The following is a 57,671-nucleotide window of genomic DNA, read 5'->3' on the forward strand; positions in this document are numbered from 1 at the left end:
GGTGCCGGAGCAGGGGCGGGCGCGGGTGCTGGCGCAGGGGCCGGTGTTGGTTCTGGTTCGGGTGTTGGCTCCGGCGCAGGCGCAGGTGTTGGCTCCGGTTCGGGCGTTGGTTCTGGTTCAGGCGTTGGCTCCGGTTCCGGCTCCGGCTCTGGCGTTGGTGCCGGAGCAGGGGCGGGCGCAGGTGTTGGCTCCGGTTCTGGCGTTGGGTCCGGCGCAGGTGCAGGTGTTGGTTCTGGTTCTGGTTCTGGTTCGGGCGTTGGCGCAGGTGCGGGTGTTGGTTCCGGTGCAGGAGCAGGTGGTACTGGCGCTGGTTCCGGCGCGGGGCTTGGGGCAGGGGGTGGGGTATGCTTATCGCTATTCCCGGCGGTTGGCAGGATGTGTCCCAGACCGTTCTTATCCTCGGACTTTCCTACGCCGCCCGCGATTCCCGCGACGCCGAGCAGGCTCAGTAGTGCTGCTAACATGTTGATTTTACTTTCTTGTCCACTTTGCCGTGCTCACGGCCTATCTAGATTGCAGTTTTTGGCCAGACCGGCCGGGACATGTTACTTCTGCACTTGTTACGTTCGCCTTTATGCGGTGGCGATTTCGGATCACTCCGCGCCGCCGCCATGGTTAACGATTGGTTAATACTCATTCATAAGTGTGACTAAACTGAGAAACGATTGTGGAGGAACGGAGGCAATGCGCACGCTGATAGCGTGTGGTCGTGACGCATGATTCTCGTTCCGGATGTACCCATGAAACCCGGCTTGTATTGCCCGTGATTGAAATGATGCCTGTTCTGGTCTGTTGTTGTTGCGCGGAACCTACTGCGCAAAGAGGGGGGGTCAATCAGGCGAAAATCTGAACAAGCTACAATCTAAGCGGGAATTTGCCGCCGGTCAGGCAAGCTATTGAAAGTCAGTTCCAAATTTTTGCCGGCCCGTTTTTCCACAGGGGCGGAATCCTGCCAAACTCCGGGGAGCAGCCGGAATATATAAACAAGACCCGCGCCGCGGGCGGAACGGGCCTTGGTAAAAATCGCTGGAAGAAGGTCTTATTGCCGGGCGTAAACGTCTTCGAAACGGATGATGTCATCTTCGCCGAGATAGCTGCCCGTCTGAACCTCGATCAGCACCATGGGGACCTTTCCGGGGTTCTCCATCCGGTGCTTGGCACCCAACGGAATATAGACGGACTGGTTTTCACTGACCAGTTTCACCTCGTCGCCGACGGTGACCTTTGCTGTGCCTTCTACGACGATCCAATGCTCTGACCGGTGATGATGCGATTGCAACGACAGGGCCGCGCCGGGATGTACCAGGATGCGTTTGACCTGGAACCGGGTCCCGATCACCAGGCTTTCAAACCAGCCCCAGGGGCGGTGATCCTTGGGGAAGGCCTCCGCCTGCAGGGCAGATTTGGCCTTGAGCGCGGAGACCGCCTTTTTGACGTCCTGGGCGCGGGATTTATCGGCCACCAGCACCGCATCGGGCATGGCGATGGCAATGATGTTCTCCAGTCCGATGCCCACCAGCTCCAGATTTCCGGATTCGGACCGCAGCAATGTGTCGTGGCAGTCAATGGCCGTCGCGTTGGTGCTTGTGGCGACGCCGTCACCATCCGGGCCGGATTCGCGCCAGATGGCATCCCAACCGCCCAGATCGGACCAGCCCGCAGTATAGGGGACGACGCAGAGGTTGTCGGCCTTTTCCATGACTGCGTAGTCGATCGAGATATTCTCGGCCTGCTGCCAGCTTTCAGGCGCCAGCCTGAGAAACCCAAGATCGGCCTGCGCGGTCTCATAGGCCCTGGAAACAGGCTCTAACAAGGCCGGTGCGCTGGTTCGGAAGGCCTCCAGTATGTCACAGGCGCGGAACAGGAAGATGCCACCGTTCCATAGGTGCTTGCCGTCCTCGAACATGGCCTGCGCGCGGTCAGCATCGGGTTTCTCGACAAATCGGGTCAGGGCCGCGGGGGCCAGACCCTCTGGCGGGGCCGCCAGTTCCAGATACCCATACCCCGTTTCGGGATGCGTCGGGGTGATCCCGAAGGTGACCAGCTGGCCATTCTGCGCGGCGGGCACGCCGGCCGCGACCGCGGCGCGAAAGGCATCCGCGTCCGGGACCACGTGATCGGAAGGGGCAACCAGCATCAGCCCTTCGGGATCGCTTGCGGCGACATGCAGGGCGGCAGCCAGAATGGCGGGGGCGGTATTGCGCCCTTCGGGTTCGATCAGAATGGCGCCGGGATCGATTGCCACCGCCTGCAGCTGTTCGGTGACGATGAACCGGAAGTCGGATGCGGTGACCACGACAGGGGCGTTGTAGTCCTTGCCGGACAGGCGCAGCGCAGAGGCCTGAAATAACGTTTCGTCCCCCAACAGGGCAGCAAATTGCTTGGGGTAGGATTTTCGCGACAACGGCCAGAGGCGCGTGCCAGAGCCACCACAGAGCAAAACAGGTGTTATCATTTCAGATTATCTTTCTTTGCAGAGTACTTCTACGGATTTCAGTTTTTGGAATGCCGATCAAGGGTCAAGATCGGGTGGCCTATGACTTTCAGAGACATGGCCTGCCCGTATCGGGGATATCTGGCGCGAATTCTGGCAAAGTTTCGCTATGGAATCGTGAAGCTTCGCAAGTCTGCCTCATTGCGGCCCTATAGCAGTTGCATCAGGGGGCAGATGGCGGATAAACCGACACAGGCTTATGCCGCCCGTGCGTGGTGTTTTATATCTGTTGTTTGTTTGATTTATTGAAGGTGGGGCCGCCGTGCAGAAAGTAAGAGTTGCCGTTGTCGGGCTGGGTAAAATGGGTCTGAGCCATTTTGCGATGGTAAATGCCCATCCGGATGTCGAAGCCATCGCCTGTGACGGGGCAGGGTTCATGGTCGATGTGCTGGGCAAGAACATCGATACGCCGATCTACAAGGAATATGACCAGATGCTCGCGCAGGCCGAGCTCGACGCGGTGGTGATTGCGACACCGTCCCGGCTGCATGCGCCGATGGTCAAGGCGGCTCTGGACAAGGGGCTGCATGTGTTTTGCGAAAAACCGTTCTGTCTGGATTGGCAGGACAGCCAGCGCCTGACCGAGCAGGCCGCAGAGGCGGGACGCGTGGCGCAGGTGGGGTATCATTACCGCTATGTCGGCGCGTTCCAGGAGATGAAACGACTGGTGGAGGCCGGGGCCATTGGCCGGATTACCCATGTGCTGGCCGAGGCTTACGGCCCTGTGGTGCTGCGCCCCAAGCGCGCGACCTGGCGCACGCAAAAGGCTGAAGGCGGCGGGTGCCTTTATGACTATGCCGCGCACCCGCTGAACCTGCTGAACTGGTATTTCGGCGCCCCGGCGCAGGTCATGGGGTCGCATCTGGGGCAGGTGTTTTCGGACGGGACCGACGACGAGGTGTTCTCGACGTTGCGTTGGGACAACGGGCCGACGGCCCAGCTGTCGGTGAACTGGTCTGACGAGAGCCACCGTAAGATGTCCACCAAGATCAGCCTGATTGGCACCAACGGGCGTCTCTATGCCGACCGCCAGGAATGCCAGGCCTACTTGCGCAAACCGGTCGAGGGCCTGCCGGAATATACCGATGGCTGGACGGTGAAATACACAACCGAACTGACCGGAGATCGGTGGTTCTACCTGCGCGGCGAAGAATATTCGGCCCAGCTGGATGAATTCATTCAGGCCGTGAAGGCCGGGCAGGAGGCGGCAAGAGAGAATGATTTTGCCTCTGCCGTGCAGACCGACCGCACCATGGCGATGATCATCGAGAATGCCGAAACCGGTGTTTCCGTTGGCGAGGCCCCGATTGTCAATGCGCCTTCCAAACCGGCCAAACGTGGCTGGTTTGGGCGCAGTTAGAGACTGTTTTAAAGGAACGAGTGACGATTATGGACAGGCTTCTCTTTGGCGATAACCAGTTTTTCGGCATCAATCACATGTCCGAGGAAAAGGCCCGCGCCCAGGCCATGCGGTTTCAGAAAACCGAGGCCATCATGGACGTGCTGGACGTGGCCTATGATGCCGGCATCCAGACCTTCATGTGCACTACCCATGACCGGATTGCCGATATCGCCAGGCGGGTGAAGGCGGATCCGGCGCGCTATGCGGATTTCACCTTCTACCCCTGCATGCCCTATGCCCATAAATACGCCAATGCGGTTACCGAACACGGCATGGTGGGGGCGCTGAAGGAATTCATGCCGAAGGATGGGCTGCTGTCCACGGCGCTTGCGGGCAGCAAGGCGCTGGCCACCAAGGAGGTGGACGGGATTGCCCGTGTGCTCATCGATATGGAAATGAAGATGTTCGAGGGCGTGCGCGCGCCGGTGGTCTTCATCCAGAACGTCTTTACCGATCTTCTGCTCGGAATGGGTTTCACCCGCGCGTTCCGGATTTTCGACGATCACATCCGGGAAAAATATCAGGCCGAGCCTGCCTATATCACGATGAACATGCCGGCTCTGCTGAACGCGCTGGAAGCGGAGGGGATCGAGCGCCCGATCATCTGTTCGAACATCAACAAGATCGGTTTCCGCATGTCGGGGGGCTTTGACGCCTATCTGGATGCACTGAAATCCGGTAGAGTGCGCGCGGTTGCGATGTCCGTCTATGCCTCGGGCGCCATTCCTGCGGATGAGGCGATCCATTGGATTTCGGAACTGCCCGGCGTGGAATCGATCGTGTTCGGCGCCTCTTCGGCGGGCAATATTCGCGGGACCAAGGCGTTGGTCGATAAATACATGGCCGCCCCGGCGTGATCGCCAGGACGGCCATTCCTGAGCGAGGTGGTTATTATGAATAAGATTACCGAGATTACCGAAGACAATATTATCTGCAATCTATGCGGCTCTGAAGACGTCGATGTCGTTTTTCCCAAGGGCAAGGCGCAACCTGCGCAAATCGTGGCATGCAGCAAATGCAGGCTGATGTATTCCAGTCCGCGCGCGCGTTTCGTGGATCACGAGGATTATGAACAATGGGAAGCAGAGGGGCTTCTCAAGGGGGTGACCACGGACACATCGCACCCCTTTCGCTGGCGCTATGAAAAGGAATCTGGTCAGGTCCGGGATTTTGAACCGACCCGCCAGGTGATCCGCAAGCTCTACCCCAACGGCGGTCGCGTGGTCGAAGTGGGCAGTGGCCTGGGCTACCTGCTCCGCAGTTTCAAGGATGAGGGCTGGGATGTGCTGGGGGTCGATCCCTGGCGTGAATTACCTGCCCATACGCAGGAAATCCACGGAATAGAGACGATTCCGATGACGCTGGAGGCGGCCAAGCTGCCGGATGCGTCGGCGGATGTGGTCATCATGCTGCATGTCATCGAGCATTTGCCCGATCCGGTGGAGACGCTGCGCGAAATTCACCGGATTCTCAAACCCGGCGGTCACATGGTGATCGAAACGCCGCGCTATGACACGTTGATGTTCAAACTGCTGCGCCACCGCGAACGCAGCGTGAAATGCGAAGGCCATACCTATTTCTTTACCTTCGACACCCTGCGGCGCACCTATGAAAAGGCGGGCTTTTCCGAAGTGGATACGCGGGCGGTGGGCCGCACCCTGTCGATGGAACGGTTCCTGTGGAACGTCGGCACGATTTCGGGAAGTGAAAAACTGCGCTCTGCCCTGGGCAGCCTGTCCGCAGCCACCCGGCTCAATCGGCTGCGGTTCACCCTCAACCTGCGTGACATGCAGCGCATCGTTGCCCGAAAGGACCCCGATTGACCATGAAACATGAGCCGACCCTCAAGGCCGAGGCATCCCGCGGCGGGCTTGCTGTTGGCAAGCGCGTGCAGATGCTCAACGCCTATGTGCATGATATTGCCATGGATGATCTCGTCGCGGATTTCACCGAAGGAGCCATGCTGACCCTGCATGTGGATATGATCATGAAGTTGCAGAAGGATCGCGCCTTCTATGACATCATCGACAACTTCGATGTGATCACCTGCGACAGCCAGATCATGTATTTCGCGACCAAATTTCTGGGCACCCCGGTGCGCGAGCGGGTGTCGGGCTCCGACTACTTCCCCAAGTTCTACATGCACCACAAGGACAACCCGGATATCACCGTGTTCCTGTGCGGCGGCAAACCCGGTATTGCCGAACTGGCGCGGGACAATGTGAATGCCAAGGTCGGGCGCGAAATGATCGTGGGTGTGGATGCACCGGATTTTGATTTCGACACTAATCAGGCTGAAATTGAGCGGATGATCGAGGCAATCAATGCCTCGGGTGCGACCGTCTGCGTGGTGGGGCTTGCCGGTGGGCGGCAGGAGAAGTTCATCATGACCTACCGTGACCGGATGCCCGGCGTGAAGCTGTGGCTGCCGCTGGGAGGCACAATCGATTACGAGAGCGGCACTTTTGACCGTCCGCCCGTCTGGATCACAGAATGGGGCTTTGAATGGCTTTATCGTCTGCTCAAGGAACCGCGCGCACGGTTTCACCGCTATGTCGTGCATGAGCCGCCTTTCCTATGGGCGGTGCTGAAGCAGAAGATCGGGATATATCGGGACCCGTTTGGATAACAGGATGATCTATCCCACCTTTCTGATCAATCTGGATCATCACGTCCGGCGCCGGGCTTTCATGGAAGAGCAGTTTGCAGCACTCGATCTGCCGTTGACCCGGTTAGGGGCCGCGCTGGGACGTGATCCGGCGGTCCGCGCGCAGGCCGCAGTGGCCGGCTATGCGACGCTGACCCATGGGGAGATCGGATGCTTTGAAAGCCACAGGTGGTTCTGGCGGCACGTGGTGGCCGAAAACCTGCCCGGTGCTTTCGTGATCGAAGATGATGTGGTGATCGCGTCGGATTTTGGTCAGATCCGGTTTCCCGACACGCTGTTGCAGCAGGCCGATGTCATCAAGATTGATCAGGGGGTGCGGAACATATGTGCCTATGGCACGGTGCCTGTCGGTCTGGAAAACGGTCGCAACCTGTATCGTTTGTTGGGAACGGAGTATTCGACCGGGTGTTACTTCGTGACACAGCGGGGCGCGCGCCGCCTGCTGGAAGCCTCGCGCGGGTATTTCGTGCCGGTGGACCGGTTCATGTTTGATCAGGACAGCAAGGCCTTCTGGTCGTTTGATATCTGGAAGCTGGACCCCTCGGCGGCGGTTCAGTATCGCCTGTTCGACCCTGACGATGACGTCCAGACTGAAATCGATGACAGTATATCGGCCAACCGGTTGTCAGGCCGCGATGAGACACCGGGCATGAATATGATCAAGCAGACACGGCTGCGCATGCGGCGCCTCTTTGACTGGGATTTCCGCCGTATCCGCGAGGCCCGCAAAGCCCGTAAACTCGAAGAGTTTGCACGGTTAGAGCCTGTTGAAACGCGTAAGGTTGCCTTCCACTCGGCCTCCAGTTCACATGTGGAGCCCGCCCGGAAGGCCCTGGGATCAGAGGCCTCGGCAGAATGAGAAACATGACATCATGACGAGCCTTTCCGCTCTGCTCAACCCTTTCCGCGGCATGTCCACGCGCGCCCGTGCCCTGCGCGGCACGGGTTTTACCATTCTCAACGTGGGCGGGCGCGATTTCCTGCGGCTGTTGGCCAACCTGGTCCTGACGCGGTTGCTGTTTCCGGAAGCCTTTGGCCTGATGGCGCTGACACAGGTGTTTATCTACGGTCTGCAGACATTTTCGGACGTGGGCATCCACACCATGCTGATCCAGCACAAGCGTGGCGGCGAGCGGGTGTTTCTCGATACGCTCTGGACGATGCAGATCATTCGCGGAGTGATCCTGTGGGTCGGGGCCTGTGCGCTGGCCTTTCCGGCCGCCTATATCTACGACCAGCCACTCTTGACCGTGCTGTTACCCATCGCGGCGCTGTCGCTCTTCATCGAAGGGTTCAAGACGACCAAGGAAGCCGAGGCCAATCGCGAAATCACCATCGAACGGGTCGTGGTGCTGCGCTTGTGCACACAGCTGGCCGGTCTCATCGTCACGGCCCTGCTGGCCTATTGGCTGCGTTCCGTCTGGGCGCTGGTTGCCGGTACGCTGGTGGCGTCGGTCATGCGTGTCATCGTCATGCATATGGTGCTTCCGGGCAAGAGCAACCGGCTGCACTGGGACTGGGCAATCGTGAAAGAGACCCTGACCTTCGGGTTCTTCATCTTCCTCAGCACGGGTGCCTCTTTCCTCATCAACATGGGCAACCGGATAATTCTGGGGGCTTATCTTCCGATCGCTGTTTTCGGTGTGCTGAACATCGCCATCATGCTGGGGGCCGCCCCGGGTCAGGTCAGCCGGGCGATTGCACAAACGGTGATCTTCCCGCTCTACCGGATCAAACCAGCGCAGCAGAGCACGGATAACCAGCGCAACCTGTTCCGGGCCCGGCGCATGGTGGCGCTGATGTCCATGGGGATGTGCGCCGTGCTGGCAATCCTGGGGGTTTGGGTGGTCGATGTGCTTTACGATCCGCGTTATGCGCTGGCGGGACCGATGATTGTGCTGATCGCGCTGCGCGGTATTCTGATCAGCCCCTTTGTCGGGGCACAGGAGGCGCTGATCGGCAATGGCGACAGCAAGCGTCATTTCTATCTGAACGGGAGCATGGCAGCTCTTCAGCTTTCCATCATCCTTGCGGGGATCACATGGTTCGGCGTGGCCGGCGCCCTGATCGCGCCCGCTGTTGCCAACTTGCTGCTCTATCCGATGCGGGCACGGTTCATTTCCCGTTACGCCGCCTGGGATATCAAGGGAGACCTGATGCTGATGACGTTGGGCCTTGTGCTTGTACTGGCGATCTCCTGGTTCAACTGGGACGCTCTGCTCCTTGCGTTTGACCTGAACCTCCTGCAATGAAGTAACAAGGAAACCGAGCAATATGACACCTGATACTCTGGATGCTGCTGGGTCTTTCAACAGGCTGAGTGATGTCTACCGGGACGCGGTTTCCCCCTTTATAGAGCCTGATCAGCCTTTTGCGCTGATGGACTTTCCAAATCACAGCAACGTGGGCGACAGCGCGATCTGGGTTGGGGAGATGGCGTTTTTCGATGCCTATGTGCGCCGCCCGGCCTCTTTTGTGAACACCTATGCGGAAGATCCGGCGGAGGTTGCAGAATATGTGCCCGAGGGGCCGGTGTTCATCCATGGGGGTGGTAATTTCGGGGACATCTGGCCCCAGCACCAGACCTTTCGATTGCGGGCCATGGAGGTTCTGAAGGGGCGGCCCCTGGTGCAGCTGCCGCAATCGGTGCATTTCGACAATGAGAAGGGGCGAGATGAAACGGCCCGGGCCATCGCGGCCCATGGCCAGGTCACCCTGTTGGTGCGGGACCAGCCCAGCCTGGAATTTGCCCAGGCCCATTTTGACTGCGCGGTGCAGATGGCGCCGGATGCGGCGGTGAATATTCACCACCTGCCGGCAAACGACCCGGTGACCGACGTGATCAGTTTCATGCGGGGGGATCGGGAATCCGTCTGGGGGGATGCCATCACCTACCTGGAAAGCCTGGGTGAGATCACCGACTGGCCCGCCCCCGATGTCTGGACCCTGCCCGACAGGATCCGGCAAAAGCTCTATGCACCTTTTGCCCGCCCCGCCATGGCGCATCGGGAGGCCATGTATCGCCGCCAGGCACAGATGCGGGTGCAGGCGGGAGTGGCGCATATGGCGCCGGCCCGCCAAATCGTGAGCGACCGGCTGCATGTGCATCTGATTGCCGCGCTGATGCGGCGCCCGCATGTGGTGCTCGACAATGTCTATGGCAAGATCGGTCGCCACATCGAGGCCTGGGGCGACTTCGGCCTGGCCCGCCGGGTCGCAGATGTCGATACGTTGCGGGCGGTGATGTCCGAAAGGGCAGGGGGGTGAGATGTCCCCCAGCGCTACTGCCGCTTCAGTAGGCGGAAAATGCGGTGGGGTGCGTTGCGTAATTTGCGCTGTATCTTGGTGAGAGCCATTTTCGCCTTGAAAGGCCAGGGATCAAGGATGCGCGGCTTGTGGCCGTGAAACCAGCCGTGGACCTCGTCGCGGGTCACGTTCATGCCCTGGGCCGATTTGAAAGCATCGCCACTGCCGCCTCCAAAGTGATGCAGGTAGGTTTCATGTTCGAAAAAACCCTGCACCGAATGGCCTGCCGTTAGCAGGTTGCCCTGCAGTTTGGTCACCGACCACCACCATTGGTGCGACTCGTCCAGTTCCTCAGCCCGGTAAAGCGGGGCATCAATCAGCAGGCAGTAGCCATCCACCCGCAGCGGGTCTTGCTGCATTCCGAAAGCGGTGACCCCACTGGTATGGCGCGCCAGCAGCGTGCTCAGCCAGTCAGCCTGCCTGATCTCGATGTCGCTGTTGAGAAGGCAGAAATGCGTGGCCTGGGAGGTTGCGGCGCGGGCTGCGATATTGTTGCCTTCTGCAAAAAGCGTATTGCGCTCGGACAGGATAAGCGTGTCGATGTCCCCCGACGCCTCATAGGCCTTGACCAGTTCCACGGTTTCCGGGTCGGAAGCATTGTCGACGACGACAAGCTCATAGGTCACGCCATCGGTTTTTGCGCGCAGCGTATCGATCGTGATGCGCACCAGATCGGGGGCGTTGTGGGTCAGCATCAGGATGCTGACGAAAGGCGGCTGCTGCATGGGTCGACGTCCTTTTTATCCGCCCTTCTGGCCGGATAGATGCGTTAAAAGACCTGTGCAGTCAACACGCATGTCCCGGGTCCAAAGTGTCCCTAATCCGTGGCTTCCGGGCGTGATATTCATGAAACATGCCACGATTTCGATGCGTTGATCCGCGCGCAGGCGCAAGCTGGTATTCTGCCCGGCGATGCAGAGGATCCCGGTTGAGGCCGCACCGTAAATTGTCGCTGTCGATCGGGGCGTATCTCCTGCAGGATCTGCAGGGCGGCGTGGTGGTCGAGAAAGAGTTCTTCAGATGCCGGACCTCCACACAATTCTTTTGAGGGGGCATTGCGATATCCTTGGTCTGATATCGCACATTTCAATGATTAGACTCTTGAACTAGGGTCGCTTTACTGCACTGGATCGAATTTGATAATGAGTGCTGAATTCGTGCAATACTCTGCCGGACAGGCGCGTTGAGTGAGTGATATCTGAAATGTCTGCGCCTTCTCCCCGACCCAAGCTGACATATATCGAGACGTTGCGCGGGGCGGCCTGTTTCGGGCTGGTGATGTATCACGTGGTCGGGCCGCACCCGCAGGCGGGTATGGAACTGCCGTCAGGGCATTATCTCTTCTTGTCGATGCTCCTGTTTGTCGATTTTCGGATGCCGCTGTTCAGCTTTATCTCGGGGTATATCTTCCGGGCGCATGTCGGCAGTATCGCGCAATTTTCAAATGCCGTGGCGCGCAAATTCCGCCGATTGATGGTGCCGATGATATCTGTTGGCACCGTGTATTGGCTGGTGCATTTGTCTATGGGGCGGTCGGTCCCGCCCTATGTCGAGCTGTTCTATCTGCCCTATACCTATCTGTGGTTTCTGCCCGCAACCTTCCTGATCATGACGCTGTTTTACGGCTTCAACCTGATCTCCGGGAACAGGGCGTTGCTGATTGCGGGGGCTGTCATCGTGCTGGCGGGCGGGTTCTGGGTGGCGCGGGTCATCTGGACGCCCAACCTGTTTGCCAGCCTGAACGCGCTCTATATCGCTCCCTATTTCATGTGTGGCTACCTGTGGGCCAATCAGGCACACATGCGGGCGCTGGTGGACAGGGCGTATCTCGTCAAACGGGTCAGGAGGGGGCTGTGCGTACTGTTGGTCGGGCTGTTACTGGTGAAACTGGCCAGCATCCTGAACGTCTTTGAACCGAGTTTTCACCAGCAGCGTTTGCTGCGGTTGTTCATTGGCCTGTCGGGGTGTTCACTGCTGCTTTTGGTGCGTCCGGAGATTTCGTTCCTGGCCCGTATCGGCCAGCATTCCTATGCCATCTTCCTTTTTCACGTGTTTTTCACCGGCGGATTTCTGGAGGTTGTGCATCGGTTCTGGCCCACAGCCCCCGATTTGCCGGTTTTTGCAGCAGGGGTCGCGGTAGGCCTGATCGGCCCAATCCTGACCTCGGCGCTGATCCTGAGGCTGCCGATTGCACCGCTGCTGTTCCTCGGGATCAGGATGAAAAAGAAAACCCCGCCTGTATCGCAAGGAAGGGTGTCCTAAAGCGGGCCGCGACCGGATGCGGGACGGATGGATCAGTCGACCGGGATAAATCTCGGCAGCGCACCCTGCATTTCCCGCAGCATGTCCTGCAGGCGCCCTTCGGCGCTTTCATTGCTTTCGCCGGGTGTGATCAATGTGGTCAGGCGCACCAGCGCTCCATCTGTCCGGCCCGTGGTGATCCCATCCACCATCAGCCAGTACTTGGCTGCGAAGTCCCATGCGATGCGGCGGTCGCGCTGCTGGAACCAGTAGTAGACCATCATACGTGTTTCACCCTTTTGGATGATGGCACGGTTGAGGCGGAAAGGCGTGTCGCCTCCCATGATCTCGGTCACGTCGGACCGTTCCAGCCAGGCAATTTCCCAGCCCGCGCCGGGCAGGCAGACTTCGGGAGAGTGCACGCCGCCATTGCTCTGGTCATCGTACCAGGCCATGAACAGGTTTACGTTCTGTTGTTCGCCAGCCTTGGTGAAGGTGACCTGATGATAATCATCAGCGCCCAGGTTGATTTCGATTGCCTTGGTCAGAAAGGCGCGTGTGCCTTTCTGTTTCCAGTCGCCCAGGGTGCGCGGGAACAATGCAAAACTGTCGCGTTCCGGCGCGCTGTTGCCCCGTTCGGGCAGCGCCTGCAGGCCTGCGGCAGCGATGACGCCGCAGAGCGCTGCGACGATCAGGGCCTTGGAGGGCATGACATACTGCAACCGCATGGCCTGTGTGCCCAGGCCGTCGGTGTCGAGATCCAGTGCTTCGACCAGGGACATCCGGTCCCGCCGTAGGAACAGCATCAGCCAGGCCAGGAAAAAGAGCAGAAGGATGCAGGCGAGGAAGATCACCCAGCCCTCAAAGAAATGCGTGAACCCTTCGAGCCATTCGATGCCGTAATACTGCACGATGACGCCTGCGACCGCGATGCGCACCGAATTCATCAGGATTGCGATCGGCACCGCGGAAATCAGCAGTACCGCCTTGTGCCACATCGGCCCACGGTAGAGCACGGCGAAGATGTAGGAGAAGCTGAGGATGGGGAACATGTAGCGCAGGCCCGAGCAGGCCTCGGCCACGTGTAATTTGAGCACACCCAGGTCAATGATGTTGCCATCCAGGAAAACCGGGATCGACAGCAATCTCAGGAACCACACGCCCATTTCCGACGAGATGAACTGGAGCGATGTGGTGGTCTTGTAATAGATCGTATCGGGCAGGGGCAGCATGTAGACCAGGTGCAGCACCGGTGGCCAGAAGAGCTTGCCGGTCTGCCAGCCCCAGCTGACCAGCAGCACGCCCCCAATCCACAGGATCAGGGCATAGGCAACGATGTCATGGATGTTGGACAGGATGCCCAACAGACCGAAAAGCAAGGAAAAAACGATCAGCAGGACACCGGGCCAGCGGTCGTTCTTGGGACCGGGCTGGAAAGGGATTTCCTTGAGCTGGCGCAGAAAGAGCAGCGCCGAGAGGACAGGGATAAGGGGTCCGTGGCTGTATTCGGGTAATTGCCATGCAGTCAGCAGTGCATTGATGCCATCTGCGAAAAAGACGCCTGCACCAAGCAGCGCGATCAAGAGCCAGAACATGCCCCCGTTGAGCAGTTTGCCTAAGTCTGTGCGACCTTGAAAATCTGTACTGGAAAGAGACATGCTGAAACTCGGAAATGACTAATGGACAACTGATAGCAAAAATCTTGTCGCAGGGGATAGCAGATAGATCAGTTATAACGAAATCTTTATTCACTTTATGACACGGAAATCGTGGTTTTGCAGAAACAATATGCGGCCGCTCGGAAATTCGTTTCCATCGCTGGGGGGACATCAGGCTCTGATCTTGAAGAAGCCGTCTGATTGTCGCACAAGAATTCAGGCGTCCCTGCGCGCCAGCCCTCAAGGAGCCCGCTTGTGTCGTCCAAACGCTATGTCGTGATTTCCCCGTGCCGCAACGAGGCGGAGTACATGCGCCGTACGCTCGACAGCATGGTCGCCCAGACGGCTCAACCCGGTCTCTGGGTCATCGTTGATGACGGCTCTACCGATGAGACGCCCGCGATCCTTGCGGAGTATGCAGCAGCCCATGACTGGATCCGCGTCGTGCAAAAGCCGGACCGCGGGCACCGTGCGGTGGGCCCGGGCGTCATTGAGGCCTTTTATGCCGGGTTAGACACTGTTTCGCTCGATGATTTCTCATATCTGTGCAAGCTCGATCTCGATCTCGACCTGCCGCCCCGGTACTTCGAGATCCTGATTGGCCGGATGGAAGAGACCCCCCGGATCGGGACGTGTTCGGGCAAGGCCTACTTCCGCAATGCCGCCGGTGAGCTGGTCAGCGAGCAGATTGGGGATGAGATGTCCCTGGGCATGACAAAACTCTATTCGGTCGCCTGTTTCCGGCAAATCGGGGGCTTTGTGCGCGAGGTGATGTGGGATGGCATTGATTGCCACAAGGCGCGGCAGATGGGGTGGGCCCCGGTCAGCTGGGACGATCCTGACCTGCGGTTCGAACACCTGCGGCCCATGGGATCCAGTCAGCAGAGTATCTTCACCGGCAGGCGGCGGCACGGGTTCGGGCAGTACTACATGGGCACGCATCCGTTGTTCATGCTGGCTTCGGCACTCAACAAGGCCCGTCAGCGTCCCTTTGTCCTGGGGGGGGTGGCCATGCTGGTGGGATACTTCGGCGCCTGGATGCGCGGCGCAGAACGCCATGGGGATCAGGACCTGATCGCCTTTATCAGAGCCTATCAGCGCCGGGCTCTTGTGGTCGGTAAGGCTCGGGCCGTGGCCGAGATCGAGGCGGCGCGGCGTGACGTGTCCCACAGTGCGGGAGAGGCGTCACAGAGTGAACTTCACCAGCTTGAAAAGCCGGAAGGATCGTGAAAAGGCGCAGACCATCATGTGTCCGCCCTCTTGCCAAAGGCCGTTCCAACCGGCGATGACACGCCCCGGTACCGCCCAAGATCAAAGATGAGTACAGTCCGCGTGCAACAGACCTCCCCCTCACATGGTTACAGGCCGGAAATCGATGGCTTGCGTACGATCGCCGTCGTGCCGGTTGTGTTATATCACGCCGGGGTCTCCTGGATGTCCGGTGGATTTGTCGGTGTGGATGTTTTCTTTGTCATCTCCGGCTTTCTGATCACGGGTATCCTGTTCCAGGATATCCAGCGCGACCGGTTTTCCCTGCTGACTTTTTACGAGCGCCGGGTCCGGCGCATCTTCCCTGCCTTGTTCACGGTTTTCGCGGTCTCAATGGTGTTGGCATCCGGGTTGTTGCTATGGGATGAGTTCAACGAATTCGCGCGCAGCCTGTTTTTTTCGACCTTCTTTCTGGCCAATCACTACTTCATGGGAGACACGGGCTATTTTGCCGGTGCTGCCGAAGTCAAACCATTGCTGCACATGTGGTCGCTGGCAGTGGAAGAGCAGTTCTACATCGTCTTTCCCGTCTATCTTCTGATCGTCGCCAAGTACCGGCAGAGTTGGCTGCTGCCGCTGACGGCGCTGCTGTTGGTCCTGTCCCTGGCGTTCTGTATCATCCTGACCGGACTTAACCCCGATACCGCCTTCTACATTGCCCCCACCCGCGCCTGGGAGCTTCTTGCGGGGGCCTTGCTGGCGATCCTGCCACGTCGGTTCTTTGCAACCGGGCTGGCTGCGCAGATCATCGGCGCACTGGGGCTTGGGGCCATCTTCTACGCGATCCTGAATTTTGATCATGGCACCGTGTTTCCGGGCAGTGCGGCCATTGTGCCGGTGCTGGGAACGGTGGCGATCATCTACAGTTCGACCCGGCAGGCCACCGCCGTTGGGGCGTTTCTTTCGCTGGCGCCGATGCGGTTTGTCGGGCTCATTTCCTACTCGCTGTACCTGTGGCACTGGCCGTTGATCGTGTTCTACCGGTTCTGGCGGCTTGAGGAGCCTGAGCCGGTAGAGATGTATGGGATCGTCTTGCTATCGGTCGTCATGGCGACGCTGAGCTGGCATTTCGTCGAGCGGCCTTTCCGGACCCGGTCCCTGTTGGCGACCCGGAAATCGACCCTGACCTTCGGGGTGGTGCTCATGATGGTTTTCGGCGCGGTTGCCCTGGTGGTCGATCTGAAAGACGGGTTCATCAACCGTTATCCACCGGCGGTCAATGCGGCGCTGTCGCTGCGCCACGACAGTTGGCGACGGGACAATTGCAGCACGCTTGGCGGAGAGGGCCGTGCCGCCCATCAGGTCTGTACCTTTGGCTCCGGCGCGCCTGACTTCGCCGTCTGGGGAGATTCGCACGCCGGGGCGCTTTTGCCGGCCTTTGTCACGGCAGCAGAGCAGGTATCGCGCGCCGGGGCCTCTGTCGGCAACAGTGGGTGCCTGCCCTTTGTCGGTGTCCAGCGCCGCAACCCGGAATTCGCCAATTGTGCCGAAGGCAACCAGCTGTTCTTAGAATATATCCGCGACACGCCGACCATCGAACAGGTGTTCCTGGTGTCACGCTGGAGCATCTACGCGCAGGGCAGGGGGTTGGGGAATTCCACAAGCGCGCCTGTTACGCTGTGGGATGCGGAGCAGCCTACGGAGGCAGCAGGCAACCATCCGGTGTTCGAACGGGGCCTGGTCCGCACGATCGAGGCGTTACAGGCCGCCGGCAAACGTGTGATCCTGGTGTCGCAGGTGCCTGACAGCCCCTTTGATGTCCCCAGCACGGTGGCCCGTGCGCTGTGGCTGGACAGGCCGCTGCCCTCCGGGCCGCTGCGTGCGGAGGTGGCCCATTACGAGGCCTTTGTGCGGGATCGATTTGTGCAGGCCGAGCAGGATTCCGACGTACGTTTGATGCGGTTGGGTGACATCTTCTGCCCGGGCGAGCGTTGTGTTGTCTGGGCAGAGGGTGTGCCCTTCTACCGTGATGGGAACCACCTGACGATTGCCAGAGCCCGAAGCCTTGCCCCCGTGATCAGACCCTATCTGGTGGGAGCCGGGGAATGAGACCGCCGTCATCCGGACACCGAGGCCATGCCCGTGTCTCATAAGATGGCATACCGCCCGGATATCGATGGCTTGCGTGCCGTCGCGATCCTGCTGGTTTGTATCTTCCACTTCAGGCTTTTGCCGATTGGCGAGGCCGGTTTCATCGGCGTGGACATCTTTTTCGTGATCTCGGGTTTTCTGATCACCCGTATCATCACCGACGGGCTGTCTGCGGGCAAATTCCGTCTGGGCACGTTCTACTATCGGCGGGTACGACGCCTGTACCCGGCCATGCTGGTTGTGCTGGTCCTGTATCTGCTTGCCGGGTGGATTCTGTTTCTGCCCGCGCTCTTTGAGGAACTGGCCTGGGAGACGCTGTTTTCCTCGATTTACGGCATCAACATCTATTTGTGGCGGTCGGTGAACTATTTTGGCGTACAGGCCGACAGCAAGCCGCTGCTGCACATGTGGTCACTTGCCGTGGAGGAGCAGTTCTACCTGTTTTACCCGTTGTTCCTGATCGGGCTTTACAGGCTGTGCCGCGGCCGGTCCGGGCAGCTTCTGGGTATTGTCGTGGTTTTTATGCTGGGGTCTTTTGCACTGGGTTGGTTTGCTTCCTACTGGAAACCGCAGGCAGCCTTTTACCTGTTGCCGACCCGGGCATGGGAATTGATGGCAGGGGGCGTGTTGGCCATGGTGGTGCAGCGGGGCCCGCTGCCGAAGGCCTTTGTGCGTCTGGCCGGTCCGGCAGCTGTCCTGCTGCTGGGGGCGGCCATGGTACTGCACCACGGGCAGATCGCCTTTCCAGGCTGGTTTGCGGCGCTGCCGGTCCTGTCAGGTGTTCTGTTCATCGTGGCGGGGCAGGACATGCACACACCGCTCAGCCGTCTCTTGTCGAGCCGGCCAATGGTCTTTTTCGGAAATATTTCCTACCCGCTTTACCTGGTGCACTGGCCGGTCAAGATCATCCTGCAGGACGGGTTTGCAGAGGATACGCTGATCCTGAGAGCATCGGGGTTCGGCCTGTCGATCCTGTTGGCAGCGGTGATCTACGCTTGCGTGGAAACACCGGTGCGTACGGGCCGGTGGCTTCCTGCGCCGCAGCGCTTTCTGGGGCTGACGGCGGGACTGCAGGCCGGTGTGCTGGCGGTTTGTGCGCTGATCTTCACCACCCAGGGTCTGCCGGCGCGTTTTGACCCGCAGGTCCGTCAGGTGCTCAGCTATACATCTGATGCCCCCCGGGAGTTTATCGGATGCGAGTACTCCAGTGGCGGGGTCCGGTTTGATTGCATTGTCGGGGATGCGGATGCGGTTCCCGAGACATTGCTGATCGGGGACAGCCATCTTTATGCCCTGTCAGGCGCATTGGATCTTATGCTGCGTCAGCAAGGGGCCTCGGCAGTGCTGTCGTTTGCTTACGGATGCCTGCCCGTGCGTGACGCAGGCCGTTTTCAATGTCGTGACTTTGTGCGCGATGTCTTTGCCCGGGCTGAAAATACACCGCAGATCAAGACGGTACTGATCGCATCCGCCTGGACGCGCCCCTATTCTGCGGGTGGCAGCTATTTCTATGACGGTGTCCTGCTGCAGGGAGCCAGCGGTCTGAAGATGTTCGAGACAAAGCTGGCAGAAACGGTTGTGCGTTTGCAGCAGGCGGGCAAGGCGGTCATTCTGGTCGACCCGATGTACCGCGCCCGGCACCCGGTGCCTCAGGCGCTGGCGCGGGCGGCCGCCTTTGGCACCCAATGGCCGCTGGATATGCCCCGGGCCGATTACGACGCGCAATTCGCCCATCTCTTTGCCCAGTTCGAGGCTTTGCAGGAGCGTGGTGTGCGCCGTGTGTCGCTGGTGGATGATCTCTGCCGGTCGGGAACCTGTCCGGCACTCTGGAACGGCAAGCCGGTCTTTACCGATGCCACGCATATGGCGCGGCACATGCAGGGGTATTTTGCACAGGTGCTGGCAGACAGTCTGGCAGACATGTTCTAGGAGGCCCCGCCAGGGGTGCTGCTGCGTCTTAGCCGGGCTGTCTGCGCATCTTGCGCCGCAGCGCGCCAAGCTTCTGCCGGGTGGTTGGAGACAGGCCATTGCGCCAGACGCGGCGCAGGCGTTGTTTCAGCCAGGTTTCCGGGGCAACGAGGCCTTTCTCAAGCATCTGGTTGTAGACATCGAGATCGGCCGGTTTGTTGTTCATGGCGCTGTCACGGACGGTATTGAAATAGGTCGCCCTGTCGCGGTGGTAGCGATCGACGTCGAAAACCGCGGAAAATGCATCCAGTGCGTCACACAGATCAAGAGAGACCATGGTGCGGGAGCATTTCCAGCACTTCGAGCAATTCTTGTAAGGCAGGGTCATCCGGACACGGGCCCCGGTCGCACAGACATCCAGATGCGATATTGCAGGGCCGTAGCCGGCAACGATCCGGGTCTTGTCCATCCGTGTCAGGCCTGCGCCCGCCGACAGGACTCGCATGTTTTCCGAGGCCAGCAGGGGCAGCAGCATGGGTTCGATATCAGCAATGTCGTAGTGGCCCTTGTTGACCTGGGGATAAGGAAAGGTCGAGGAATAGAGATAGGTCTGGAAAACATCCCCAAAGAAAGACGCGGCGGCGGTGTTGCGCAAAATATGGGTCTTTTGAAAGGAGCAGTCCGGCCCGGAATAGAAATCCGCAATATTCGTTGCCAGCGTGAACCATTCCAACCCGTTCTCAATGGCGTAGGTGCGCACGCGGGCGCAGTAGTCACGGTAGAGCGGTTCGGATTCCGACGTGTCCCCCATGGCGCCCACATCAAACGTGGTCAGGCTGTCGAGGCGCAGCGCGGGGGGTATGTCGGCGCCTTCGAACATGGCCAGGGTGGTGAAGGAATCCACACCGGCAGAGAAACCTGTTGCAACACGCGTGCCCGGCGTTGGGGTGTCCTGCGGCGTTGCCGTAATCCGGATCCGTGACAGGTTGGTGTTATAGATGGTCAGAAGGTGCTGAATGTCGTTGTTCAGGTTGTAAAGCAGCAATGGAGAGACAGGCGCATCGATATGCAGGTCTTCTCCCACGGCCATTGCCGGGATCAGCAGGGAGAGGACGGCCCAGTTCCCATTGGGGTGCCGCTCGGGAAGGGTACGGGCCTCGCCCGTGAAAACCAATTCATCGGGCAAGCCTTTGCCCGTCACCGTACAGCGAAATTCCCGGCGGACCGCAGGAATGCCGCCAAGGCCTTCGATTTCCTGATCACCAGTCTGATTGAATTCAAATTGTGTTGCGGTGATCATCGCTGAGCATTTCCCGGATGGCAGATCTGTGCCTTTATATCCGCAGCGGGCAGCGCCTCAAGGCCAAAGGCCGTGTGTCCTCCCGGCAGGGGCGGATCTCAGGCGCGGAATATCCCGCGCCTCCGCCGACGATACCAGAGCCATGGCACCAGAGCCGAGCCATAAAGGATCACGCCCGGGGGCAGGGGGTTGGGATAGATGGGGATGTCGGGGTTGGTGATCCGCACGTTGGCCAGATCGAAGCGTGCCCCGGGACCAAACCGCTGAAAGTGAAGATTGCCCGATATGCCATCGCTGAAGTCCTCGCCGAAGATATCTCCGTCGTCAAAAAACGTCAGCGTGCCGTTCCCATCCTCCAAAAGACCGAGAGACCATTCCCATGGCCCTCCCAATGCCCCGCGAAAGCTCAGATCCACCGGGTCAAGGGCGACGCTGTGCAGGCGTGGGCCAAACCCATAGATGAATTCACCCGGAACCGGCCCGCACAAAATGCCCGACAGGCAGCTGAGCCTGCCGGTGTCGGTGCCCACATCCGCCGAGAAGCCCAGGCGCACGGTACCGGTCTGTCCGGCGAGGCTACCCAGAATGTGGTGGTGCTGGATGGCAAGTGCGTGTTCTGCGGGGGTCGGCTCGGAAACCCTAGGGGTGCCGTCCATGGTTGAGACGTCTACCGACGTGAAATGTATGTCGCTGCCGGTGATATCGAAGTCATAGTAGAGCGTTTTCGCAGACGCGGCGGTAATTGCCATGCTCTGGACGACAAAGAGGGACAGACAGAGCTGTCGGATGCGGGTGTAAAAGGACATTTTAAACAGGCTTTCAAAAAGACAAATCACAACAAATTACGGCGTCATGTTAACTCTTTTTTAACTGAACCCAAAGCTGACAAGCGTGTTTTCGGAGGGCCTGACGGCGCTTTATGCCTCTGCGTACACCCTGGCCGGGAAGGGATAAATTTTTTGCCCGGATAGGGTGAAATTCTGCGGGCAGGTGATGTCAGACGGCAGCCCCGAGCTGCGCGTCCAGTGCCTCCAGACGTGCCGCGATGCGGGACATCTCCCCGGTCAGTTTCGGGGCATCGATGCCAAGCTGATCCACAAGCGCCTTCAGACGCCAGCGCCAGTCGAGCCGGGCCAGAGCCATGCGGTGATTGAGCAGCGGAATCCGGTCTGTCCAGTTGGCCCGTGCCTGGACCAGCCTTTGAACATTGGCAGTAAGATCTATGGTGTCGAAGGTCAGGAGCGCTTCGGGCCACAGCAGATCGACCGATCGATCCTGATCCGGCGGGATGCCGGCCACTACGGCCCCGGCGGCCAGGGCATCAGTCCAGCGGGCGGTAATGTAGTCCTGGGTCGGATGCGTATAGTGGGCAGGTGCGGCCAGGTTCGAATGCGCAATGACATAGCGTACCTGACCGATACAGCGCATCAGGGCTGCGTGATTTTCGAGCGGATTGTCAAAAATCGGGGGGCGGCCGGAAAAGCTGAGCCCGTGATCAGCACAGACCCTGGCCGAGCGGTCGTCATCGTCCCAGGCCGGGGGCTGGCGGCCCAGGCGCAGCACATCGACAGTCCGGTCCGTGGCGGCCGACCCCAGCCCGAGTGCATCGGTTCCCCAGTTCAGCACGATAACCGGCTTGCCGGATATGCGGCGGTAAATCTCTTCATCATTGGGACGGGTGACGGCCAGAAGATCGTAAGGCCCCATCCGCCAGCCAGCGGGGATATCTTCGTGACGGAACCCGTCAATCACCCAGGCGATCATGAAGCCGTAGTGGCGCATCAACTCCGGCGGCAGGAGGCTGGCATGCAGGTCATGCGGACCACGTGCAATGACAAGCAGACCCTTGTCGTCATTTCCTTTGGGTCGACGCATCAGGGACGTGAGTTTTTCCAGGGCGCTTGGCTGATGCGCGAGGATGCTGCGGGCCTCGCCGCCCATCAGATCGGCGGCCAGCGCGGCGAGCCGGTCTATCGGATACCAGCCAGTGGTCGTCACGCCGATGTGGATCACGTCTATCTTTGTCATATGCGCGGCCTGTGTGTTTTGCGTCTTATGGCACAAGAAAAAGATAATATGCATTTAATAAACAGGGGCAGTTGGCTAATGTGCGCCAAAGCGTCCAGGACCGCCCCTGGCGGCATATGAACCTGTCCAAAGGGTGAGCGTAATGAGTGCAAGGCTGGTCCATTACAAAGCGGATTCCGGAAATGTGGGAGACGACTTCAGCGCGTGGATGTTTTCTCGCCTGCTGTCGCAGCCGCTGGATGACACGTCCGGGACAATCCTGTTCGGTGTCGGGTCCATTCTGGATCAACGGTTCGTGCCTGACGTGCCGGACAGTGCTCTGAAATGCTGTGTGTTTGGCAGCGGGGCCCGCGGTCCGAACAAGGTTCCTGACATATCACGGGGCGATTGGCATATCTATTGTGTCCGTGGCCCGCTGACGGCACGTGCCCTGGGCGTGTCCTGTGACCTGGCGGTTTGTGATCCCGGCATTCTGGCCCCGGTACTTTACCCGGCTGAAAAAACGTCCCGGGGTCCGATCGGGATCGTGCCCTATTTTACGGCGTCGCATGCACTTTGGTCCCAGGTCGCGGAGAAGACGGGATGCAAAATCGTTTCACCGCATCTGGGGGTGGAAGACTTCATTCATGCGCTTCTGGGCTGCGAAAAGGTCTTTTGTGAAAGCATGCATGGTGCGATTTTTGCGGATGCCTATGGCATTCCCTGGTGCCCCTTGTCGGCGACGGGGGCCGCAGGCGAAGGCAGGACCCATGCCTATAAGTGGACGGATTGGACTGCGTCGGTGGGGCTTGGATTTGACAGTATCAAGTTGCCGAACATGGCCTCGGGCGGGCGCCCCGGTCTGCAGCAGTCGCTACGGGAAAAGGCCAAGGTCACATTTGTGGCGCGCCGGTTGAAGCAGGCCGCGAATGCAGATGTCTTTCAGGTGTCTGATCGGGCGCTGTTGGCCGCGCATCAGTCGCGGCTGCAAACGCTGGCCACACAGATGCAGGACGATCTGGCCCGGGATCCCTGAGCCAGGACGGTCGACGGCGTCAGCGCTTGTATTCGATGATCCTGCTTTGACGGCGACCCAAGCGCCGCCAGAGATAGGTCAGCACGCCCTGCGCCTCGGGGAGTTTGCCCAGGGTGAGAAAGATCGCCTGCGGCCAGTCCATACCGCGCAGGCGCAACCGCAGCACCTGCAGCGGCCAGACCAGCAACGTCCCCAGAAGCCACGGCGATATGATCAGGCCGGCCAGATGCAACAGGGGCATGCCGATCCCCCAGAGCACGGTGCGCAGCAGTTCGGCACGTTTGTGATGATCAGGGGCGCTGCCATGCATGGCGACGCCTTCGGCGTAGGTATAGCCCGCGCGCCGCGCCCGCTGCCACCACTGGCTGAACCGCGTGATATTGGCGTCATGCAGGGTCATCTCCGCGTCCAGTCGCCAGATCTGCCACCCGGCGTGGCGCAACCGCAGACACATCTCCGGTTCCTCTCCGGCAATCAGATCGGGGTTGTAGCCCTCCACCGCGCGCAATGCCTGCGTCCGCATGAGCGCATCGCCGCCACAGGCCAGCGCCCTGCCAACGGGCGTGTCCCATTCGGCATCGATCATCCGGTTGTAAATCGTGGCCTCGGGAAAGCGTTCGCGTCGTCGGCCGCAGGCCACGGCGGCCTCCGGATGTGCTTCCAGAAATGAAAAAGCCGTCTCGATCCAGCCCGGTTGCAGGGCGCAGTCCCCGTCCAGAAACTGGATATAGCGCGGAGGGGTCTCCGATTTGACCGCAAGGGCCAGCCCGGTATTGCGCGCCCGGGCCGCGGTGAAGGGTTTCGACATGTCAAGCTCAACGACCTGCGCGCCGCGGGCCCGCGCCGCTGCCTGGCTGCCGTCGGTCGAGCCGCTGTCCACATAGATGACCTGGTCCGCCTGTCCCGCCAGCGCATCCAGGCAGTCGATCAGGCGGCTCCCCTCATTGCGCCCGATAACCACCGCATGGATGTGGACATCCCGGCTCATTGTGGCGCAAAGGGGTAGCACAGGTCGAGCGCGGGGTGGTCGGGGAATATCGCCGCCAGTCTGTCGCGGTCTTCCACGAAGCGGGTTTCAATGCGATTCTGCAGGTCCTTGGGGATTTCCGGCCGGGTGGTCATGGTGCGTTTGGCCCGGATCCAGGCGCGCAGGGATTTGGGCACCAGCCTGCGCCGCAGGGCCGCTGCTACGGGGTGATCGATCAGCAGCCCCTGCAGGGGCAGCCGGCGCATTCGTTCTGCCGAGATATTCTGGGCGGGCAGGTCATGCACCCAGGCGGCCGTGTCGGGCAGACCCAGAAAGGCTGCGATCCGGGTGAATTCAGCGTCTGGATCCGCCTTGATCTGTTCCAGGCTGGTGAGATGAATATGCGCTGCCCCATAGGCCTCCACGAAGGGTGCGATTTGCATGCCGTAGCATCCGTAGGAGGTGATTTCCTCGCTGCTTTCGAAGGCCTGGACCGGATCGGATGACATGCGCCCTTCTGACCATTCGTGAATGTAGTGAGACACGGCACGGGTTATGGGGTTGCGGATCATGTAGACCAGCCTGGGCGCTGCGAGCAGGGCCGTCATGCGGGCCACGGTGTCAGGATAGGTGGGCAGCTTGGTATAATGCGTACTGGCTTCGCCTTTCAGATCACCGGGGGCGGCTTCGGCATAGAGGGCGGCATACCAATCAGTTCCCCGTGCATAGATATCATCGTCGGAAAAGAAGTTAGGTTCCTTGGGCGTTGTCATGAACACCCCGTCCTGAAGCCCAAGCTGCGTGGCCAGCGTGGATGTCCCGCATTTCATGGCACCAATGAGCAGGAAATCCGGCTGCGCCATGTTATTCTCCTGGTGCATGGCGCGGGCCCATCGGGTGCAGCGCGTTGATCCAGATGTCCCGGCCTTCCGATTTGACCGATGGGGGAGCTGCCCGCCCCACGAGCCCCCGGATCCGGGCAATGATCCGCCCCAGATACCACATCAGGTTCGCGGCCCATGGCCCGGTGGCCCCATAGGCCTGCCGGAAGAACCGCGTCCGCGAGGCATAAAAATAAGTGGGAAGGCGCTTGCGCTCTTTTTCCAATGTCTTCACCGGGCCGCTGCCGCCGCGATAGTGAATGGCAATGGCCTGGGTGTCCTGCACGATACCCCAACCCGCACGGCGCGCGCGCAGGCAGTATTCGGCATCCTCGAAATACAGAAAATATCCTTCGTCCATTGGCCCGATATCGTCGATCATGCGCGCATTGAGCAGGATGCAGGCAAAGCTGGCCCATTCAACCCGGCTGGTTTCGACCGGAGGTTCCAGCGCGACGACATACCGCCTGAACAAATGTGTTACCGGGCGGCTGGAGGCTGCGCGGATCAGCTCGCTTTGCGGGCTGTGGAACCGAAAACAGCTGACCTGAATGTCGCCGTTGTCCGTTTCGATCTGGGGCGCAACCAGCCCGGCCTCGGGATGCGCCTGTGCCGTCTGCAGGATACTGGACAGGAAGCCCGGTTTCAGGACCGCATCCGAGTTCAGCAGCAGGTAATGATCGGCCTTCACGGCCGCGATTGCGAGATTATGCCCCCCGGAAAATCCGGTATTGGTTTCGGAACGGATCATCGTCACGGGCGTGTTCGCTGGCTGGGCATCAATCCAGGCGGCGATCTCTTCTGCGGATCCATCCCCGGAGGCATTGTCGACGATTACGACCTGAACGGCCTGAGATCCAATATCGGCAAGGACGGATTGCAGGCAGTTTAGCGTCAGCGTCTTGGTCTTGTAATTGATAATCGAAACAACAATCTGGGGGGTCATAAAAACGAGCTATCCTGCCGTATTTTTCTTACGTTCAATACGTTTGCGCTGCCGGGTGTAAACAGGTTTGGGCTGTGTTCCGGTATCGACCTCCTCTTGGCCGAACCTATCGTTTGATCTGCCTTGGTGGTTTGCATGCGCCTTGTTGGGTGTCAACTCCGCAGCCCCTTTTGCGCCCAGCTCAAGACGCCCCCAAAGCGCGCCGGCCAACAGCCAGGTCAAGGGTGTCATTCCGGAATTGGGGATCAGGTCGATGAGATTGGCAATGAGCAGCAATGCGCATATCGACGTCTCGATGCTGATCTTGTAGCGATTTTTGTGGATGAAGAGCAAAAAGATCGGGACCGTGAGCAAACCGACCTCGAGAAGATAACCGACCCATCCGCTGACGCCGATCGTGATCACCCAGTAACCATCGGCCAGCACCAGATCGCGCCCGCGTTCGTCAAAGACCCGTGAGCGACCCCACAGGCCCCAGCCAAAGACCGGTTTGCGGGAGGCTTTTTCAAGCAGCAGGTCTTCGTTGCGCAGACGCACGTTGAGCGATTCCGCCCGCACGGGGTCAATCCGGGCGACCATGCTCGAGACCCGGTCAACCGGGATGAGCCCGGCCCCGCGCAAGAGTGGGTAGGAAAGGAATATGCTTGCGATGATCACGGCAAAGAGAAGCTGAGTGCGCGCGCCGAACAGTAAGGCAACCGGCAAAATGATGATCGTGATCAGGAAGGCGCCCAGGTTATTGGAAATGATCAGCGTCATGAAGAGCCATCCGGCCAGCACCAGATATTTCACCCTCTGTTGCGTTATCGCCCGGGACAGGCCTGCCGCCGCCAGCGTTGCCATCGCAAGGAAAAGGCCAAGCAGCAGGCCGTGGGATAAAAAGACGATCGGGCGCCAGTCGCCGCCGCGGTAATGCTGCCGCCAGCTGTGCGGGAAAAAACCGTAGACCCAGCTGTTCAGCTGTGGGGACATCCGGGCTTCGAACAGGGTCAGGAACGAATATCCGAAGGCTGCGATGCATAAGACCCAGAGCAATGTCCGCTGAGCATCGGGGTGGGCCAGAAACTTGCGGGCCAGCACCAGGGGTACAAGGACGATTGCCAGGCTCAGGATTTGGGACATTCCGTCGTAAAGAGACATCCCCTGCAGATATCGGGTTCCATATCTCAGCCCGGTTGGATTATCGAAGACAGTGGCCAGGATGCCGAGGGCCATGCCAACGATCATGATCCGGACCCACCAGGAGCCGGGCCACAGACCGTCAAGAGACCGGATTCCTGTCTGGGTTTTGGCAAAGATCAGCGCCAACCCGAGAGCAGTCAGTGCCGGGATCGAGTGCTTGTCGAAAGCCGGTAGCATCGGAAGATCAAGCGATGTTCCCGTGGGCAGCAGAAGATATCCGCAGACAATACTGAGCACGATGGCCAGCGGGACACGCATCTTCACGAAGAAGACGTGACACACAACGGGCCATAACAGGAGGGCAGCAAGAGGGGGCATCGATGGCGACCGGCTTTAGATCTGGATAATCATGGGCGGGCTGTTCTCCTACTAGATCCAGTCCTGATGGCAGCTTCGGGGCCTCTACTCGAAGACTATACCAAGCCACCGCACGATTACGCCACCCAATCTTAATAAAAAGCGAAGAGTTTGCTCAAGTGCTGGCGACCGCCGGTAACCATTGGCGGAAAACAAAGGCATTTTGTTTTCTGGCATTATGCGACGGGAGATACGCGACATGACAGATAACTTCAGAGATTTCACAGGTGGTTTGGAAAGTCCGGCAACACATCTGGTCGAGACCTCCCCCAGCGATACCGGTGATCTGCCCGTGACCAGCCGTGCGTTGAATGTCGGGACGGCGGGCACATTACGTGTCACGACCATCGGGGGCACCACCGCTACCGTTTACATTGCAGCCGGGATTCCCTTTCCGGTGCGGGTGACGCGGATCTGGCAAACCGGAACAACGGCCACTGGCATCGTGGTGATGTACTGATGACCAGCATTTCAATGGGGATTGGTCTGTCGAGCCAAAGCAACTGGGTTCTTCTGGAAACACCTGGTGGAGGGCCCGTCGTTCGTATTTCCCTGTTGGAGAACGGAACGGCCGAAATCGAGGCCAACGGCGGCGGACAGGTGACGATCACCGTTGCCGGATCAGCCAGTTATGACGGGGAATACCTGATTGATACCGCAGATCTTGCAAGTGGTCCGGTCAATCTGGTGCCGCCCGCCTTGTCTGGCAGCGGTACGACCGCCGCGGGCGATACGCTTCCACTCGTTCCGGGCCTCTGGGTCTATGGCGGCGGAGATATCGCGCCGACAATCTCGTATTCTTCGGGCAGCACGAATGCCGTGGATGCAAGCAATCCTGCCATGCCGACCCTGTTGGTGGATGTGGCTGACGCAGGGACTGTCATTGCGGTCAGTGAACAGGCAGCAGGTGTGAGCGGGACACGTACTGCGGCCAGCAACAGCGTGCCCATTGCTGCCCCACCATTGGAAATCGACCTGGTGTTCAGCGGAGCGGGATCGGGAAGCAGTACGTCAAGTTATACCTTCCCGGGTGCCACATTGGGTGCGGCAGATGCCGACAGGGAACTTTACATTGCAACCGGAGGCTTCCGGACGGGTTCGTCGTCATCGAATGTGTTCAATGTGACTGTTGGAGGCATAAGCGCCACGCGGGTGGCGGAAGTTATAGAGGCAGGGTCGAACCTGACTGTTCTGAATCTCCATAAGGTCGCTGTCCCGGTCGGCACAACAGCGGATATCGTTGTCAGCCTCAGTGCCGGATCAATCTCCCAGTCCCGGATCGGTATTCAGGTCGCCCGGGTTCTGAAGACAGGCGGTACCACCGTCACGGACGTTGCCACGGCGAATGTCGCCCAAGATGTGCACCCGGTTGATGTGGAGACAGTTGACCGGGGATTTGCTCTCGCGGCGGCGTTCAAATCGGGCAATACGACGCAACCGACGATTACCGGGCTGACCGCACGTGGAACACCTTATGTGGACATTGACAGTGGCGAGTTCTTATCCATTGCCTTCGATGTGGTCACAACCACCGGAACAAGATCCATCAACACGCATGTGAATGAGGTCGCCCCCGGTCGCCACATTGCCGCTGCAATCGCTTTTGAATAGAGACATAATATGAAATTAAGGTTCATTTCTGAAGCACTCGGCGGTCAGGCCATTACACTGACAGCCGCGGAAAATGGTGTCGTCGCCGGTCCCCTGACGGCTGGCAACTGGGGGGGAACCGAGGTTTCCACAGCAGGTAACATCCGGATCCTGACGGACAGGACAACCTTGCAGGTTGCTCCGGAAAGCGTGCGATTTACCGTCGATCTGAGCAACGCGCTCTTTGACAGTACCGAAACCTATTCTGCAGTTACGGGGCAAACCCATACGAATGCCTACGACCCGCGTCAGCATGACCTGATTTTTCTGTGGGATATGGGCGATGACACGCAGTGGACCGCGCCCGTCAATATCCTGCCGAAATGGAAATCCAAACGCTATGCAAAAGGGCCTTTTGTCTCGCATTGCTATACTCAGCCAGGATCATACAGGGTCAAGCTGACAGTGATCGAGCCTTCCAGCGGCAAGGTTGCCGAGGCACCCGAGCTTGTTGTCAATGTATCTGATCCGGATGCGGCTTATTACGGGGCGGATACGATCTGCGTGAACCCGGTGGGAGATAATGATTTCACAGGCGCGCCGACAGGGGCGCGGCGGGTGAATACAAACACGCTCTACACCGAGGATGCGCTCTGGCAGAACAACCTCATGGGGAATAAAAACCGTTGGCTTTTCAAGCGCGGCGGGACTTATGACGTGGGTGTTCAGATTACCAATACCACGCGCGACGGTGTCTATTTCGGGGCCTATGGCACAGGGGCCAGACCGATCCTGCGAAACTTCAATACGGCCAATCAGGGACGTATTTTCGACGTCAAGAACCAGCATGCCGCGGCCGGCACGAAATCCGATTTCCGGGTTGCCGGCATTGAGGCAAGAGGGGGGTTTGATCCGTCTTCAATGACCGTGAGTACCGCGCTGCACCCCGACAGGGGGCGGGCCTTCATGACCTGCGGAGACCCGCTTGATCTTGTCGTGAGCGACTGCCGTATTTCCGGCTTCATGCTGACCACCTGCGGTTTCAATCATGGGGACGTGGATAATGCGACCCAGATCAATCATCATTTTGATGATACCTACATCACCGATTTCGGTGGTCAGTACGTGATCATCACCGAGGCCAATATCCATCCGAAAAGCAGTTTTTCGGCAACGGGTCTGGCCATTGTGCAAAACATCGATGCCAGCAGCGATGACAATCAGCTTCGCGCGCCCATCCGGTCGAACGGCGCGTATTTTACGCACGGCAGAGGATGCGATCTGTTTCATACGTCGGAAGCAGGTCAGCCGTGCTGGAAAGTCGAAGAACGGCCCACGAAGGGTACATCGGCGAACCAGGATGGCCATATCATCAATATCCATTCCTCAACGATGGAAGGCGGCTACCCCGGACCTGTGCGGATCAATGGCAACATGAGCATCTACCCGCGCAGTAACATTCAGAACGCGATTTTCGACGGCAATATATTCGTCGGAAATTACCAGTCGGAATGTTTCATTTCCGCTGAGGGGCAGGGGCTTACGGTCAGAAACAATCTCGGTGTCAAACCCGCGGCCCCCACGACGGGGATCGCCAACCGGCTGTTGGCCTTTGTGGCAATCAGAAACGACAATGACGCTATTGCTGCAGGAGAAACCGCGCCGATACGTGTTTTCAACAACACGATGCTGATTCACAGCACCAGTCAACAGCATCTTGATTTTGTATCCCCCTTCACCCGTGATGATCCAACCGCCTCCGGGCTGGGCGCCTATCCGGATGTGACCCAGGATAACAACCTGCTCCATATGTATGCCCTGGACGCGGCATATGTGCCCTTCGCTCCCGTTACAGAGAACGTGCTGTTCGCTCCACGGTGCAAGGGGCGGCGCCTGAATGCGACCTTTACTCTGGACACCACCTTTGCAAGCGTCGGTGACGTGCTGGATACAAAGCCTGCGCCGGGTTCGCCCGCGCTTGGGGCGGCTCTGAACGGGCTTGTGTCGCATCTGGATATCTCGGGTGATTTACGCCCGGCCTACCCCTCTATCGGTGCCTGGGAAGGTGACTAGCCTGGCGCCATCGAGCCCATGGTTCTCATGACTTTACTCAGTTTAAGGGAATAGGCATAACGCACAGGCACCGTCAGAGGATTTTGTACCTTCGTGTCTCGTTTGCCCCGCCTTGCCTATCTGACCGCGCTCTACCCGGCCGCATCGCATACTTTCATTCTGCGCGAGGTTACCGCCTTGCGCGCGCTTGGCTTCGAGGTGCACACCTGCTCCATGCGCCGCCCGGGTCCTGAGCATCTGATCGGGCCGGAAGAAGATACAGCACAGGCGTCGACCTTCTACGCCATCGAGACCGGCAAGAAACCTGCAGAGATGCTGCGGGCACTGGCCACGGGGCTTGCCCGTCCGGGGCGGTTTGCGACAGCGCTGCGGCTGGCATGGCAGACAGCGCCGGCAGGGCTTACCGGCTTTCTCAAGCAGATGGCCTATCTGGCCGAAGCGATTGTGCTGGCGCGCCATTTGCGGATGCAGGGCGTCGATCACCTGCACAATCATTTTGCCGATCCCTCCGCCAATGTCGCGCTGTTGGCCGCGACCCTTGCAGATATACCGTTCAGTTACACGCTGCATGGCCCTGCAGAGCTTTACGCGCCCGAGAAATGGCACCTGCGGACCAAAACCGCGCGCGCGGCTTTCGTGGTCTGTATCAGCCATTTCTGCAGGGCACAGGCGATGTATTTCTCTGATCCCTCGGATTGGCACAAACTGAGGATCGTACACTGCGGGGTGCTGCCCGACCGCTATACGGGCCGGGCCACTGATGAAAACACCGGGACACGTCTGGTGTTCGTCGGTCGATTGACCGCGATCAAGGGGGTGCGGGTATTGCTCGACGCTTTTGAGCGGGCCCGGGCGACACGACCGGATCTGGCTCTGACACTGGTAGGCGATGGCGATGACCGGGCGCATCTGGAACAACTTGCTGCTCCACTGGGCGAGGCGGTGCATTTTGCCGGGTTTCAATCGCAAGATGGTGTGGCGGAAGCCCTGGCCAAGGCTGATATCCTGGTGTTGCCCAGCTTTGCCGAAGGGTTGCCCGTGGTTCTGATGGAAGCTTTTGCCGCGGCAACGCCGGTAATCTGCACACAGGTCGCCGGGGTTGGTGAGCTGGTCGAGGACGGGGTATCGGGCTGTCTGGTGCCAGCAGGCGATGTTGACAGCCTGGCAGACCGGATTGCCTATCTTGCTGATCACCCGGCAGAGCGTACGGAGATGGGAGCAAAGGGGCAGCAAAAAGTGCAGGCGGAGTTCGATGTTCGCCTTGAAGCGGCCCGAATTGCATCACTATTTGCAGGTACAGCGGGTTCCGACGTGCGCCCCACCCCTTATACCGAGACAGTCTGATGTGCGGCATTACCGGATACCTTTGGACAGCGGGTGCGGGACCCGCGCCCGATCCGACCATCGAAGCCATGATGTCTGCCATCGCGCACCGCGGCCCGGACAGCCAGGGCCACTGGTCTGACACGGAGGCGGGGATCGCCTTTGGGCATCTGCGTCTGGCGATTGTCGACCTCACCCCGGCCGGACATCAGCCGATGCAGGCGGCTTCGGGGCGATATGTGCTGACCTTCAACGGCGAGATCTACAACCATCAGGATCTGCGGGTTGAACTGGAGGCGGCAGGGAAGGCGCCACCATGGCGTGGAAACTCTGATACAGAGACGCTTTTAGCCGGGATCGATGCCTGGGGGCTGCAGGAGACCCTGACGCGTTGCGTGGGCATGTTCGCGTTTGCCCTGTGGGATCGAAAGACCCGGACGCTCAGCCTGGCGCGGGACCGGATGGGGGAAAAGCCACTCTACTACGGCTGGCAGGGCCGGGGGGAGGCGCGCAGCTTTCTGTTTGGCTCCGAACTCAAGGCTTTGCGGGCACATCCGGCTTTCGAGGGCGAGATTGCTCCGGCCAGCCTGGTGGAGGTGCTGCGGCACGGACATGTTGCAGAGGATCGGTCGATCTACGCGGGCATTGCCAAGGTGCGCCCCGGCCAGATCGTGACCCTGAATGCCCAGACGCGCGAGATGGAAACCGGGCTCTACTGGGACGGGGCTGCGGTTGCCGCCGCGGCGAAACCGGCGCGGATGTCGGATGTGCAGGCCGTTGACCGGCTGGAAGCGCTGTTGCTGGATGCCGTGGGTCAGCAGATGATGTCCGATGTGCCGCTGGGGGCGTTTTTGTCGGGGGGTATCGACAGCTCTACCGTTGTGGCGTTGATGCAGAAGCTGAGCGATACACCGGTGCATACCTTTTCCATCGGGTTTCACGAAGCGCGCTACGATGAGGCCGATTTTGCCCGTGCCGTGGCTGCGCATCTGGGGACTCATCACACGGATCTTTACGTCTCTGATCAGGATCTGCGCGATGTCATTCCGCTTTTGCCGCAGATGTATGATGAACCCTTTGCTGACAGTTCCCAGATTCCGACCTATCTGGTTTCCAAGCTGGCGCGGGCGCATGTGACGGTGTCGCTGTCGGGTGACGGCGGCGATGAGCTGTTTTGCGGCTACGGGCGGTATGCACATGCGGCGAAGCTGCGGGCGAAACTGGCCGCGATCCCGCAGCCGTTGCGCAGCCTGGGAGGCACGGCCATTCGCGGCCTGCCCGCGCGCGGGCTGACGGCCTTGCTGTCGGGGCTCATCCCTACCCCGCAGGGCAAGGAGCCTATTGGCCAGCGCCTGCACCGTCTGGCCAATTATGCCAAACAACCCGATTTAGAGACACTGCACCGCACGATGGTATCTGTCTGGCGCTTCCCCGAGGCGGCGGTGCCGGGCGCTACGCAGGCCCCGTCGATGCTGGCAGAGGCCCTGCCGCCGCGCGGCGGTCTGGGTGATATCGAGCGGATGATGCAGCTCGATATGCTGACCTATATGGTTGATGACATTCTGGCCAAGGTGGACCGCGCCACGATGGCGGTTGCGCTGGAAAGTCGCGCGCCGCTTCTGGATCACCGGGTGGTGGAATTTGCCTGGGCCCTGCCGGAGGACATGAAACTGCGCGGCGATCAGACGAAATGGGCCCTGCGGCAGGTGCTTTACCGCCATGTGCCACCCGAGCTGATCGAACGCCCCAAGATGGGGTTCGAGGTGCCCATCGGGTTATGGCTGCGTGGCGGGTTGAAAGACTGGGCCGCGGCGCTGCTGGATCCCACGCGGCTGCGCCGCGAGGGTTATTTCGACGCCGCCCTCATCGGGCGGATGTGGCAGGAGCATCTGTCCGAACGGTTCAACTGGGGTCCGCAGCTGTGGTGCGTGTTGATGGTACAGGCGTGGCTCGAGACGCTGCCTGAGAAGAAGAGTGGATAATCCATGGTAGAGATCACGTCACGATCTGTCGTTGTCTACGGGGCCCTGCGGTCGGGGACGACATTGCTCAGGCTGATGCTGGATGCACATCCCCGGCTTTCCTGCCCGGGAGAGACCGATTTCATCTTTGACCACCTGCGTCCCGGGGCACAGTTCTCGGGGTATGATATGGACGCGTTGCAGCGCGAACGTATCTACCGCAATCACGAAGCGCTCTATCCGGAGAACCCCTTGCCCGCGCCGACGCCGGATGCCTTCATTGACAGGATCGCCCGGGACGACAGCATTGCGGTGCTGATGCTGCACCGCAACCTGCACCGGGTGCTCGAGCTCTATCCACAGATGCGCGTCATTCACATGCTGCGCGACCCGCGTGATGTGGCGCGGTCGAGTATTGGCATGGGCTGGGCCGGCACGGTCTATCATGGAGTGGATCATTGGATCGGCACCATGCAGAGCTGGAAGGCAGCGCAACCGCGGTTGCCTTCTGAACAGGTGCTGCAAATTTCCTATGAACAGCTGATCGAGGCACCCGAGAAAACTCTGGAAGAAATCTCGACATTCTGCGGCCTGCCCTACGATCCCGGAATGCTGACCTATGACGCCAACAGCACCTATGACAAGCCGGACCCCAGCCTGGTCACGCAGTGGCGGCACAAGCAGACGCCCTATGAGGTCGGATTGGTCGAACACAAGATCGGTGCGTTGCTGACCGAGGCTGGCTATGCGCCCAGTGGCTTTCCGGCACAGGATCCGGGTCTGCTGGAGCGGTTTTCCCTGGGGCTGCGCAACAGGCGTGCGACATGGGCAAAACGGATCAAACGTTATGGGCTGCGTGACCCGTTGGTCGTTGCGCTGTGCCGCCGATTGGGTATGCCCCACTATGCCGCGGGCGCGCAGCGCCGCATTGATGAAAAGCTGACCAGACTTTTAAAATAACCCGGTTTTTAGGCAAAGCGCTACGATGACGTCACACAGCACCTATCTCAACACACGGCATTTCGGCAGTCTCGACGGGCTGCGGTTTCTGTGCATTGCCGCCGTGCTCTGGCACCATGCGCCCGGCGCGCGGGCCTATCACCAGCTGGATATTCTGCTGGTGCGGGGGCATCTGGGTGTGGATTTCTTCTTTGTGCTTTCGGGGTTCCTGATCACGACGCTGTTGCTGCGCGAAGACGCGGCAAAGGGGACCATCAGCCTGCGTGGTTTTTACTGGCGGCGCAGCCTGCGCATTCTACCGGTCTATTTCCTGGTGATCACGCTGGCCGGTTTCAATGATATCGTTCTCAACGGAGAGACGGAAAAAGCGGCGATCCTGCCCTATTACTACCTGTTTATGGCGAACTTCATCATTCCTGAACACATCGGCTTTCTGCATCCCACATGGTCACTGGCCATGGAAGAACAGTATTACCTGATCTGGCCGCTGTTGCTGCTGCTGCTTCCGCAGCGCGCGATTGTGCCGGTGCTGCTGGGGCTGATCGCGGTTAATGTCATCGCGGCGATGGGTCTGTTTTCCTATGTCGGGATCACAGCGGTGACCGTTGGGGATTTGCGATTTTCCATCGGGGGGGCAACCTATGCCCCGATCCTGATGGGATCCCTGGTGGCGGTGATCCTGCAATCGCGGCGCGGGTTCGACGCGATTGCACCTTTGTTGCAACATAAGGCGGCGCCGTGGCTCTGCCTGGCATTTCTCATCTTTATCCTGTCGAGCCTGCCGAAGGTGCTGGAAGGGCTGCCCAACCTGCTGATCCATACGGTCATGTGCCTGATATTGATCACCCTGGTGGTGCGGGAAGACAATGGTCTTGCGGGACTGATGAAGCTGCGTCTGATCGCCCGGATCGGGCAGATCAGCTATGGAATCTACCTCTATCACCTGTTTGCCCGCGGCGCTGTCGTGCCGGTATCGATGGCGACAGGACTGGACAACTTCTGGCTTGTGCTTGTGGCCTATTCCGTTTTGTCGATCATTGTCGCCGAGCTCAGCTTCAGGTTCTTCGAAAGCCGTTTCCTGGCATTGCGCCACAAGAAGGCCGAGACCGTCAGTTGAAATACATCCGGTAGATCCGCACGGCGATGTAGCCCATCAGCAAGGTGAAAACTCCGACCGCCAGGCCGAGCGCTGCCATGTCGGGCATGCCGAGCAGGACCATGCTGTCGCGGGCCGGGCGTACGATCTGGTGGAAGGCATAGATCGGCAGGGCCATACCGCCCAGAACGATCAGCCCGCGCAACGGCAAACACAACAGCAGCGGAATGCGGTGCCAGATGGCGGTGACATAGAGGAAAACGCCCATCAGCAGGGTACATAAACACCCGTAAAAGGTCAGTCCGGGCAAAGAGGTGAACTCGCCGGCATTGCGGAAGAATATGCCGGCACCATAGGCTTCGCTGAGCAGCCCGATGCAGAAGACGGTGCCAAGACTGCCCACGAACAAGAGGCGCCGTGCAATCAGTTCGGGTGAGTTTTGCGTGTATATCCAGCTGCCCAGGGCGACACCGGCCAGCGTCATCGCGCCAAGCTTGAAGATACTGTAACCCGCGCTCAACATCAGACGGGGCAGTTCCAGCAAGGAATACTGCTGGACGTCCGTGATCAGCTCACGTGCCACGATCCAAGAGAGCCACATGCCAAAGGCAAGCAGCAGACAGGTTTGCACAGGAGCCTTGATCCGCGCCAGAAGCGGCAGCCACAGCCGCCCCGTTGCCAGCACGATCGCATAGTAGGTCAGGACCCCGTAAAAGACGTTGGAAATCAGCAGACCGCTGACCGGATTGCCCAGCTGAACGCCCCGCAGCCCGAAAACGGCAGCCTGTAGAACAACGCCGATCATGACCAGCCAGAAGGCCCGATGCATCCGGTGATACACCGCCTGCGGCCGACTATTGGCATAGGGCAGCATGTAAAGACCGATGCCCAGTCCAAAGACAAAGGCAAACCCCGGCGTTCCCATGCGCAGGAATGTCCACATCGATGCGACAATATCCGATGGGACGGACAAGGCATTGAACAGCCCATGGCCCCAATGCATGAGCAGCACGGATATGACGACAATGCCCCGCGTCAGCGTCAGCGCCCAGCTGATCTGGGTCTGTGCAGGCAGTTGTGCCGTGCTTGAGGTGCCCTCGCTGGCCTCGGCCATCCGGGCGGTTTCCGCAAGCGTGCGGCCCGCCAGCGTGGCATTGATGACAGCGCGGGAATAGCCTTTGCTCTCCATCGCCAGACCCAGCTGCAACCCGCTCAGGGAGTCGCCACCGGCATCGTAAAACGTATTGCGGGCGTCGAGGGGAATGGATCCGACGATGCTGCACCAGATTTCGGCCAGTTTCGCCTCTGCCCGGGAAAGCGGGGCTTGCGCCTCGCCCGGGTTGGCGGGAGGAGTATCGTCTGCCGGGTCGGTGCCCTGTGTGCGCAGCGCGGCGCGGCGGATCTTGCCCGTCGCCGTGCGTGGTAGTTCATCCAGCAGGCATTTGCGCAGGCTGGCCCCGGCACTGATCCCTTTCTGGGTCAGGGCATGCAGTGTCGCGGCCTCCAGTACGGGCATGATGTCCGTTGCAGGGGCCTCTGCCGCCAACAGGACAACCTCGCCGCGCAGCGCATCTGGCGTCGATGTAATGGCGAAGTGTCCCTTTGCCGCGGGCACGATTTGCAGCACCGCTGCCTCCAGCGCCTCGGCGCCGATCTTGATCCCGCCCAGATTCATCTGGTCGTCGACACGCCCCAGGAAATAGAGATGCCCGTTCCTGATCTCGCCCCGGTCCTTGGTGGTCATCCACCCTGTGTCATCGGTCAGCGGTACTAGGGCGCCGGTATCGTCAAATCGCCCCAGGGCGACATGTGCACCACGCAGGCGGATCGCCCCATCGCCGGTGATCTCGACATGGTGCGCCGGGCCAACCGATTCCAGAACATCGGGGTCCTCGTGATCCGAGATGACGAGAAAAGTGCTCCGCGAGGCCTCTGTCATGCCGTAGTGCTGCACGATGCGGGCATTGGGGAAGAGCTGCACCAGCTGCGCCTTTTCCGCGGCGCTCATATATTGGCTGCCGATCTCGATCCAACGCATCTGCGCGCCGGCCTGCCCGATGGCCTCGGGGGCCTGCAACAGCAGGCGCAGCAGGCTGGGCACGGCGGAAAGCGCATTGATCTCTCCGGCCTCCAGCATGCGGCGGATTTCCAGCGGGTCGAACCGTTCGGGCAGGTAGAACCTGCCGCCCACGGCGCTCACGGCCCGCACCCGTCCCAGACCAAAGGAATAGGTCACCGGAATGCCGATGTATTCGCGAATTTCGGAGGTGACCTGCATCACGTCGTTCAGCCGCCCGACCACATCCGCAAGGTTGCGGTGGCTCAGCACGATGGCCTTGGGCTTGCCCTCGGTGCCGGAGGTGAAAACGATCTGGGCAGGGGCATCGCTTGTAGAAGGGGTATGGTCGAACGCCCCCCATCCCCGCGTTGTCGCATCATGGCTGCGGGGCACCACAGTGCCGGCGTATTGTGCGGGGTCAATATCCGGCCGGGTGATCGCAAAAAGCTGCTGCGCGTCATAACAGGCCAGTACGGCAGACAGGAACTCGAGTGAATTGGCCGCGTCGATCGCATGAATGACCCGCTTCGCGGGATCGATGGATATGGGGTCAGACACATTCATGAAGCAGTGGGACGTTATCCTCTAGACCGTCTGCCCGTATTCTTGGCGTCCGACGACCCTTTTACAGTATAGGCATTCAGGTCTTCATATGTGCGGTTTGGCTATTTTTGACAATTGCAAACTGCCTGGGGCCCGCGAAAACACGCAAGCGTGTCAGTTTTATGGCCCGGATTCTTGCGCAACTCCTTCGGTGTGATCACTTCCCGGTCATCAGGCCAAGAGCACTTTCCTTTCCGGGTGCATTTACCGCATAAGACGAAAACACCTGCACCGGCGTGGTGAAAACAGAAGGCTTATCTATGCAAAAAGTCCTGATCACGGGTACGGCCGGGTTCATCGGGTATCATTTGGCGGCGATATTGATCCAGGAAGGGATCACCGTTCACGGGTTCGACGGGCTGACAGATTATTACGACGTGCGGCTAAAGCAGCGTCGGCACCAGATGCTGTCACAATCGCCTCATTTCTCGATGACCGAAGCGATGCTGGAAGATACAGACGCCTTTGCCGCGGTTGCGGAACGGTTCCAGCCTGACGTGATCGTGCATCTCGCGGGGCAGGCCGGGGTGCGTTACAGCCTCGAAAATCCAAGGGCCTACCTCGACAGCAATATCACCGGTACCTTCAATGTCATGGAGGCGGCAAGGTCGCTCGGGGTCCAGCACCTGCTGATGGCATCGACGTCATCGGTGTACGGGGCAAACGAGCAAATGCCTTTTGTAGAGACCGATAAGGCCGACACGCCGCTCACCTTTTACGCGGCCACCAAGAAAGCCAACGAAGCGATGGCGCATTCCTATGCGCATCTTTGGGGGCTGCCCACGACCATGTTCCGGTTTTTCACGGTCTACGGCCCCTGGGGGCGGCCCGACATGGCCCTTTTCAAATTCGTGGATGCAATCCTCGATCACCGGCCCATCGATATCTACAATCACGGTGAGATGTATCGTGACTTTACCTATGTCGGGGATCTCGCGCGGGGCATCCGCCTGCTGATGGATGCGGTCCCCGAGCGGCCCGAAAGCCCGGATGAGATCGTTGCCGGGGACAGCTTGTCGCCGGTTGCGCCGTTCAGGGTGGTCAATATCGGCAATTCCGACAAGGTACGCCTGTTGGATTTCGTCGAGGCGATCGAGGCTGAGCTGGGGGTCGAGGCCCTGCGCAATTACATGGACATGCAAAAGGGCGACGTCCCGGCCACATGGGCGGATGCTGCCCTTTTGCAGCGGTTGACCGGGTATCGTCCTTCCACGGATATCCGCACTGGCATCGCGGCATTCGTCAGCTGGTTCCGCGAATACTACGACAGGTGACACCCGTGAGTGAAAACGCGCTCCTCGACGATATGAACAGCCGGAAAATCGCCGTTATCGGGCTGGGATATGTCGGTCTGCCCTTGGCCGTGGCATTTGCGGGCCACCGTCCGGTTCTGGGGTTTGATACGAATGCGGCCCGTATTTCCGAGCTGCGTCAGGGGCAGGACAGGACCGAAGAGGTCAGCGCCGGAGATCTTGAAGCCGCGCGCCATCTGGATCTGAGCGCGGATCCCGAGGCGCTGCGGACCTGCAGCATTTTCATCGTGACGGTCCCCACGCCGATCGACAGCCATAAGCGCCCCGATCTGACAGCCCTGCTGGCGGCTTCCGCGACCGTCGGGGCGGTGCTCAAGCCCGGGGATACGGTGATTTATGAAAGCACCGTTTATCCCGGTGCCACCGAAGAGGATTGTGTCCCCGTGCTGGAGCAGGCGTCAGGCCTGACGTTCAACCGGGATTTCTTTGTCGGCTACAGCCCCGAGCGGATCAACCCAGGCGACAAGACCCACCGCCTGAGCGACATTGTGAAAGTCACTTCCGGCTCGACACCGCAAGCCGCCGAGATGATCGATGCGCTTTACGCTCAAGTCATCCGGGCCGGGACCTACAAGGCCCAAAGCATTCGTGTGGCCGAGGCCGCCAAGGTGATCGAGAACACGCAGCGTGATCTGAACATTGCGCTGGTCAATGAACTGGCGATCATTTTCAACCGCCTGGAGATCGATACGCAAGCGGTGCTGGATGCGGCCGGGACAAAGTGGAACTTCCTCAATTTTCACCCGGGCCTCGTGGGCGGGCATTGCATCGGGGTAGACCCTTATTACCTGACCTCGCGCGCCGAGGCCGCAGGGTATCACCCGCAGGTTATCCTGGCCGGGCGGCGGATCAATGACGGCATGGGGGCCTATGTCGCCCGCCAGATGGTCAAGGCGCTGATTGCACGACGCGTTCATGTCAAAGGAGCGCGGGTTCTGGTATTAGGCCTGACTTTCAAGGAAAACTGCCCGGATATCCGAAACACGCGGGTGATCGACGTGATCCGTGAGCTTCAGGACTATGCGGTTGACGTTGTGGTGCACGACCCCGTCGCCAACCCGGTTCAGGCGCAGACCGACTATGGTGTCACCCTGGTGGATACCCTGGATGAGGGCCCATACGACGGGCTTATCCTGGCGGTTGCCCATGACTGTTTCCGCACGATGGGGGCGCAGGCGCTCCGTGACATCGGTGGTCCGGACATGGTCTTTTTTGATGTGAAATCCGCCTTTGAACAGGACGAGTCGGATTTGCGGCTCTAGGCGCCCGTCCCCGCCACCCCATCACGTCGCCCGATGGACAAATAGCTTTCGAAACCTGCCTGACCGGCTTCGTCCAGAGAGTAGATGTTGCGCAGGTCCGCCATGCGTGGCTGCGCCATGCTGCCGGCCAGCCGCTTGAGATCCAGCGCCCGGAATTCATTCCATTCGGTCAGGATCACCACGGCATCGGCCCCGTGCGCAGCGGCATAGGCATCGTCCATCCAGCGTACGCCGGGCAAAAGCGTTTCGCCTTCGCGGAAACCCTGCGGATCGACCACCCGCACCTGCGCGCCATTGCCCACCAGCGCAGGCACGATGGTCAGGCTGGGCGCATCGCGCATGTCATCCGTGTTGGGCTTGAAGGTCACCCCCAACACCGCCACGGTCTTGCCGTTCACCGAGCCGCCGCAGAGGTCGAATACCTTCTCTACCATGCGGCGTTTGACTTCGGCGTTGACCTTGATGACCGTTTCGGTCAGCTGCATCGGTACGCCGTGTTCCTGCCCGATCCGCGCCAGCGCAGAGGTATCTTTGGGAAAACAGCTGCCGCCATATCCGGGGCCCGCGTGCAGGAATTTGGCGCCGATGCGCCCGTCCATGCCCATGCCCTTGGAGACCATCTTCACATCCGCCCCGGTACGCTCGCACAGGCTGGCGATTTCATTGATGAAGGTGATCTTGGTGGCGAGAAAGGCATTGGCCGCGTATTTGATCATCTCGGCACTTTCCAGATCGGTGATCATCACCGGGAAATCGCGCAGGTAAAGCGGGCGATAGATCGCCTGCATCACGTCCGCCGCACGGTCCGTCTCCACGCCCACAACAATCCGGTCAGGGCGCATGAAATCATCGATCGCCGCGCCTTCCCGCAGGAATTCAGGGTTGGAGGCCACATCGAAATCGGCATCGGGATTGGCCGCGCGGATCGTCTCGGCCACACGGGCGTTGGTGCCCACGGGCACGGTGGATTTGGTCACCACCACCGCGTAGCCGGTCAGGGCACGCGCAATTTCTTCGGCCGCCGCCATCACATAGGTCAGGTCCGCATGGCCATCACCACGCCGTGTCGGCGTACCCACTGCAATGAAAACCGCATCGGCCCCATCCACGGCCTCTGCCAGATCACCGGAAAAGGTCAGACGCCCGGCGGCCACGTTCTTGGCCATCAGCTCATCAAGTCCGGGCTCGTAAATCGGTACCTCGCCCGCGGTCAGCTTGGTGAGCTTGGCAGGGTCCTTGTCGACACAGACGACCTCATGTCCGAAATCCGAGAAACACACGCCTGATACAAGACCTACGTATCCGGTGCCGATCATCGCAATTTTCATCTACCCGTCTCCTGAACCATACCTGGTTGCGTGATGCGGGATGTGCCTGAGGCTGTCAACAACTGCAATTCCTTGCGACATAGGTGCTTTATGCAATCCGGTAAGGGGTTTGTGGATGACAGTTGCGGAGGCGCTTGGTAATTGGTGGGCGAATTATGGTTGCGTAAAGGTATTGGTTTTGCAGATTGAAAAGACAAAACTGGAAGGTGTGGTCATCCTGACCCCCAAACGGTTTGGCGATGCCCGCGGTTTTTTCAGCGAAAGCTGGAGTAAACGGCAGATGGCCGAGGCCGGGCTTGATATCAATTGGGTGCAGGACAATCATTCGCTGTCCATGCAGGTGGGCACGGTGCGCGGCCTGCATTTCCAGTCACCCCCCCATGCGCAGGCCAAGCTGGTGCGGTGCGGGCGGGGCGCGCTTTACGATGTAGTGGTCGATATCCGACGCGGCTCTCCCACCTATGGGCAATGGGTGGGCGAAGAGCTGAGCTTTGAAAATGGTAAACAACTGGTGGTGCCCACAGGGTTCCTGCACGGCTTTGCGACACGGGCACCCGAGACAGAGATCATCTACAAATGCTCCGATTATTATGCGCCCGAGTGTGACGGGGCCGTGCGGTTTGACTGCCCGCGGATCGGAATTGACTGGGGTTTGGGTAATTTAGAGCCTGTTTTGTCTGAAAAAGACGCCGCCGCCCCCGGGTTGGCGGATTTCGACAGCCCTTTTGTCTATGAAGGATAAACGCATGAAATTGCTTGTGACCGGCGGGGCAGGGTTCATCGGTTCTGCGGTGGTGCGGCTGGCCGTGGCGCGGGGGTACAGGATCGTCAATCTGGACGCGCTGACCTACGCCGCCTGTCCGGAAAATGTGGCTTCTGTCGCGGACAACCCGTCTTATGCCTTTGAGCAGGCCGATATCCGGGACCGCGCTGCCCTCGACAGGGTTTTTGCAAAACACCAACCCGATGCGGTGATGCACCTGGCCGCGGAAAGCCATGTGGACCGCTCCATCGACGGGCCGGGCGATTTCATCGAGACCAATATCACCGGTACCTACCAGATGCTGGAGGCCGCGCGGGCCTATTGGACGCAGGCCGGCAAACCGGCGCATTTCCGGTTCCACCACATTTCCACGGACGAAGTTTTTGGCTCGCTGGGCGAGACCGGGCAATTCACCGAAGAAACGCCCTACGATCCCCGCTCGCCCTATTCGGCCTCCAAGGCGGCCTCCGATCACCTGGTGCGCGCCTGGCACGAGACCTACGGGCTTCCGATCGTGATGACCAATTGTTCGAACAACTACGGCCCCTATCACTTCCCTGAAAAGCTGATCCCCGTGGTGATCCTGAATGCGCTGGCAGGGCAGGAGATCCCCGTCTACGGCGCGGGCGAAAACGTGCGCGACTGGCTGTATGTCGAGGATCACGCCGACGCGCTGCTGACCGTGCTGGAAAAAGGCACCCTTGGGCGCAGCTACAACATCGGCGGCGAGAACGAGGCGCGCAACATCGATATCGTGCACACGATCTGCCGCATTCTCGAAGAAAAGCGCCCGAAAAACAGTCCCTATGAAGATCAGATCCGTTTTGTGACCGACCGTCCGGGCCATGATCTGCGCTATGCGATCGATCCCACGCGCATTGCCACGGAACTGGGCTGGCGACCGTCGGTCACGCTCGAAGAAGGTCTGGAGAAAACCGTGCAATGGTATCTCGATAACGAAGACTGGTGGCGTAGCTTACAGGATCGTCAGGGTGTGGGCACCCGGTTGGGCGTGAAGACATGAAGGTTCTGGTCTTTGGCAAGACCGGGCAGGTGGCCACGGAACTGGCCCGCTTTGACGGCGTGACCTGTCTGGGGCGCGCAGACGCCGATCTGACCGATCCCGGTGCCTGCGAGGCCCTCATTGCCGAGACCGAGGCCGATGCGGTGATCAATGCCGCCGCCTATACGGGCGTCGACACCGCTGAAGAAGAGCGCGACACCGCGATGATCGTGAACGCCATGGCCCCCACGGCGATGGCCGCCGCTGCCGCCGCACGTGATCTGCCTTTTGTGCAGATCTCCACCGATTACGTCTTTGAGGGCGGCGGGACCGCCCCCTGGCAACCGGATGATCCCACCGGTCCTCTGGGCGTCTACGGTGCCAGCAAGCTCGGGGGGGAGCGAGGTGTTGCCGGGGCAGGGGGGCGGTACGCCATCCTGCGCACCTCTTGGGTGTTTTCGGCCCACGGCAACAATTTCGCCAAGACCATGCTGCGGCTCGGGGCGGAACGCGACGCACTCACTATCGTGGCCGATCAGATCGGCGGGCCGACGCCTGCACGCGACATTGCAGCAGCCTGCATGAAGATGGCGCAGGCCCTCAAGACGGATGCGAATACATCCGGCACCTATCATTTCAGCGGGGCCCCGGACGTCAGTTGGGCCGATTTTGCGCGCGAGATCTTCACGCAAGCGGGGCTTGCGGTCGATGTGACCGATATCCCGACCGCCGACTATCCCACCCCGGCAACGCGCCCGTTGAATTCCCGGCTTGATTGCGCCACCACCGAGACCGCCTTCGGCATCGTGCGCCCTGATTGGCGCGCCGGGCTGGCCGAGGTTCTGACGGGCCTGAAAACCTGACAAGGAGATTTCCATGACCAAACGCAAAGGTATCATTCTGGCGGGTGGCTCGGGCACGCGGCTCTATCCGATCACGCTGGGGGTCTCCAAGCAGCTTTTGCCGATCTATGACAAGCCGATGATCTACTATCCGCTGTCAGTGCTGATGCTGGCGGATATCCGCGAGATCGCGATGATCACCACCCCGGAGGATCAGGCGCAGTTCCAGCGTATGCTGGGCGATGGGTCGCAATGGGGGATTTCACTTACCTATATCGTGCAACCCTCACCGGACGGGCTCGCACAGGCTTTCATTCTGGCCGAGGATTTCCTTGATGGCGCGCCTTCGGCGCTGGTGCTGGGGGACAATATCTTCTTTGGCCAGGGCCTGCCCGCCCTGATGGCTGATGCCGATGCGCAACCGCAAGGCGCTACCGTTTTTGGCTATCAGGTGGCCGATCCGGAACGCTACGGCGTGGTAGATTTTGACGCGGATGGTATCGTGCGCGGCATCATCGAGAAACCGGAAGTGCCACCCTCCAACCACGCCGTCACCGGGCTTTATTTCGTCGATGGCACCGCCCCTGCCAAAGCGCGCAGCGTCAAACCCTCGGCCCGCGGCGAGGTCGAAATCACCAGCCTGCTGGAAATGTACCTGGCCGAAGAGAGCCTGACCGTGCAGCGCATGGGCCGCGGCTATGCCTGGCTTGATACCGGCACCCATGGCAGCCTGCTCGATGCGGGCAATTTCGTACGCACCATCGAGAAACGGCAGGGACAGCAGATTGGCTGCCCTGAGGAGGTCGCCTTTGAACTGGGCTGGATCACCCGCGAGGACCTTGCGCGCGAAGCGGAAAAATACGCCAAGAATGACTACGGCACCTATCTGAACAGTCTCTAAACAAGGCGATCCAACCCAACGGAGGGCATCCCATGTCTGTCAAATTCGGCACAAGCGGCCTGCGCGGGCTGGTCACCGCCATGACCTCTGAGTTGATCTCCCGGCATGTGCAGGCCTTTATTGCCGCCTGTGACACCGGTGGTGTGCTCTGCGTCGGGCGCGACCTCCGGCCTTCCTCTCCACGCATCGCCCAGGATGTGATCAACGCGGCCCGCGCCATGGGGGTTCGCGTGATCGATTGCGGCGAGGTGCCCACGCCCGCGCTGGCCCTCGCCGCACAAGCCGCACATGGCGGGGCCGTGATGGTGACCGGCAGTCATATCCCCGCGGATCGCAACGGGCTGAAATTCTACGTGCGCAGCGGTGAAATCAGCAAGGCAGACGAGGCCGCAATCCTGTCGCATCTGGAGGCCCCCCATGGGGCTGCGCACCCCGGTGCGTTGGAGACGGACACAGGCGCCAATGATCGCTATATTGCCCGCTTCGTCGCGGCCTTCGGGCCGGGTGCGCTCGCAGGTCAACGCATCGGGCTCTACGCCCATAGCGCCGTGGGCCGCGATGCCCTGGCCCGCATCCTGACCGACCTCGGCGCCGAGGTGATTGAGCTTGGACGATCGGAAACCTTCATCCCCGTGGATACCGAAGCGGTGGACCCGGAAGTCCGCGTCCAGATTGCCGATTGGGTGAAAACCTACGGTTTGCACGCGCTGGTCTCCACGGATGGCGATTCAGACCGCCCCCTGCTGGCCGATGACACCGGGCGCGTGATCCCCGGCGACATCCTGGGTCAGATCACCGCGGAAACCCTGGAGGCCGAGGTGATCGCCACGCCGATCTCCTCCAACAGCGGGGTGACGATGAAAGGGTTCAAAGACGTCCGGCTGACGCAGATCGGATCGCCATATGTCATCGCCGCGATGGAAAACGCGCAGGGCCGGGTGGTCGGCTATGAGGCCAATGGCGGTTTCCTGCTGGGGTTCGAGGCGCAGGGGCCTGCGGGCGTGCTGGCACCGCTGGTCACCCGCGATTGTACCCTGCCGATCCTGACCGTGCTTTATGCGGGCCGCAAAGAGGGCATCGCCGCCCGCGTCGCTCAGGAACCGCCGGTTGTCACAGTGGCAGACCGGCTGCAGGACATTGAACAGAGCAAGAGCCGCCCGTTGTTGGAGACATGGCAGAATGATCCCACCGCCCGTGCTGCTTTCCTGACCCCGCTGGGCAAGCAGGAGCACCACATGGACCTCACGGACGGGCTGCGCATGACAATGACGGACGGCGACGTGATCCACGTACGGCCGTCGGGCAATGCCCCGGAACTCAGGCTCTATATCGAAACGAAAGACCCTGTTTCAGCCGAAAAGCTGCTCACCCAGGCGTTGGCACAACTCAACCACGCACTCTAACCCTTGTTCTGTCGCGCTGAATGGCCGGTCGTAGAAGGTTCGAAATACACCGCTTTGCGATCGTGGTGCAGCGCAGGTAACGCGGCTCTCGACATGTTGCCTGCCAGCGCTCTGAACCCTGACACCATGGGAGCCTCGGCGGAGCGCGCTTGCCCAAACGGACCCCGAAGACTATCAAGCCAAAGGCGCCATCAGGTGCCAAAAACAGGCTCTGAAAACTGGAATAGACAAATGCCTCTGAACAGAAACGTTTTGGTTGTCGGGGGCGCGGGTTACATCGGCTCTCACACGGTGCTGGCCCTGCAGGAGGCGGGGTTCAATCCGGTTGTCTATGACAATTTCTCCAGCGGGCACCGCGATGCGGTCTTCTCGGACCATGTGGTCGAGGGCGAGCTTTCAGATCATGCACGCCTGAGCCAGGCGATGACCGACCATCAGATCGGCAGCGTGGTGCATTTCGCGGCCCTCATCGAAGCGGGTCAATCCGTGATCGAGCCTTTGCTTTTTTACCGCAACAACGTGGCCTCCACCGTGTCGCTGCTCGAGGCCATGCAGGCGGCAGGCGTTGACCGGCTGGTGTTCTCCTCCACAGCTGCAGTCTACGGCAATCAGGCCGATACCGGGCTGCTGCATGAAGGGCTGCCCGTCCAGCCGATCAACCCCTACGGCCAGACCAAGGCCGCCGTGGAAGCGATGCTGAAAGACACCGCTGCCGCCTCCGGTCTCAAGGCCATCGCCCTGCGCTATTTCAATGCCTCAGGTGCGGATGCCCGCGCGCGCACCGGCGAGCGGCACGATCCGGAGACCCATCTCATTCCGCTTGTGCTGCAGACAGCCGCGGGGGAGCGCGACCAGATCACTGTTTTCGGGACCGATTATCCAACCGAGGACGGCACCTGCATCCGCGACTATATCCACGTCACCGACCTGGCGCGCGGTCATGTGGCGGCCCTTGAAAAGCTGCTCTCGACCGATGAAGAGGCCGGGGCATTCACGCCTATCAACCTCGGCACCGGGCAGGGCTATTCGGTGAGCCAAGTGATCGAGACCGCCCGGCGTGTCACAAACCGCGGCTTTACGGTGGTGGAAAGCGACCGCCGTCCGGGGGACCCCAGTGCATTGGTCTCTGATCCGTCACGCGCGCATGCGGTGTTGGGCTGGCGCGCGGAGCATTCATCCCTGGAAAACATCATCACCGATGCGTGGAATTTCATGAACCGTGGGATAGGATGACGGCACGGGAATATAATGATGATTATGCAAAATTAATTGCAGAAATCACTTAATCTATTCATCCTGCATAAAGTCACTCGTGTTCATATGCGCGTTCAACACAACGCCCAGAACATTCGTATGTTCGCTCACTTCTCGTTCGCATTTGTCGAATTGTTTGTACCGCGTCGTGTTGGCGCGGATCACGATGAGCGCACAATCGACGTTCTTGAGAAACGCCCGCGTGTCGTCGCGTGGCAGAACCGACGGCAGATCGAAAATCATGATGTCGGGCTTATATTCCTCTTCGATACGCGCAATGACGTTGGCCGTTTCCTCAGCCAGCAGCATACGTGTCGGATCGCTCTCGGGCTGGATGGCCATGGAGCATGCAACATTATCGCCGATGCGCACGGCCTGTTCCTCAAAGCCCACCTGACCGCTCAGAAGTTCGCCGATGCCGTGGGACGGGATGGTCTGAAAGAACTCGTGAACTGACGGATCACGCAGGTCGGTATCCATCAGGATGGCCCGTAAATCGCGCTGACGTCCAAGCCCCAGAGCGAGATTGCAGGCTGTGGTGGTCTTGCCGGATTGTGGCATTGGAGACGTGATCCCAAGCCGCGTCCAGCCGTTCTGGCGCATCTGCAAAAGCACCTTGGTGCGCAGAATATCGAACGGGGCCGCGGCAGATGTCGCCTCACGCGTCACAACCCGGTGGCGCAGCAACTGTTCATCCGTCACATCGAAGGTACTGAGGTTCTGCCACATGGCATCAAGCGATGTCGGCCGCGCCACCTTCCGGGGCGGCGGGCTCACGGATACGGCATCGGAAACTGCTGTTTCCTTCTCACGGCTCTTTCGGGCCTTGTCCAATGCAGCCTGCAATTTTTCCATGCTTGCTCTTATCCTGTTGCTTACAGTGAAGTGCGGTTCAGCCCAGTCCCAGCTTGTTCAGCCCCTTCTGAACCACAAGCTCCAGCGGCAGATAGTGGGTATCGATATACCAAAGCAGTGAAGGAACCATAATCAAGACCGCAAGCGTGGCTGTCAGGATACCCGAACGACGGATGATGCGACGGCGGCGGCTTTCCATATAGGGGATGGCCGTGATCGGTGTGACATTGAACCGCGAGACCAGTTCGCTCGGGCGCCGGATCGTCCGGTTGAGAATTTCCAGCAGCATGAAGTAGCCGAAGGCGGCCATCAGCCCGGCCGCTGCACCCGCCAGGGCAATCTTGGGGCGATCCGGCCCGGTCGGGACCCGCGGAACATTTCCGGTTTCAATCACGGTGATTTTCTGGCCCTGGGCGGTTGTCTCGACCCGCTCGCTCATGCGCGCACCGCTGAGGCTGTTTACCGCCCGGTTATATCGCCCCTGGATGACTTCGAAATCACGCTCCAGTTTTGCAAGTTCAATGCCGTTGGACGAGCTGCGGGAAATATCCCGCTGCAGTGTATCGAGCTCCTCAGTGGTTGCCTCGATATCGCCCCGCAGGCTGCTCAGGCGGTTGTCGATCTCCAGCAGCGTGGATTGCAGCAAGGCCTGCTCCGCCGTGATTTCCGGTGCATCGGTCCCGACCGTTCCTGCCTGTTCGGCAAGGGTCGCCTCAAGACGATCAATCTGGGTCTGGAGCTGGATAATCCGCGGGTGCTGTTCCGAATAAAGCAACCTGGCCTGATCCAGATCTGCCTGTGCCCGGGCCAGCCGGCTCTCGACCGGGCTGAGCTGTCTTTGCGAGCTGCCCTGCTCCACGCGACCCGTGGATTCAAAAATGGTCAGAATATCCTGGCGTTGCTGCTCCCCGGCGCTCAGATCGCGTTCCAGCCGCGACAGGCGCTCCTGCAGCAGGGTCTGACGGCCCAGCCGATATGGCTGATTTTCAGGCAGGGCAGTGGCATTATCTGCCTTGAACTTGGCAATGGACGCGCTTTGACTGTCCAGATCATCCCCGAGACGTTCGACCTCCTGCTCGAAGAAATCCAGTGTGCTTTCCGTGCGGGACCGGCGGAACCGGGCATTCTCCGCCAACACCAGCGTTACGTATTCATTGACGACATTTGCCGCGATCTGGCCTGACCGGGCCTCGAAGGAAATGCGCAGCAGGGTCGCCCTGCCCCGGCCCGCGGTCCGACGGATGCTGGTCGCGGACCGCATCTGCTGCACAACGGTATCGGGATCCATGCTTCGCAGGTCTTCAAAGACGTTGAAACGGTTGGCGATATCGATCAGGTTGGCCCGGGTAACCAGTTTTTGCTCAACGATATCAAGTTGTTCCAAAGCATCTGTCTGAACGATCGATGTCACCATACTGTCCGGGATCTGCGGCTCTTCCAGCAACAGGCGGGCGGTGGTGGAATAGGTATCCGGCAGCTTCATCGCCGTGATCACGCCAAGGCTGGCTGCGATCAGGATGAACAGCATCATCACCGGCAATCTGCGCCAGAACAGTTTCCAGTAAAACCAAAGCTCAAGATTCATTCGGCCGCTTTCTTATGCACGTCGATACGATCGGTCAAAATCAGAGGAGGCTCCGCCGGCTTCAGCACCAACCCATCCCGGAAGAGTTCGCGAATGGTCGGTAAACCCACCTTATTCTGGTCGCCGCTGGCCGCGTAGACCAGCGCAAGATCGCACAGTTTGTTGATCATCCGCGGGATACCGCCTGTCTCCTCGAAGATATGGCGCATGGCGGAAGGTGTAATTTCATCTCCGTTCCCGCCGACATGAGTCAGCCGGTGCCGGATATAGGCACGTGTGGTCGGCAGGTCGAAAGGCTCCAGATGGTACGTCGCCGTGACCCGCTGTGCAAACTGCCGCAGCTCAGGCCGGGTGATCAGCTGGCGCAGTTCGGGCTGCCCCGTGAGGATGATCTGCAAAAGCTCATCCTTGCCGGAATTGATATTCGTCAGCATGCGCAGTTCTTCGAGCATTTCCGCGCCGAGGTTCTGGGCCTCGTCAATGACGAGAACCACGTACCGTCCAGCAGCATATTCGGACAACACGAAGTCCAGGAAATGCTGGAACAGAGACACGTAATCCATCGCGGGGGGCGCCGGTACATCCAGCGCATTGAGCACCCAGCGCAGAAGATCGCCACGGTCCCCCTGCGCATTGGAGATCAGACCCAGCGTGATCGTGTCATCCGCATGTTGCAGCAGGGCCTGGATGAGCATTGTCTTGCCGGTCCCGACCTCGCCGGTGACCACGGTCAGCGGCGCGCGCGAAATAAGACCGTACTCCAGAACCGCAAAAGCGCGGCTATGCGCCTTGGACCAGAACACGAAGTCTGGATCGGGCAAAAGCGTAAAGGGCCGCTCCCGAAAACCAAAGTGTTCTGTATAGAACTGTGTGCTCATGTCCTAACAGGTATCCGCTACTCGATTAAAAAAACTACAAACATGCCCACCGTTCTGGTGTCTATTTACAAAGTATGCAGTTTTCAAGGCGACGTGGTTTTTGCTTATTGCCTTACATTCTATGACAAAACTCCCGGCGGCGATAGGCGATCCGGTCTGAGGCCCCGCGGTGGGCGATTCTATTTTTTCAAATGTCGCCGCAATCTTCAGCACATCGCACGATGAAAGCGGCCTGAGAAACAATTTGTTGATGGCCTGTTGGGCATTCGCACAACCAAAAGGCGAAACAGCGTAACAATTTTACGAAAATCAACCATTTCGGAATCGTTAGTTTGCACACGAATTAAATCAGTGATAAATTTTAACGGTCGCCCATGTTGGGGTTTGGTGCGGTAAAGAAGTCTGCCGATGGTTGGCAAGCATTGTAGTTTATTTTCTGAGGGCAGGTATTTCACCTGATTTAGGTTCCATGACAGTACATTTTCCAATCAGTTCCACGGAAATCGAACAGAACAAGACAGTACGGGTTGTACCGGCACATATTGCTGAACGTCCCTATGGCATTTACCGGCATTTCGCGAAACGCGCCTTTGATATCGTGATCGCGCTTGTCCTGCTGCCGGTTGCCTTTCCTATCATTGCCCTCTTCGCGCTGCTGATCGCGCGTGATGGTCACAATCCCTTCTACTCGCAAATGCGCGTCGGACGGAACGGTGACAGCTTCCGCATGTGGAAGCTGCGGACCATGGTTCACAACGCCGACCAGAGACTGGCGGAATGCCTGGCACAGGATCCGAGAGCCCGCCAGGAATGGGAAACCACGCAAAAGCTCAAGAATGACCCGCGCATCACATTGATCGGGCGTATACTACGCAAGATTTCCGCTGATGAGCTGCCGCAGTTGCTCAACGTGCTCAACGGGACCATGTCCCTGGTTGGCCCGCGGCCCATGATGTTGTGCCAGCGGGACAGCTACACCGGCAATTCCTATTTCGATCTGCGGCCAGGCATTACCGGGCTGTGGCAGGTTTCCGACCGGAACGAAGGGGCCTTCATCGACCGCGTGAAATTCGACGAAGCCTATAACCGGGCCCTGTCGCTGAAAACAGATTTCGCGATCCTGCTGCGGACCGTTGATGTCGTGTGGCGCGGCACCGGGTACTGACGCACGCACACGGTCGAAATCAGTGTTGATGGCCTGTACAGACAGCTGCCATCAACAAAGAGTGTTTCTTTCGAAATTTTAAGTTCTGGTCCCGGCCCCGGCAGTATCGTAAAATTACGCAGCTGCAGGGATTGCGCAGCCTAGTGAAGGACATCATGTCATGCGTCTATTTCGTTTCCTGAGACCCGCACCGCTCATGGTGCTGCTGCTACTGGTACTGGTCGGGTGTAAATCGGTCGAAGAACAGGCTGAAGAGCATTTCCAGAGCGGGCTCGCCCTGATGGAAAGCGGTGACTATGATCGTGCAATCATCGAGTTCCGCAACGTGTTCCAGCTCAACGGCAGCCACCAGGAAGCCCGGCACAAGCTGGCCGAGATTCACCTAGACCACCGCGATGACATGCGCAGCGCCTACGGTCAGTACCTGCGGCTGGTCGAACAATATCCCGATGATTTCAAAGCCCGCATCGCACTGGCCGAGCTCGCCTTCATGGTGCAGAACTGGGAAGATGTCGAACGCCATGGCGCCGCGGTGGAACGTCTGAACCCCGAAGACCCCCGCAGCAAGGCAATCATCATTGCCCGCGCTTATCGCGCGGCAGCCCTGGCAGAGAACAACAGCGATCTGCGGGCACAGGCGCAGGCCGCCAAGGCCTTGCTGGAAACGCAATCCGACAGTGTCATCCTGCGCAGCATCGTGCTCGACAGCCATCTGCGCGACAGCGACACGACCGCTGCCCTGGCCCAGATCGACTGGCTGCTGGAACGCGACCCCGACAACCTGACGTACTGGCGTCAACGCCTTCTGGTGCTGTCACAGCGCGATGACATGGAAGGGATCGAACAACAGCTCCGCGAAATGGTCGAACGCTTCCCGGAGGACACCAACAACAAGCAGTCTCTGATCCGGTTCTACATGTCGCGTGGCCAAACCGATGAGGTGGAAACCTTCCTGCGCCAGCAGGTGGCCGACGCCGGCGATAATGAAACCGGTGCGCGGGCTGATCTGATCCGCTTCCTGGCCGAGGTTCGCGGCAGGGCGGAAGCGCGCGAGGAAATCGACAAGGCCATCGAGGCGGGTGTCGATACCGTGGTTTTCCGCGCTCTGCGGGCGGGCATGGATTTCGAAGCCGGCGCGCGTGAAGCAGCCGTGAAAGAACTGCAGGATGTCTTGGAAACCGCCGAGCCGTCCTCCGAAGTCAACGATGTCAAAGGCGTGCTGGCCAAGATGCTGCAGACGATGGGCAATGAGGTCGGCGCCCGCGCTCTGGTGGAAGAGCTGCTGGCAGAAGAGCCCGGACATGCCGAAGCGCTGAAAATGCAGGCCACATGGTACCTTCAGGCGGATGACATTGATGCGGCCATTGCCTCTTTGCGCAGTGCGCTGGACACAGATTCCGATGACGCCGAAGCCATGACGCTGATGGCCCAGGCCCACCAGCGGGCCGGCCGGCCCGAACTGGCACGCGATTTCCTGTCGCTGGCGGTTGACGCTTCTGGCAATGCCCCGACAGAAACCCTGCGGTATGCCAGTCTCCTGATAGAAGATGAGAGCTATTTACCCGCCGAAGACATTCTGCTGCAGGCGTTGCGGCTTGCGCCGCAAAACACCGGCATCCTGCAGGCACTGGGGGAAATCTATCTCCGGACCGACGATGCGGGCCGCCTGTCGCAGGTGATCGAAAGCCTGCGCCGGATGGACAACCCCGATGCGGTGCGCAGCGCCAATGGGCTGGAAGCCGCGCGCATCAACTCGCAAAGCGGCATTGAGGAGGCCCTGCAATATCTCGAAGATCTGGCGAACTCTGCCGATGCTTCGCTTTCTTCACAGGTCGCGCTTGTGCAGGCGCTCTTGCGCACGGGAAATACAGACGCCGCCCTGGAAAAAGCGCGTGATCTGCAACAGGAAAACCCCCAGAACGAAGTGATACAGGCCGTCCTCGCGGCGACCGAGACGGCCAATGGAAATTTCGACACTGCCGAAGCATTGTACCGTGACTTGCTCGCAACGGATGCACAACGCGCCGGCGTCTGGGGCGAACTTGCAAAACTGGCCATGCGGCAGGGCGACCCCGACGCCGCCCGGACCGTGATCGATGAAGGTCTGTCAGCCGTACCGGGCGACCCGGCACTTTTGTGGGCCAAGGCAACATATGAAGAGCGTAACGGGAATATCGATGCCGCCATCGAGATTTACGAAGACCTCTACGCGACACGCCCGACTTCTTCCATCATCGCAAACAACCTCGCCAGCATGCTGGCGACCTACCGCTCCGATGAAGAAAGCCTGGAACGGGCCTGGACCGTCGCGCGCCGCTTCAAGGAAACGGATGTCCCCGCGATGCAGGATACCTACGGCTGGATTGCCCATCGGCGCGGCGACAGTGCGGAGGCCCTGCCCTATCTCGAGGCCGCGGCAAGAGGTCTGCCGTCCGATCCGATTGTGCAATACCATCTGGCCCAGGTTTATCTCGCTCTGGAGATGCCCGCCAAGGCGCTGGCCCAGTTCCGGATTGCTGTAGAGGTCGCTGGTCCGATCGATCAGCGGACACAGATCGAAGAAGCCCGGGCGCAGGTCCAGACGCTGGCTGAAACAGTCGAGAATTGATCTCGTGATCAGGCGCCCTGTTGCGGGGCGTCCACGATCTCCAGCGCCTTCGTGACAGAAGCCGGATCAACCTCAAAATGCTGCAGGGAATGTTTCTTGTAGGATTGATCCAGGCGGTAAATCTCCCTGAGATGTTCCGCCTGGAGTTTACCCCGCACCCCGCACCAGTGCCCGGCAATGGCAGAAGTTGCTGCCCGGTAGACATCCGTGACGTGCCCCACGGGAAAAAGCTCCACCAGTTTCAGCGGTGCCGCGGCGGCTGAACGGTAGAGAATGGGCGCCAGCGCTGCCCCGTGCACCGCAACAATACTCTGCGCATGCATCACGGTGCCGATCTGCTGGGCAACATCCATGTCCTCGGGGTAGATTTTTTCGAACCCCGAAGCACTCAGCAGCGTTGCGATCTCATCTTCATTTGCCAGCCCACGCGTGGATTTACGTGAAAGAAACAACCGTCCGGGCGTCGCGGGTACCGGGATTCGCCCGGCCTCGAGCGCTGCGGCAACCGGGCTGATCCGCGCATCACGCAGCAACGCGTGGCGTTCGCCGCGGATTGCTACCCAATTGTCATATGTGACACGGATGCCCCGGGCCTCGATCGCGGCATCCGAATAGAAAACATCCAGCTCCAACACCTCTGCGACCGCCCGGATGTATCCGGGTGTCTTGCCGGGCAGTACCAGCGTGAACCCGTCCCATCGGCTCTCCAGCGTGCGGCAGATCAGCGCCAGCACGGCCAGGTGATTGTTCAGAAAATGCGCCCAGTTTTCCGGGCTGTTGACACGCAGGTCGACAATCGGCCTGGGGCCATCCCATGACATCCTGCCGCGGGGTTTGACCTTTTCCTTGAGCCAGTGACGGGAGGGTGGCGCAAACACATGGTGACCGGGCGTAAAGGTAAATTGCCCACCGCCGCTGGTCTTGGCGGGCAGATGCACATGCTCCAGACCTGCGACGATCCGGTCCACCAGATAGGATCGCGGGCCGATCATCCACCCCGGCGGCACCGCATGCGCCTTCAGGTCGACCACATGGCTGTCCTTGTCACTGCTGCCGAGGCCCTGCTGCATCCCATACCCCTTGCCTGGTTTTCCGATCCCGGTCCCGCAGGACGGGACCCTGCTTCAAGAGCA

Annotated in this window: 46 protein-coding genes; 30 read left to right on the top strand and 16 right to left on the bottom strand. The window is 59.8% G+C overall.

Annotated features, from left to right (window positions below; genetic code table 11):
* A partial coding sequence (locus Q1A07_RS21315) for a hypothetical protein (RefSeq protein ID WP_299784458.1) occupies positions 1-469 on the top strand: 469 nt, incomplete at its 5' end.
* Positions 470-1,039: 570 nt separating this feature from the next.
* Here the strand turns inward: Q1A07_RS21315 and Q1A07_RS21320 are convergent.
* On the bottom strand, positions 1,040-2,455 hold the full coding sequence (locus tag Q1A07_RS21320; RefSeq protein ID WP_299784460.1) for a mannose-1-phosphate guanylyltransferase/mannose-6-phosphate isomerase: 1,416 nt from the start codon (positions 2,453-2,455) through the stop codon (positions 1,040-1,042).
* Between the two features lie 301 nt (positions 2,456-2,756).
* On the opposite strand from Q1A07_RS21320, the gene Q1A07_RS21325 reads away from it, so the two are divergent.
* The 7 genes from Q1A07_RS21325 to Q1A07_RS21355 are packed head-to-tail and all read left to right on the top strand — an operon-like array spanning position 2,757 to position 9,831.
* The gene (locus Q1A07_RS21325) at positions 2,757-3,854 is read left to right on the top strand and encodes a Gfo/Idh/MocA family oxidoreductase (RefSeq protein WP_299784462.1); all 1,098 of its coding nucleotides are present in this window, start codon (positions 2,757-2,759) and stop codon (positions 3,852-3,854) included.
* A gap of 29 nt (positions 3,855-3,883) precedes the next feature.
* Complete coding sequence (locus Q1A07_RS21330) at positions 3,884-4,753, top strand: hypothetical protein (RefSeq protein WP_299784464.1); 870 nt, start codon at positions 3,884-3,886, stop codon at positions 4,751-4,753.
* Between the two features lie 36 nt (positions 4,754-4,789).
* The gene (locus Q1A07_RS21335) at positions 4,790-5,719 is read left to right on the top strand and encodes a class I SAM-dependent methyltransferase (protein ID WP_299784466.1); all 930 of its coding nucleotides are present in this window, start codon (positions 4,790-4,792) and stop codon (positions 5,717-5,719) included.
* A 2-nt stretch (positions 5,720-5,721) separates the two neighbouring features.
* Positions 5,722-6,525 (top strand): WecB/TagA/CpsF family glycosyltransferase, encoded by an 804-nt coding sequence (locus tag Q1A07_RS21340; protein ID WP_299784468.1) that lies wholly within the window; start codon positions 5,722-5,724, stop codon positions 6,523-6,525.
* A 4-nt stretch (positions 6,526-6,529) separates the two neighbouring features.
* Positions 6,530-7,423 carry a glycosyltransferase family 25 protein gene (locus tag Q1A07_RS21345; protein ID WP_299784470.1) on the top strand — a complete coding sequence of 298 codons (894 nt, stop codon included), beginning with the start codon at positions 6,530-6,532 and terminating at the stop codon, positions 7,421-7,423.
* Between the two features lie 13 nt (positions 7,424-7,436).
* Positions 7,437-8,816, top strand: a complete 1,380-nt coding sequence (locus Q1A07_RS21350) for an oligosaccharide flippase family protein (RefSeq protein WP_299784472.1) — start codon at positions 7,437-7,439, stop codon at positions 8,814-8,816.
* Between the two features lie 22 nt (positions 8,817-8,838).
* Positions 8,839-9,831 (top strand): polysaccharide pyruvyl transferase family protein, encoded by a 993-nt coding sequence (locus tag Q1A07_RS21355; RefSeq protein WP_299784474.1) that lies wholly within the window; start codon positions 8,839-8,841, stop codon positions 9,829-9,831.
* A 14-nt stretch (positions 9,832-9,845) separates the two neighbouring features.
* On the opposite strand, the gene Q1A07_RS21360 is transcribed toward Q1A07_RS21355, so the two are convergent.
* Positions 9,846-10,595 (bottom strand): glycosyltransferase, encoded by a 750-nt coding sequence (locus Q1A07_RS21360; protein WP_299784476.1) that lies wholly within the window; start codon positions 10,593-10,595, stop codon positions 9,846-9,848.
* Positions 10,596-11,073: 478 nt separating this feature from the next.
* Here Q1A07_RS21360 and Q1A07_RS21365 point away from each other — a divergent pair, with 478 nt between their 5' ends.
* Entirely contained in the window at positions 11,074-12,132 is a 1,059-nt protein-coding gene (locus Q1A07_RS21365) for an acyltransferase (RefSeq protein WP_299784478.1), read from the top strand.
* A gap of 32 nt (positions 12,133-12,164) precedes the next feature.
* Here the strand turns inward: Q1A07_RS21365 and xrtD are convergent, their stop codons facing one another.
* Positions 12,165-13,706: a VPLPA-CTERM-specific exosortase XrtD gene (xrtD, locus tag Q1A07_RS21370; protein WP_366523826.1), complete on the bottom strand. Its 1,542-nt coding sequence runs from the start codon at positions 13,704-13,706 to the stop codon at positions 12,165-12,167.
* A 318-nt stretch (positions 13,707-14,024) separates the two neighbouring features.
* Between xrtD and Q1A07_RS21375 the strand changes: the two genes are divergently transcribed.
* The 3 genes from Q1A07_RS21375 (at position 14,025) to Q1A07_RS21385 (ending at position 19,058) form a co-directional block, all read left to right on the top strand.
* On the top strand, positions 14,025-14,999 hold the full coding sequence (locus Q1A07_RS21375) for a glycosyltransferase family 2 protein (protein WP_299784482.1): 975 nt from the start codon (positions 14,025-14,027) through the stop codon (positions 14,997-14,999).
* 87 nt (positions 15,000-15,086) lie between these two features.
* Complete coding sequence (locus tag Q1A07_RS21380) at positions 15,087-17,087, top strand: acyltransferase family protein (RefSeq protein WP_299784483.1); 2,001 nt, start codon at positions 15,087-15,089, stop codon at positions 17,085-17,087.
* Positions 17,088-17,120: 33 nt separating this feature from the next.
* The gene (locus Q1A07_RS21385) at positions 17,121-19,058 is read left to right on the top strand and encodes an acyltransferase family protein (protein ID WP_299784485.1); all 1,938 of its coding nucleotides are present in this window, start codon (positions 17,121-17,123) and stop codon (positions 19,056-19,058) included.
* Between the two features lie 28 nt (positions 19,059-19,086).
* On the opposite strand, the gene Q1A07_RS21390 is transcribed toward Q1A07_RS21385, so the two are convergent.
* From Q1A07_RS21390 to Q1A07_RS21400, 3 genes are all read right to left on the bottom strand, one after another.
* Positions 19,087-20,337, bottom strand: a complete 1,251-nt coding sequence (locus Q1A07_RS21390; protein ID WP_299784487.1) for a hypothetical protein — start codon at positions 20,335-20,337, stop codon at positions 19,087-19,089.
* A gap of 98 nt (positions 20,338-20,435) precedes the next feature.
* Positions 20,436-21,143: a hypothetical protein gene (locus tag Q1A07_RS21395; protein WP_299784489.1), complete on the bottom strand. Its 708-nt coding sequence runs from the start codon at positions 21,141-21,143 to the stop codon at positions 20,436-20,438.
* A 190-nt stretch (positions 21,144-21,333) separates the two neighbouring features.
* A complete protein-coding gene (locus tag Q1A07_RS21400) occupies positions 21,334-22,365 on the bottom strand; it encodes a hypothetical protein (protein ID WP_299784491.1) in 1,032 nt (343 codons plus the stop codon).
* Positions 22,366-22,507: 142 nt separating this feature from the next.
* Here Q1A07_RS21400 and Q1A07_RS21405 point away from each other — a divergent pair, with 142 nt between their 5' ends.
* The gene (locus Q1A07_RS21405; protein WP_299784493.1) at positions 22,508-23,380 is read left to right on the top strand and encodes a polysaccharide pyruvyl transferase family protein; all 873 of its coding nucleotides are present in this window, start codon (positions 22,508-22,510) and stop codon (positions 23,378-23,380) included.
* A 19-nt stretch (positions 23,381-23,399) separates the two neighbouring features.
* Here Q1A07_RS21405 and Q1A07_RS21410 read toward each other — a convergent pair whose 3' ends face one another.
* From Q1A07_RS21410 to Q1A07_RS21425, 4 genes are read right to left on the bottom strand one after another with little or no spacing between them, the layout of a single operon-like run.
* The gene (locus tag Q1A07_RS21410) at positions 23,400-24,368 is read right to left on the bottom strand and encodes a glycosyltransferase (RefSeq protein WP_299784495.1); all 969 of its coding nucleotides are present in this window, start codon (positions 24,366-24,368) and stop codon (positions 23,400-23,402) included.
* Positions 24,365-25,210 (bottom strand): sulfotransferase domain-containing protein, encoded by an 846-nt coding sequence (locus Q1A07_RS21415; RefSeq protein ID WP_299784497.1) that lies wholly within the window; start codon positions 25,208-25,210, stop codon positions 24,365-24,367. Before Q1A07_RS21415 ends, Q1A07_RS21410 begins: the two co-directional genes overlap by 4 nt.
* A 1-nt stretch (position 25,211) precedes the next feature.
* Positions 25,212-26,174: a glycosyltransferase family 2 protein gene (locus Q1A07_RS21420; RefSeq protein ID WP_299784499.1), complete on the bottom strand. Its 963-nt coding sequence runs from the start codon at positions 26,172-26,174 to the stop codon at positions 25,212-25,214.
* A 9-nt stretch (positions 26,175-26,183) separates the two neighbouring features.
* The gene (locus Q1A07_RS21425) at positions 26,184-27,614 is read right to left on the bottom strand and encodes a hypothetical protein (RefSeq protein ID WP_299784501.1); all 1,431 of its coding nucleotides are present in this window, start codon (positions 27,612-27,614) and stop codon (positions 26,184-26,186) included.
* Positions 27,615-27,912: 298 nt separating this feature from the next.
* On the opposite strand from Q1A07_RS21425, the gene Q1A07_RS21430 reads away from it, so the two are divergent.
* The 7 genes from Q1A07_RS21430 to Q1A07_RS21460 all read left to right on the top strand — a co-directional run bounded on the left by Q1A07_RS21430 (position 27,913) and on the right by Q1A07_RS21460 (position 36,737).
* Positions 27,913-28,173, top strand: coding sequence for a hypothetical protein (locus Q1A07_RS21430; protein WP_299784503.1), 261 nt, complete (start codon positions 27,913-27,915; stop codon positions 28,171-28,173).
* Entirely contained in the window at positions 28,173-29,324 is a 1,152-nt protein-coding gene (locus Q1A07_RS21435; RefSeq protein ID WP_299784505.1) for a hypothetical protein, read from the top strand. The genes Q1A07_RS21430 and Q1A07_RS21435 overlap by 1 nt, the downstream gene beginning before the upstream one ends.
* Positions 29,325-29,333: 9 nt before the next feature.
* On the top strand, positions 29,334-31,376 hold the full coding sequence (locus Q1A07_RS21440; RefSeq protein ID WP_299784507.1) for a PKD domain-containing protein: 2,043 nt from the start codon (positions 29,334-29,336) through the stop codon (positions 31,374-31,376).
* Between the two features lie 93 nt (positions 31,377-31,469).
* Positions 31,470-32,720, top strand: a complete 1,251-nt coding sequence (locus tag Q1A07_RS21445) for a glycosyltransferase family 4 protein (protein WP_299784509.1) — start codon at positions 31,470-31,472, stop codon at positions 32,718-32,720.
* On the top strand, positions 32,720-34,681 hold the full coding sequence (gene asnB, locus Q1A07_RS21450) for an asparagine synthase (glutamine-hydrolyzing) (protein ID WP_299784511.1): 1,962 nt from the start codon (positions 32,720-32,722) through the stop codon (positions 34,679-34,681). Before Q1A07_RS21445 ends, asnB begins: the two co-directional genes overlap by 1 nt.
* Positions 34,682-34,684: 3 nt before the next feature.
* Entirely contained in the window at positions 34,685-35,620 is a 936-nt protein-coding gene (locus tag Q1A07_RS21455; RefSeq protein WP_299784513.1) for a sulfotransferase, read from the top strand.
* Between the two features lie 25 nt (positions 35,621-35,645).
* Complete coding sequence (locus tag Q1A07_RS21460; RefSeq protein ID WP_299784515.1) at positions 35,646-36,737, top strand: acyltransferase; 1,092 nt, start codon at positions 35,646-35,648, stop codon at positions 36,735-36,737.
* Here Q1A07_RS21460 and Q1A07_RS21465 read toward each other — a convergent pair.
* Complete coding sequence (locus Q1A07_RS21465) at positions 36,730-39,333, bottom strand: AMP-binding protein (RefSeq protein WP_299784517.1); 2,604 nt, start codon at positions 39,331-39,333, stop codon at positions 36,730-36,732. The two genes, Q1A07_RS21460 and Q1A07_RS21465, sit on opposite strands and share 8 nt — an antisense overlap.
* 305 nt (positions 39,334-39,638) lie before the next feature.
* Here Q1A07_RS21465 and Q1A07_RS21470 point away from each other — a divergent pair, with 305 nt between their 5' ends.
* Both Q1A07_RS21470 and Q1A07_RS21475 read left to right on the top strand, forming a co-directional pair.
* Positions 39,639-40,652 carry an NAD-dependent epimerase/dehydratase family protein gene (locus Q1A07_RS21470; protein ID WP_299784519.1) on the top strand — a complete coding sequence of 338 codons (1,014 nt, stop codon included), beginning with the start codon at positions 39,639-39,641 and terminating at the stop codon, positions 40,650-40,652.
* A gap of 32 nt (positions 40,653-40,684) precedes the next feature.
* On the top strand, positions 40,685-41,953 hold the full coding sequence (locus Q1A07_RS21475; RefSeq protein ID WP_299784545.1) for a nucleotide sugar dehydrogenase: 1,269 nt from the start codon (positions 40,685-40,687) through the stop codon (positions 41,951-41,953).
* Here Q1A07_RS21475 and Q1A07_RS21480 read toward each other — a convergent pair.
* Positions 41,950-43,281, bottom strand: coding sequence for a UDP-glucose/GDP-mannose dehydrogenase family protein (locus tag Q1A07_RS21480; RefSeq protein ID WP_299784521.1), 1,332 nt, complete (start codon positions 43,279-43,281; stop codon positions 41,950-41,952). The genes Q1A07_RS21475 and Q1A07_RS21480 overlap by 4 nt on opposite strands.
* A 178-nt stretch (positions 43,282-43,459) precedes the next feature.
* Between Q1A07_RS21480 and rfbC the strand changes: the two genes are divergently transcribed.
* From rfbC to galE, 6 genes are all read left to right on the top strand, one after another.
* Positions 43,460-44,023 carry a dTDP-4-dehydrorhamnose 3,5-epimerase gene (gene rfbC, locus Q1A07_RS21485; protein WP_299784546.1) on the top strand — a complete coding sequence of 188 codons (564 nt, stop codon included), beginning with the start codon at positions 43,460-43,462 and terminating at the stop codon, positions 44,021-44,023.
* A 4-nt stretch (positions 44,024-44,027) separates the two neighbouring features.
* Positions 44,028-45,068: a dTDP-glucose 4,6-dehydratase gene (rfbB, locus tag Q1A07_RS21490; RefSeq protein WP_299784523.1), complete on the top strand. Its 1,041-nt coding sequence runs from the start codon at positions 44,028-44,030 to the stop codon at positions 45,066-45,068.
* Positions 45,065-45,910 (top strand): dTDP-4-dehydrorhamnose reductase, encoded by an 846-nt coding sequence (rfbD, locus tag Q1A07_RS21495; RefSeq protein ID WP_299784525.1) that lies wholly within the window; start codon positions 45,065-45,067, stop codon positions 45,908-45,910. Before rfbB ends, rfbD begins: the two co-directional genes overlap by 4 nt.
* A 13-nt stretch (positions 45,911-45,923) precedes the next feature.
* The gene (gene rfbA / locus Q1A07_RS21500; protein ID WP_299784527.1) at positions 45,924-46,790 is read left to right on the top strand and encodes a glucose-1-phosphate thymidylyltransferase RfbA; all 867 of its coding nucleotides are present in this window, start codon (positions 45,924-45,926) and stop codon (positions 46,788-46,790) included.
* A gap of 32 nt (positions 46,791-46,822) precedes the next feature.
* Entirely contained in the window at positions 46,823-48,193 is a 1,371-nt protein-coding gene (locus Q1A07_RS21505) for a phosphomannomutase (RefSeq protein ID WP_299784528.1), read from the top strand.
* Positions 48,194-48,424: 231 nt separating this feature from the next.
* The gene (galE, locus tag Q1A07_RS21510) at positions 48,425-49,426 is read left to right on the top strand and encodes a UDP-glucose 4-epimerase GalE (protein WP_299784529.1); all 1,002 of its coding nucleotides are present in this window, start codon (positions 48,425-48,427) and stop codon (positions 49,424-49,426) included.
* Between the two features lie 54 nt (positions 49,427-49,480).
* Here the strand turns inward: galE and Q1A07_RS21515 are convergent, their stop codons facing one another.
* The 3 genes from Q1A07_RS21515 to Q1A07_RS21525 are packed head-to-tail and all read right to left on the bottom strand — an operon-like array spanning position 49,481 to position 52,765.
* The gene (locus tag Q1A07_RS21515; RefSeq protein ID WP_299784530.1) at positions 49,481-50,302 is read right to left on the bottom strand and encodes a CpsD/CapB family tyrosine-protein kinase; all 822 of its coding nucleotides are present in this window, start codon (positions 50,300-50,302) and stop codon (positions 49,481-49,483) included.
* A gap of 37 nt (positions 50,303-50,339) precedes the next feature.
* The gene (locus tag Q1A07_RS21520) at positions 50,340-51,887 is read right to left on the bottom strand and encodes a chain length-determining protein (RefSeq protein WP_299784531.1); all 1,548 of its coding nucleotides are present in this window, start codon (positions 51,885-51,887) and stop codon (positions 50,340-50,342) included.
* Positions 51,884-52,765 carry an AAA family ATPase gene (locus tag Q1A07_RS21525; protein ID WP_299784532.1) on the bottom strand — a complete coding sequence of 294 codons (882 nt, stop codon included), beginning with the start codon at positions 52,763-52,765 and terminating at the stop codon, positions 51,884-51,886. Before Q1A07_RS21525 ends, Q1A07_RS21520 begins: the two co-directional genes overlap by 4 nt.
* A 469-nt stretch (positions 52,766-53,234) precedes the next feature.
* Here Q1A07_RS21525 and Q1A07_RS21530 point away from each other — a divergent pair, with 469 nt between their 5' ends.
* Positions 53,235-53,930, top strand: a complete 696-nt coding sequence (locus Q1A07_RS21530; RefSeq protein WP_299784533.1) for a sugar transferase — start codon at positions 53,235-53,237, stop codon at positions 53,928-53,930.
* 160 nt (positions 53,931-54,090) lie between these two features.
* Positions 54,091-56,538 (top strand): tetratricopeptide repeat protein, encoded by a 2,448-nt coding sequence (locus Q1A07_RS21535; protein ID WP_299784534.1) that lies wholly within the window; start codon positions 54,091-54,093, stop codon positions 56,536-56,538.
* An 8-nt stretch (positions 56,539-56,546) separates the two neighbouring features.
* Here Q1A07_RS21535 and Q1A07_RS21540 read toward each other — a convergent pair whose 3' ends face one another.
* Positions 56,547-57,608, bottom strand: a complete 1,062-nt coding sequence (locus Q1A07_RS21540; RefSeq protein WP_299784535.1) for a glycosyltransferase family 61 protein — start codon at positions 57,606-57,608, stop codon at positions 56,547-56,549.
* Positions 57,609-57,671 lie beyond the last annotated feature (63 nt).

The sequence above is a fragment of the uncultured Roseobacter sp. genome, from assembly GCF_947492555.1.
GTDB lineage: Bacteria > Pseudomonadota > Alphaproteobacteria > Rhodobacterales > Rhodobacteraceae > Roseobacter.

Coding starts and splice junctions, on each gene's coding strand:
- Q1A07_RS21320 (WP_299784460.1), bottom strand. CDS start 2,455: ATGATAACACCTGTTTTGCTCTGTGGTGGCTCTGGCACGCGCCTCTGG.
- Q1A07_RS21330 (WP_299784464.1), top strand. CDS start 3,884: ATGGACAGGCTTCTCTTTGGCGATAACCAGTTTTTCGGCATCAATCAC.
- Q1A07_RS21335 (WP_299784466.1), top strand. CDS start 4,790: ATGAATAAGATTACCGAGATTACCGAAGACAATATTATCTGCAATCTA.
- Q1A07_RS21340 (WP_299784468.1), top strand. CDS start 5,722: ATGAAACATGAGCCGACCCTCAAGGCCGAGGCATCCCGCGGCGGGCTT.
- Q1A07_RS21345 (WP_299784470.1), top strand. CDS start 6,530: ATGATCTATCCCACCTTTCTGATCAATCTGGATCATCACGTCCGGCGC.
- Q1A07_RS21350 (WP_299784472.1), top strand. CDS start 7,437: ATGACGAGCCTTTCCGCTCTGCTCAACCCTTTCCGCGGCATGTCCACG.
- Q1A07_RS21355 (WP_299784474.1), top strand. CDS start 8,839: ATGACACCTGATACTCTGGATGCTGCTGGGTCTTTCAACAGGCTGAGT.
- Q1A07_RS21360 (WP_299784476.1), bottom strand. CDS start 10,595: ATGCAGCAGCCGCCTTTCGTCAGCATCCTGATGCTGACCCACAACGCC.
- Q1A07_RS21365 (WP_299784478.1), top strand. CDS start 11,074: ATGTCTGCGCCTTCTCCCCGACCCAAGCTGACATATATCGAGACGTTG.
- xrtD (WP_366523826.1), bottom strand. CDS start 13,706: ATGTTCTGGCTCTTGATCGCGCTGCTTGGTGCAGGCGTCTTTTTCGCA.
- Q1A07_RS21380 (WP_299784483.1), top strand. CDS start 15,087: ATGAGTACAGTCCGCGTGCAACAGACCTCCCCCTCACATGGTTACAGG.
- Q1A07_RS21390 (WP_299784487.1), bottom strand. CDS start 20,337: ATGATCACCGCAACACAATTTGAATTCAATCAGACTGGTGATCAGGAA.
- Q1A07_RS21395 (WP_299784489.1), bottom strand. CDS start 21,143: ATGTCCTTTTACACCCGCATCCGACAGCTCTGTCTGTCCCTCTTTGTC.
- Q1A07_RS21400 (WP_299784491.1), bottom strand. CDS start 22,365: ATGACAAAGATAGACGTGATCCACATCGGCGTGACGACCACTGGCTGG.
- Q1A07_RS21405 (WP_299784493.1), top strand. CDS start 22,508: ATGAGTGCAAGGCTGGTCCATTACAAAGCGGATTCCGGAAATGTGGGA.
- Q1A07_RS21410 (WP_299784495.1), bottom strand. CDS start 24,368: ATGAGCCGGGATGTCCACATCCATGCGGTGGTTATCGGGCGCAATGAG.
- Q1A07_RS21415 (WP_299784497.1), bottom strand. CDS start 25,210: ATGGCGCAGCCGGATTTCCTGCTCATTGGTGCCATGAAATGCGGGACA.
- Q1A07_RS21420 (WP_299784499.1), bottom strand. CDS start 26,174: ATGACCCCCCAGATTGTTGTTTCGATTATCAATTACAAGACCAAGACG.
- Q1A07_RS21425 (WP_299784501.1), bottom strand. CDS start 27,614: ATGCGTGTCCCGCTGGCCATCGTGCTCAGTATTGTCTGCGGATATCTT.
- Q1A07_RS21430 (WP_299784503.1), top strand. CDS start 27,913: ATGACAGATAACTTCAGAGATTTCACAGGTGGTTTGGAAAGTCCGGCA.
- Q1A07_RS21435 (WP_299784505.1), top strand. CDS start 28,173: ATGACCAGCATTTCAATGGGGATTGGTCTGTCGAGCCAAAGCAACTGG.
- Q1A07_RS21440 (WP_299784507.1), top strand. CDS start 29,334: ATGAAATTAAGGTTCATTTCTGAAGCACTCGGCGGTCAGGCCATTACA.
- asnB (WP_299784511.1), top strand. CDS start 32,720: ATGTGCGGCATTACCGGATACCTTTGGACAGCGGGTGCGGGACCCGCG.
- Q1A07_RS21455 (WP_299784513.1), top strand. CDS start 34,685: ATGGTAGAGATCACGTCACGATCTGTCGTTGTCTACGGGGCCCTGCGG.
- Q1A07_RS21460 (WP_299784515.1), top strand. CDS start 35,646: ATGACGTCACACAGCACCTATCTCAACACACGGCATTTCGGCAGTCTC.
- Q1A07_RS21470 (WP_299784519.1), top strand. CDS start 39,639: ATGCAAAAAGTCCTGATCACGGGTACGGCCGGGTTCATCGGGTATCAT.
- Q1A07_RS21475 (WP_299784545.1), top strand. CDS start 40,685: ATGAACAGCCGGAAAATCGCCGTTATCGGGCTGGGATATGTCGGTCTG.
- Q1A07_RS21480 (WP_299784521.1), bottom strand. CDS start 43,281: ATGAAAATTGCGATGATCGGCACCGGATACGTAGGTCTTGTATCAGGC.
- rfbB (WP_299784523.1), top strand. CDS start 44,028: ATGAAATTGCTTGTGACCGGCGGGGCAGGGTTCATCGGTTCTGCGGTG.
- rfbD (WP_299784525.1), top strand. CDS start 45,065: ATGAAGGTTCTGGTCTTTGGCAAGACCGGGCAGGTGGCCACGGAACTG.
- rfbA (WP_299784527.1), top strand. CDS start 45,924: ATGACCAAACGCAAAGGTATCATTCTGGCGGGTGGCTCGGGCACGCGG.
- Q1A07_RS21505 (WP_299784528.1), top strand. CDS start 46,823: ATGTCTGTCAAATTCGGCACAAGCGGCCTGCGCGGGCTGGTCACCGCC.
- galE (WP_299784529.1), top strand. CDS start 48,425: ATGCCTCTGAACAGAAACGTTTTGGTTGTCGGGGGCGCGGGTTACATC.
- Q1A07_RS21515 (WP_299784530.1), bottom strand. CDS start 50,302: ATGGAAAAATTGCAGGCTGCATTGGACAAGGCCCGAAAGAGCCGTGAG.
- Q1A07_RS21520 (WP_299784531.1), bottom strand. CDS start 51,887: ATGAATCTTGAGCTTTGGTTTTACTGGAAACTGTTCTGGCGCAGATTG.
- Q1A07_RS21525 (WP_299784532.1), bottom strand. CDS start 52,765: ATGAGCACACAGTTCTATACAGAACACTTTGGTTTTCGGGAGCGGCCC.
- Q1A07_RS21530 (WP_299784533.1), top strand. CDS start 53,235: ATGACAGTACATTTTCCAATCAGTTCCACGGAAATCGAACAGAACAAG.
- Q1A07_RS21535 (WP_299784534.1), top strand. CDS start 54,091: ATGCGTCTATTTCGTTTCCTGAGACCCGCACCGCTCATGGTGCTGCTG.
- Q1A07_RS21540 (WP_299784535.1), bottom strand. CDS start 57,608: ATGCAGCAGGGCCTCGGCAGCAGTGACAAGGACAGCCATGTGGTCGAC.